Source organism: Streptococcus mitis, from assembly GCF_000722705.1.
GTDB classification, from domain to species: domain Bacteria; phylum Bacillota; class Bacilli; order Lactobacillales; family Streptococcaceae; genus Streptococcus; species Streptococcus mitis_P.
Genome location: NZ_JPFW01000005.1, coordinates 1 through 44,698, shown reverse-complemented (window position 1 = coordinate 44,698; position 44,698 = coordinate 1). Strand labels below are relative to the sequence as shown.

Here is a 44,698-nt window from a genome sequence, read left to right as displayed (position 1 = left end):
AAGTCATATTTCTTCATTTGACTTCTACAATCAGGGCAAGATGGGGCCTTCATAATCCAGTTTAGCGATGATTTCTTTGTGTGTATCCCTATTGATGATATCCATAAATTGGATATTTGGGTCTTTGATATCGAGTAGTTTTGTGATAAAATGTAATTGTTCCATATGAATCTTTCTAATGAGTTGTTTGGTCGCTTTTCATTATAGGTCATATGGGACTTTTTTTCTACACAAAAATAGGCTCCATAATATCTATAGGGGATTTACCCACTACAAATATTATAGAGCCTGGTTTCAAGGCTTTTTTTCGTATCTGTTCTACTTTTGTTCTACCAACGGATACTCACTTAAAATGTTTCGAATAATCGGATGTTCTTTTTCTTTCTTCTCTTTCAAAAGATGACTATATGTTTCTGTTACCTGTTTTATATTTTTGTGACCCATTACATGAGCAAGCAACCTACAGAGCAAGTTGGTCATCTAGGATTTATTTTCTCAAAAAACTTTGAAATTAAGCTTGACATGGAACGCGTTCCATGGTTTATACTGTTTTCAAAAGAAAGAGAGGTAAATATTATGAACATCAAACGTATTTTTTGTGACATGGATGGTACATTATTAAATAGTAAAGGACAGGTCAGTGATAGTAACGCAGCCTTGATCCGTGAAGCAGGAATTCCTATAACTTTGGTATCTGCTAGAGCACCAATGGAAATGAAGGATGCCATCGATGCTCTTCAACTGAAAGGAGTTCAAGTAGCTTTTAACGGAGGATTAATTTATACAATAGGAAATCATCATCAAGTTCAACCTATTCATGTACAAACTATTAAAAATAAAACAGTAAAACAGTTGTTAAGAGGAATACGCCAGCATTTTCCAAAAGTTAGTTTATCTTATTACGATATGAATAACTGGTATTGTGATAAAATAGATGTAGGAATCCTATACGAACAGAGTTTAACTCATCAAAATCCAACACTTATTGAGACTGAAGAACAGTTTTTAGAAGGCCGGGCAAATACTTTTAAAATTATGATGATTTCTTTTGATGAGGAAATGATTCGAGAATTAGAGAAGTATCTTCAAAGTTTATACTTACCCCAAATTACGATTCAACGTTCAGGTAAAGCATATCTTGAAATTACACATCTCTCAGCTAAAAAATCTAAGGGAATTGCTCATGTCCTTCGAAAAGAGCAGTTAGCTAAAGAAGAAACGGCTGCATTTGGTGATGGACATAATGATTTGCCTATGCTTGAAATGGTTGGTTACCCTATTGTGATGGATAATGCCTTTGATGACATCAAAGAGATAGCTTATAAAATAACGAAATCTAATGATGAAGATGGGGTAGGATATGGGATTCATGAATTTTTAAAGTAGGAGCCCAATAATGACAAGTATTAGTGATATAGCTAAAAAAGCAGGTGTGGCTAAATCAACAGTTTCTCGTGTTATCAATCACCATCCTTATGTTTCTGATGAAACACGACAAAAAGTTATGGATCTTATCGCTGAATTGGATTATATGCCTAATCAGCTGGCTCGGGATTTAAGTCGAGGAAAAACACAAAAAATAGGTGTCGTCATCCCACATACACGCCACCCTTATTTTACACAATTAATAAATGGCCTCCTAGATGCTGCTAAAGCTAGCGACTATCAACTTGTCATGATGCCTTCAGATTACAATCAAGAATTAGAAATTTCCTATCTGAAGCAACTCAAAATGGAAGCTATTGATGCTCTAATCTTCACTTCAAGAGCAATTAGCCTTGAGATTATTGAAACTTATGCAAAATATGGACGAATAGTCGTTTGTGAAAAATTGCAGGAATCTAATCTCTTGTCCTATGCTTACCTTGACCGCTACTCTTCATTTGTGGATGCTTTTTCTGCCATGAAAGCACGAGGGCTGAAACAGTTAGTATTGTTATTTTCCAGAAACAATGAATCATCTGCCACATATCAATCAGCACTATTAGCTTATCACCATGTTTATGGGCAACAATCGACTCCACATGCAGTATTTGGAAATATTCATGATTTTAATGATGGCCTGAACCTATCGTATCAATTGATAAACGATGCTCGTATTGACGGTATTTTAGCTACAAGCGATGAAGTTGCTGCGGGGCTTATAAAAGGATATGAAGAAAGTGGGAAAATATATCCCTATATGATTGGGCAGGAACATTTATTAGTTGGACAACTGTTGAAACTCCCAACCATAGACCACAAATCCTATTCTTTAGGAAAATTAGCTTTTAAACAAGCTTTAGCTGAAACAATTAGTCAAGAAGTTTTGATTTCAGAGTTTTTAGCGCAAGATAATTAGTTGCTAAAAGTAGTAAAAGTTTCCAATTCATATAGTTGGAAACTTTTTATCTACTCTTTTTCATGATGTATTTCCGTTCGGGTGACTCAATGATTTCTACGATTTCAAATCCTTCTTTTTGATAGAGGTGCTTGGCTGCTTGATTTGCCTCGAAGACATTTAGAGAAATAGTATCTATGTCTTCATTTTCAAAGGCCAAACTAACAAATTTCCTTAAAGCCTGGCTACCTAAGCCCTGACCCTGTTTCTGGGGATTGATAAAAAATCTCCCTATATGAAGATTCCTGTCTTCTAGCCTGATTTTCTGGACAAGCCCCACAAACTCTTGTCCTTCAAAGATTGAAAAAACTCCTTCTAAATCTTGCAAGGCTTGAAGGGTCAGTGGAAAAGGAATCTTTGGTCCCATCCATTGTTCTTGAAAAGCTTTGCCAAGGGAGTTGGACCATTGGCATACGAGCTGAGCGTTTTCTCTGCTCACCTTTTCTTCAAAACGAATTGTCATCTTGACCTCACCACCTTATCTATATTTCTCCATTATACTACTTCTCCTATTTTTTACGAATAGATAAGTATGATTGATATTTATTTTTTTCTTGTCGGGAGCATTATCGCTTCCTTTCTTGGTCTGGTCATTGACCGTTTTCCTGAGCAATCCATTATCCATCCGGCTAGTCACTGCGATGCCTGTCAGACTCGCTTGCGTCCGTTAGATTTGATTCCTATTCTCTCTCAAGTAATTGGTCGCTTTCGCTGTCACTACTGCAAGGCTCGCTATCCTGTCTGGTATGCCCTCTTTGAACTAGGCTTGGGACTTCTCTTTCTGACTTGGTCATGGGGCTGGATTTCCATAGGACAAGTCATCCTCATCACTGCTGGCTTGACCTTGGGCATCTACGACTTTCGCCATCAGGAATATCCCTTACTAGTCTGGATGACTTTCCACCTAATCCTAATGGTCTGCTCTGGCTGGAATCTGGTCATGGTCTTCTTCCTTATCCTTGGAATTTTGGCTCATTTTATCGATATCCGCATGGGCGCAGGGGATTTTCTCTTTCTAGCTTCTTGCGCTCTCGTATTTAGTGCGACTGAACTACTGATCTTGATTCAGTTCGCTTCTGCAACAGGCATCCTAGCCTTTCTCCTGCAAAAGAAAAAGGAAAGACTTCCTTTCGTGCCTTTCCTCTTACTCGCTGCTTGTTTGATTATTTTTGGTAAGCTACTGCTTGTTTGATAAAGTCCTCAATCGGCTCTCCTTGGTGGAGAGCTTTTACGATTTTCGAACCGACGATCACGCCATCTGACACCGCATTGAAACGTTCCACATCAGCTTGACTTGATACACCAAAACCTGTCAAGACTGGAATGTCAGCTACTTGATGCAATTGCGCCAAGTGCTTGTCCAAGTCTGCACGGTAATTTCCTGACTTCCCTGTCACCCCATTGATGGCAACGGCATAGACAAAGCCTTCTGCCCCTTCAATCAACTCTTTCTGTCGCTCAAGTCCTGTTGTCAAGCTAACTAGGGGAATCAAGGCAATATCTGTATCTGCCAAAAAGGGCTCCACAAAGTTGGCATGTTCATGAGGCAGGTCTGGGATAATCAAGCCCTTAACCGCTGTATCTGCCAAATCTTTGACAAATTTCTCAACACCGTACTGAAAAAGGGGGTTAAAGTAGGTCATAATGACCAGTGGAACTTCTGTTTGAATGGTTTTCAAGGTTTCAACCAAAGCCTGGGTAGAAGTCCCATGAGCTAGACTGCGCAAGCCTGCTTCTTCGATAACAGGTCCATCTGCAACAGGGTCTGAAAAGGGAATGCCCACTTCAATGGCAGAGACATTCAAATCTTCTAAAAAGTGGATTGTTTCAGCGAGTCCATCCAAACCTTTCTCGTGGTCTCCAGCCATGATATAGGGAACAAAAATTCCCTTTCCAGCTGCTTTGATAGCATTTAATTTTTCTGTTAATGTCTTAGGCATGAGCTTCTCCCTTCTTTGCTGCATCTGCTTCCAAGCGGTCTTTGACTTGGACCACATCCTTGTCCCCACGACCTGATAGGCAGACAATCATGGACTTATCTGGGCCGAGTTCTTTGGCCAATTTCACCGCAAAGGCAATGGCATGGCTAGATTCCAAGGCTGGGATAATCCCTTCCACACGAGACAAGAGTTGGAATCCTTCCAAAGCTTCCTCGTCTGTCACAGGAACATAGCTGGCACGTTTGATATCATGATAGTGAGAGTGTTCTGGACCGATACCAGGATAGTCCAAACCTGCTGAGATAGAGAAGGCTTCAAGAATTTGACCATGAGCATCTTGGAGCACATCCATGAGAGAACCGTGGAGGACACCTGGACGTCCCTTGGTCAAGGTCGCTGCGTGGTGCTCTGTATCCACACCAAGTCCTGCTGCCTCAGCCCCATACATGGCTACTGACTCATCTTCTACAAATGGATGGAAGAGACCAATGGCATTAGAACCACCACCGACACAGGCTACTAGGGCATCTGGTAAATCTTGGCCTGTCAAGTCACGGTACTGTTGTTTGGCTTCTCGACCGATGACACTTTGGAAGTCACGAACGATTTCTGGGAATGGATGAGGTCCTAAGGCAGAACCAAGGATATAGTGGGTATCATCGATATTTGCCACCCATGAACGAAGGGCTGCATTGACCGCGTCCTTGAGCACGCGCGAACCATCTGTCACGGCCTCGACCTTGGCACCCAAAAGCTCCATACGGAAGACATTGAGGGCTTGGCGTTTAACATCTTCCTCACCCATGTAGATGGTACATTCCATGTTAAAGAGGGCCGCAGCTGTTGCAGTTGCTACACCGTGCTGACCAGCACCAGTTTCAGCGATGATTTTCTTTTTGCCCATGCGTTTAGCCAGAAGAACTTGTCCCAAGGCATTGTTAATCTTGTGAGCCCCTGTATGGTTAAGGTCTTCCCGTTTGAGATAAATCTTGGCTCCGCCGATATGCTGGGTCAAGTTTTTTGCGTAGTAAAGAGGAGTTTCACGTCCCACATACTGGCGCAAAAGTTGGTTCAATTCCTCTTGGAAACTTGGGTCTGCCTGACTTTCACGATAAGCCTTCTCCAACTCCAAAACTGCCGTCATCAATGTTTCTGGGACAAAACGTCCGCCGAATTTTCCGTAAAATCCATCTTTATTTGGTTCTTGATATGCCATTCTTTGCCCTCTCTATAAATCTTCTAATCTTTTCCTGATCTTTTTGTCCATCTGTCTCCACTCCGCTCGATACATCGACTGCATAGGGAGTAAAGTGTTGAATTGCTTTTGCTACATTGTCTTCCTTAAGCCCACCTGCGATAAAAAATGGCTGAGCTAGTCCTGTCGTATCCAGTTGGCCCCAGTCAAAGGTCTGACCACTCCCTGCCACAGGGGCATCAAAGAGTAGATAATCTGCCTGAGAATTGGGGACATGACCCTCTCCATCCACCTGCACAGCCTGAATACTGGCACAAGGCAAATTCTCAAACAAATCATCTGCCACCTGACTGTGAACTTGAACCAAGTCCAATCCAACTTTTTCAATCGCTTCTAGCAATTCTGCCCGACTTGGTGAAACAAATACACCAACCTTTTTTACATCTGAAGGAATGAGCTTTGCCAGCTCGGCAGCCTCTTCCAAGGTCACCTGTCTCTTACTAGGTGCGAAGACAAAACCGATGTAGTCTGCTCCTGCTGAAACGGCTGTTTCCACCGCTTCTTTGGTAGATAGTCCACAAATCTTAACCTTTGTCAATCTGCAACTCCTTGATTCTCTGGGCTACATCCTCTGCCTGCATGAGAGCTGTTCCCACCAAAATTCCGTTAAAGTATGGTGCTACTCGTTCCGCATCCTGCCCTGTGAAAATAGCAGATTCAGAAATGTAATAGCGACCTTCTTCAAAGTGCTGGGCCAAATCTACACTGGTCTGCAAGTCGACTTCAAAGGTGGTCAAATTGCGATTATTAACCCCAATAATCTCAGCACCAAGTCTGTGGGCCACTTCTAGTTCAGCTAGATTGTGAGTCTCCACCAAGACTTCTAGACCAAGCTCTGTCGCGTAGTCGTAGAGTTCCTTGAGACGTTCTTCTGACAAGGCAGCCACAATGAGCAAGATAACTGTCGCACCGGCATTGCGAGCACGGATGATTTGCTTTTCATCGATAATAAAGTCCTTGTTGAGCGTCGGAATGTTTACCTGACTGGAAATCTCTCGTAGATAATCCAAATGTCCTTTAAAGAAAACCTCATCTGTTAAAACCGAAATCATCACTGCGCCATTTGCTTCATAAGTCTGGGCCTGTTGCACAATATCCACATCGAGATTGATATCTCCCAGACTAGGGCTAGCCTTCTTGACTTCAGCGATTACCTGTAAACGGTCTTTGTGTTGTTTTAGATAGTCAGCCAAGCGATAGGTCTGACGCAGGGGCTGGATTTCCTCCAGCTCCATCTGCTCAACCTCACGCGCCTTCTGCTCCAAAATTCGTGCTAAAAATTCCTGACTCATTTTTGGTACTCCTGTAACAGTCTGAGTTTTTCAAGGGCCTTGCCACTAGCAATCACTTGACGGGCCAAGGCAACTCCTTCCTTGATACTAGCTACCTTACTATTAGCATAGAAACCAAGACCAGCATTTAAGACTGTAGTTTCCAAGAATGGACTTGGTTCATTTTTAAGAACGCTAAGCAAAATTTCTGCATTTTCCTGAGCATTGCCACCACGGATATCTTCGATAGCGTAGCGTTCCATCCCCAGATCTTCTGGAGTAAAGCTTGACAAGGTGATTTCGCCATTTTCAAGAAGAGCAATCTTGGTTGTTCCGTTCAAGCCAGCTTCATCAAGACCTTCTGGTCCAGCAACCACGATGGCACGTTTGCGACCCATGTTTTTCAAAACCTGAGCTGTACTTTCTAGCAGTTCTGGACGACTAATCCCAAGAAGCTGAGTTTCCAAAGCCATTGGGTGAATAAGTGGACCAGTCAAGTTCATGATCGTTGGAATTCCTAGTTCCAAACGAGCTGGCATGATGTATTTCATGGCTGGGTGCATATTTTTAGCAAAGAGAAAGACGATGCCAGTTTTATCAAATACCTTACCTAGTTCAGCTGGTTTGAGGTCTAGATTGATACCCAAGGCTTCGAGGACATCCGCAGAACCAGATTTAGAAGAAATCGAACGGTTACCGTGCTTGGCCATGTGAACACCACCACCAGCCAAGACAAAGGCTGCAGTTGTCGAAATGTTAAAGCTGAAGGACTTGTCCCCACCTGTACCACAGTTGTCCATGGCATCATGAATCTCAGTTGGAATATGTTGAGCATGCCCTCTCATGACTTGGGCAATGGCAGTGCGTTCTTCAGGTGTTTCCCCCTTCATCTTAAGAGCCAAAAGGAGAGAAGCAATCTGTGCCTCTGTTACACGTCCAGTTACGATACGCTCAATGACGTCCGTCATTTCCACACCTGATAAATTTTCAAATTTTGCTAATTTTTCAATAATCTCTTTCATCCTAGTTTCCTCACTTTACAACCTTTTCGATAAAATTCCGAATAGAAGACAAGCCATCTGGCGTTCCGATACTTTCTGGATGGTACTGGAAGCCATAAATTGGAAGTGTTTTGTGTTGAATTCCCATAATGGCCTGGTCATCAGTCGAACGAGCTGTCACTTCAAAGTCTTCTGGCATTTCTTCAATCAAAATACTATGGTAACGCATGACCGCACGGTCATCCTCAATGCCTTGATACAAAACAGATGGCGCTTCAAAGCTGATATTGCTCTGTTTCCCATGCATGACTTTTGGTGCCAAGCCTAACTTCCCACCAAAGACTTCTGCGATGGCTTGGTGACCCAAACAAATCCCTAGAATCGGTTTCTTGCCTGCAAAGTCACGAATCATATCTTCCATCTTTCCAGCATCAACTGGCCAACCAGGACCAGGAGAAAAGACCAGACCATCTGCTTTTTCAGCTTCTTCATACAGCTTAGGATCATCATTTCTCAAGACCTGCACTTCTGCAAAATTCCCAATGTACTGCGCCAAGTTATAGGTAAAAGAATCATAGTTGTCAATCAATAAAATCATAGTCTTAGTTCTCCAATTCTAGTCATAGATTTAGCCTTGTTAATGGTTTCCTGGTATTCGTTTTTTGCGATAGAGTCATAGACAATCCCTGCCCCAGCCTGCACATAGGCTGTTTGATTTTTGAGAATCATAGTTCGGATGGCAATGGCGAAGTCCATATCACCCGTCGCAGACAAGTAGCCAATTGCTCCTGCGTATACACCCCGTTTTTCCGTTTCCAGTTCATAGATGCGTCTCATAGCTCGAATCTTTGGTGCTCCTGAAACTGTTCCAGCTGGAAGTGTTGATTTCAAGGCATCCATAGCAGTGAGTTCTGGAAGCAAACGCCCTTTCACCACACTGGTCAAATGCATAACATAGCGGAAGAGCTCCACTTCCATATACTTGGTGACTTGGACACTGGCCGTTTCAGAGATGCGGCCGATATCATTGCGTCCCAAGTCTACCAACATCCGATGTTCTGCTGTTTCCTTCTCATCAGAGAGGAGGTCTGTTGCCAAGGTCTTATCCTCTTCATCCGTAGCTCCTCTTGGTCGTGTACCTGCAATCGGATTGGTTGTCACGATGCCATTTTTAACTGAAACCAAACTTTCAGGACTAGCTCCGATGATTTGATAACCCCCAAAGTCATAGAAATAGAGGTAATTAGATGGATTGGTCACGCGAAGATTTCTGTAGAAGTCAAATGGATTGCCAGTAACTTCTGCTGAGAAGCGTTGACTGAGTACACATTGGAACATATCCCCGTTACGAATCAAGTCACGAGCGGTTTCCACCATTTCTTCAAACTTCTGAGGGGCAATATGCGGTTTGAAGTCCAGCGGAGATAAATCCAAGTCTTCAAATTCATTTGGAGCAGGGATGCGTAATTCCTCAAGCACTTGGTTCAAGGCTTTTTCCAAGTCTTCTTGACTGCGATTGCTATAAAGAGCATCCTCGATAACATGGATTTTTTCCTTCTTGTGGTCAAAAACCATGTAGCTCTCATAAACAAAGAAATGTATGTCTGGCGTTCCAATTGTATCCTCAGGGATTTGACCGATTTCTTCATAAAGAGAAATCATATCGTAACCGACAAAGCCAATAGCTCCCCCACCAAAAGGTAGATCTGAATGGTGCTGGCTCTTATGAGTCACTTCATAAAGGAAATCCAAAGGATCCCGATCAATCACTTGACCATTTTGATAAAGTACCCCATTTTCAAACTTAATCTCAAAAACAGGATTATAGGCTAAGATAGAAAAACGAGCGGTTTCCTTGTCTCTCGGAATACTCTCTAAGATAACCTTGTGTTGCCCCTTTAGGCGCATATAAGCCAAGATTGGTGATAAGACATCTCCATGAATGATTCGTTCCATTGTAATTTCCCTTTCAGTTCTACTTCTAGTCCGTGGCGACTGTATGAAAAATCCCCACGCAAAATAACTTGCGTGAGGACGAAATTCGCGGTGCCACCTCAATTATAGGATTTCTCCTATCTCTCATTCCTGTCTCAGATACCTCCTGTAACAGGCTGTGCGATAAAGGGCACTCCCTTGAGAATTATGTTTTCTTCTCTCGTTTCAGATGGACCCAACCTTACAACTTTCTCTGCTTGTTTCCAGCAACCACAAGCTCTCTGTGAGAGAAAGGACTGTAATTTTTCCATCTATTATTTTTTAGCTTCTAGGTAGTCTGCAATTGCAGCTACGTCCTTGTCTCCACGACCAGAGACATTGATGATGATAATGTCGTCTTTACTTAGTTTTGGTGCACGTTTAACCGCTTCTGCGATAGCGTGCGAACTTTCAATCGCTGGGATAATTCCTTCTGTCTTGCTTAGAAGGAGCAGGGCTTGAACAGCTTCTTCATCTGTCGCTGCCACATATTCCACGCGACCAGAATCTTTAAAGTAGGCGTGTTCTGGGCCAACCCCTGGATAGTCCAAACCAGCTGAGATAGAGTAAACTGGAGCCAGCTCTCCATCTTCCTTAAAGACTGCATAGGTCTTCATACCGTCGACAATTCCGATACTACCTTTTGTCATAGTAGCTGCGTGCTTGTCTGTATCAAGTCCATGACCAGCAGCTTCGACCCCAACCAATTTGACTTCTTCATCAGCCACATATTGTGAAAAAGCACCGATAGCATTGGAACCACCACCTACACAGGCAATAACGTAGTCTGGTAAACGACCTTCTTTTTCTAAGATTTGACGACGAGATTCTTCACTGATGACCTTTTGGAACTCATGAACAATTGTAGGATAAGGATGAGGGCCTACGGCAGATCCCAAAACGTAGAAGGCTTCAAGGTCATTCATCCATGCTCCAAAGGCTGCATCAACCGCATCCTTAAGGGTACGAGTCCCTGTTTCAACTGCGTGAACAGTTGCTCCCATCATCTCCATTCGGAAGACATTGAGACGTTGACGTTCCACATCCTCTGCCCCCATGTAGACATCACAGGCCATACCAAACTTGGCTGCAGCCGCTGCTGTCGCAACACCATGTTGACCAGCTCCTGTTTCTGCGATCACTCGTTTTTTGCCCATACGTTTAGCAAGAAGAATTTGTCCTAAAACGTTATTAAGCTTGTGAGAACCCAGATGGTTAAGATCTTCGCGCTTGAGATAAATCTTAGCGCCACCTAGGTGGTCTGTCAAACTTTCCGCAAAATAGAGCGGTGTTTCGCGACCTGAATAGTCTTTTAAGTAATGGCGAAACTCTGCCAAAAACTCTGGATCATCCTTGTACTTGTCAAATGTCACTTCCAACTCATCCAACAAAGCCTGAATCGGCTCCGGTACAAAACTACCACCAAATTGTCCAAAATAACCTTTAGTTGTCATAAAAATTTTCCTCTTTCCGTATGAATCCGGCCTTTTTGTTTGCTTTTAGTAGTAGGCAAGGAGCTGCAGATAGAACTCAAGTTCATCAAAGCGACTTAACGCCCTAATAAAAGATAAACAAAATGACGGATAGAAAAACGCCCACACACAGAATTAAATCCGTGTGAGGGCGTTAGTAACGCGGTGCCACCTCAATTATAAAGGGACTATCCCCTTTACATCTCTACCTTGTCTAACAACAAGTTGCACTGTAAGGTGTGCGCACCGAATTTTCATTGTTTCAAATTCATTTTTAAAATCAGCCCACTTTCACTACTTCCAACCACCTGTTCACAATCACCACAGGCTCCCTGAAGATCAAAAATAGTTACTTTTCTGATTTATTGAACTTATTTTAATACTTTGTTTTTTCTTTGTCAAGACTTTTTTACGATTTTTTTGATAAAGTTAGCACTTTTTCAGAAACTGTTTTGAAAGTCTCAATGATATAGTCCACTTCTTCATCGCTTAATTTAGTGTGAAGAGGAAGGGTAATTTCATTTTCAAAGAAGGCATAGGCTCTTGGATAATCTGCCATATCAAAACCAAGATTCTTATAGGCTGTCAAGAGCGGAAGCGGTTTGTAGTGGACGTTACTTGCAATTCCTGCTTTGGCCAATTCTTGGATGATGAGGTTGCGTTCTTCTAAACTTGCTCCTTCTACATGGGTGATGTAGAGGTGGCGTGAAGATTCGACACTATCAGTCTTGTGTGCCAATGGACGAATGCAAGAACCTGCAAAACCACGATCATAACGGTCCACGATGTCTTTACGACGCTCTAGCAAACCAGGGTAACGGTCCAATTGTACCAAACCAAGCGAAGCCATGATATCAGTCATATTGCACTTGTAGGCTGGTGTGACGATATCGTACTCCCATGAGCCCAGTTGCATCTTGGCAAGAGCATCCTTAGTTTGACCATGAAGGGAAAGGATTTGGAATTCCTTGTACATCTCTTCGTCATCAATCGCTGGATTGGCTTTCCAAGTCGCACTTCCTCCCTCCGCAGTTGTAAAGTTCTTAACTGCGTGGAATGAGAAGGAAGTAAAGTCGGCGATTGATCCAGCTGGTTGTCCTTTATAAGTAGACCCCAAAGCGTGGGCACTATCAGAAACAATCACGATACGGTTAAAGGCTTTTTGCCACTTGCTTGCAGCAGTAAAGAGGTCACGTTTTTTCTCCACGACTTGGAGCAAACGATCATAGTCGCAAACAATCCCCGCAAGCTCTACTGGGATGATCACCTTGGTTTTTTCAGTGATAGCTTGCTCAAGCAAGTCATAGTCCATCTCAAAAGTATCTGCTTGAATATCCACCATGACAGGGGTTGCTCCTACGTGTGTGATGACACTACATGAAGCTGTATAGGTCATGGCTGGAACGATAACCTCATCACCAGGTCCAACTTCCAAGACGCGCAAAATCAACTCAAGCGCGGCTGTCGCAGAATTGAGGCAGACAGTCTTAGGTGTCTGTGTATATTGAGACAAGCGACGCTCTAGTTCTTTTGTCTTTGGACCAGTTGTAATCCAACCAGAACGCAGGGTATCCGCTACTTCAGCAATTTCTGCTTCTGTGATATCGGGTGGTGAAAATGGAATATTGTAATTTGGCATCGATTTGCTCCTTTTATCTGTACTCATTTTCTCATGACTACTTTATTTTAGCACTTCAAACACGGTTTGAAACATGATTTTGATGTCTCCAAGGAAACTAAACTCTCGGATATAGGCGAGATTATAGCGCATCTTTTCAGGAAGAACATGTTCTACATAGGCTTGATCAACTGACAGACCTTTTTCAGTCATTTGACTGATGATGCTGTCCTCATCCTTGTAGTTGATGCTGGCTGGAGAGGTAATCCCTGCTGGCAAAAGCAAGGTCGCCATCATTTCAGGGCTATACTGTTCTGTATAACGTGGCACTTCAGGACGTGTACCGACAAAGGACATTTCGCCTTTAAGGACATTGACCAACTGAGGCAGTTCGTCCAAACGCACACGGCGGATGAAATTTCCAACCTTGGTAATACGGCTGTCGTTAGCAGAAGTTACCAGACTCCCTTTTTTATCCGCATCCGTCACCATGGTACGGAACTTCCAAATCTTGAACCGACGGTTGTACTGGGTCACGCGCTCTTGTTTGTAAATCACTGGCCCCTTGCTATCCAACTTGATCCAAATGCTCAAGATGAGAAAGATGGGAGAGGTCAGAACCAGTACAACCAAGGCCAAAACCCAGTCCAAGCAACGCTTGAAAATCAGCGAACCCTTCCTTTTAGAGACAAGCTGGTAGTAAGACTCAACCTCGCTTGATTTCATTTCCACGGGCAAGTCTTCCCATTTCAGCATGCTGTTTCTCCTTTGTTTTTATTATACTATTTGTCAACATTTTTCATTATACCACAAAATGGAAAAGGCGGTGAAAGAAATCTGTAATTTGAAGGATTTCATTCTCATACTCAATGAAAATCAAAGAATATTAGGCCATGGCCCCTGCCTGCAAGCTATACATCTTGTGATAGGTTCCTCCCAAGGCCAAGAGTTCCTCATGGGTTCCACTCTCGATAATGCGTCCTTTATCCAAAACATAGATACAGTTGGCATCTTGGATGGTAGAAAGACGGTGGGCAATGGCAATGGTTGTCCGCCCCTGTCTCATCTTCGCCAGAGAAGCTTGAACCATACTTTCTGTTTCAGAGTCAATATTGGCAGTCGCTTCATCCAAAATCAGGATTTTAGGCTGACTAGCGACTGTTCTGGCAAAAGCAAGAAGCTGGCGTTGACCAGTTGAAAAGCTCGAACCACGCTCAGACACAGGTGCATCATATCCCTGTGGAAGTTCTTGGATAAAGGAATCTGCATCGACAAAGGTAGCCGCAGCCTGAACCTCTTCGTCACTGAGATCTTGGTACATGGCGATATTGGACTTGATGGTTCCATGATAGAGGAAGGGGTCTTGCAAGACCAGCCCGATGTTTTTTCTCAGCTCTTCCTGACTGAAATCCCTGATATCCACACCATCCAAGAGGACCCACCCTGACTGAAATTCATAAAAGCGCATGAGGACATTGATAATGGAAGATTTCCCCGAGCCTGTATGCCCCACAAAAGCAATGGTCTCACCCTTGTTAACGGAAAAGGAAATATCATCCAGAATCTGGTGCTTGCCATCATAAGAGAAACACACATGTTCAAAACGGATATTGCCTTCTTGGACTTTGGCTTGCCCATCTTTTTGAAAAGGTTCATAGATCTTCTCGTCAATCAAGGCAAATACACGCCCTGCAGATACCATGGACGTTTGAAGGGTTGAAAAGTTTTGCGTCACCTCGATCAAGGGATCAAAGAGGCGATTGATGTACTGGATAAAGGCATACATAGTTCCGGCCGTTATCCCGATAGAAAGACCACGGTAGCCAAAATAGGCCATCAAGACAGCATAACCCATAAGTTTCAGTAAACTCATGGCAGGTCTCAAAAAGAGGGCATCCAAGGCTACAGAACGATTGGCATAGACCAAGTGTTCTTGGTTGATTTCATCAAATTCTGCCTGCAGGCGCCTCTCTTGATTAAAGGCCTGGATTATCCTGATTCCCTCAATATTCTCTGCCAGCTTACTATTGATATCCGACAAGAGACTTCTAGTTTTTTCGATAATCTTGACTGACTTTTTCCGATAGAGATTGACCAAAAGGAAAATCAAGGGGAGAAAGAACAAGACTAAGGTTGTCAAACGAAAATCCAACACCAACATGGTATAAAGGGTTGTCAGAAAGATGAAAACTGCTGAGATAAAGCTGGATAAAATCCCCGAAAACATATCGCTGATGGTTTCGGTATCATTGGTCAAACGAGAGACGATGGAGCCTGCTGGCGTCTTGTCAAAATAAGACATGCCTAGTTTCTCCATATTGGCAAAGGCATCGCGACGAATATCCCTAACAATACTGTAAGACACGCGCGCAAAGAGAAGATTGCCGACATACTGAACTAGAGTTTGTAGGATATAAAGGCCATAGTAGGCCAGTAAAACGGTAACGGCCAGTTGGTTAAGATTGCTGAGGTACTGGTCGATAAAGTGGGAGGCCACAAGAGGAATAACACTTTTAATGACTGTCGTTGCTAGGAGAAAACTGAGTGCCAAAAAAGTCAGGAGTCCATAAGGTTTGAGATAGGACATCAAGCGCTTCAATACAGCCCATTGTTCTCGTTTATTCTGCATCTTCTTCTCCTTTCATTTCCAACTGCTGAGACTGGTAGGTTTGGGCATACCAGCCATCCAGAGCTAGCAAGTCATCGTGTGTGCCCCGTTCGATGATTTGGCCATTTTGCAGAACCAAAATCAAATCTGCATGGACAACTGCACTGAGGCGATGAGCTGTGATAATGGTTGTCTTGTCCTTGCGCGTTTCCTTGAGGTTGTCGATAATCGCATACTCTGTCTTAGCATCCACGGCGGACAAGGAATCATCTAAAATCAAGATATCGGGGTCTAAAATCATAGCCCGACTCATGGCCAAACGTTGTTTTTGTCCACCCGATAAGCTGACCCCTTTTTCACCGATAATGGTATTAAATCCCTGAGGCATCTCTGTAATATCTTGATAGACTTGAGCAAGCTTCGTCGCTTCTACCACTTGTGGAACTGTTAAACTTGGATTTCCAAAACGAACATTCTCGAGGATAGAAGTCGCAAAGAGAAACTGGTCCTGAGGAACATATCCCATGAGACTGCGAAGGTCTGTCAGACGATAGTCCCGAATATCATGACCGTTTAGGTAAATAGCACCCTTATCCACATCGTATTCACGCAAGAGGAGTTTAATCAAGGATGTTTTCCCAGAGCCTGTCTGTCCGACCAAGCCCAGAGTTTGCCCTTTTTCCAAACTAAAGTGAATATCCGTCAGTGTCTCCTCATTTTCAAAGGCAAAACGATCAATGGCGTACTCCAAGCATCCATTTTCAATACCATCTAAAGGAAACTCTGGATCTTGTACAGGTGATTGCTGAGACAAAAGTTCCTCAATCCGCTGGTAAGAAACCTTCCCTCGCTGGGTGATATTAAAGAGGAATCCGATGGCCATAAGAGGCCAGACCAACATATCCAAGTAACTGATAAAGGTGACCAGATTTCCGACTGTAATCTGCCCTTTCTGAACCATCAAGGAGCCAAACAAGAGGGTTAAAACATAGGAGGAACCAACAAACAAGAGAACCATGGGGTCAAAGAGACTATCGTATTTCATGGTTTGGAGGTTCTTTTGGAAGGTCAATTCATTGACCGCCTGGAAAGACTTCAACTCGTCCGCCTGGTATCCGAAAGACTTGGTCACTTTGATACCTGATACGGACTCCTGCACCTTGTTATTGAGTTCAGAAAAGGCAGTCTGTGATTCGCCAAAGGCCTTATGTGTCTTTCTACCTAAACGACTGGTCGCATAAGCCATGAAAGGTAAGGGAAGAATGGCAACCAAGGTCATCTGCCAGGAAATGCTAAAGAGCATGGTCATCAAGGTCACCAGCGCCGTGATAGAGGCATCCACGGCAGACATAACACCGCCACCTGCTAAACGCGTTAGGGCATTGATATCATTGGTTGCGTGCGCCATCAGGTCCCCCGTCCGATAGGTCTGATAAAAAGCTGGAGACATTTTTGTAAAATGCTCAAATAAGCGAGAGCGCATAATCTGTCCCAAACGGTAGGAAGTCCCGAGGATATACATACGCCAAACATAGCGCAGATAGTACATACCAAAGGCTGCAAGAAGCAAGTAAAATAGGTCAAGAAGGAGATCATGTTGGGTTAATTGTCCCGATGTGATAGCATCAATAACCCGCCCCATAACCATAGGTGGAATAAGATTTAGAGCGGAAACCAAGACCAGGGCCACAATTCCGACTAGATAACGGCGTTTTTCTAACTTGAAAAACCACCAAAGTTTTTGAATAATGGACATAAAATCCCTTTCTGATTGCAAATGGAAACCTGAGGCCAAGACCCCAGGTTTTTCTTATTCATAGGTTACGACTGTGACCGCACCCTTGTCATACTCAGCGATAAAGATGTTAGCTACATTGTCATGCCCTTGCTTGCTGAGATTATCAAGCAGCCAGTCTTCGCTACGGCCAATCGATTCCAAGACATCGACTTGGATCACACCGTCAGTCACAACTGGATACTTAGGATTTTCATCTCCCATTTGGACCACGATGAGTTGGCCATTTTGCTCCTGCACAGCTCGTTTAACTTGCTTCATCTGGAAAATTCCTTGGCTACGAAGTTTGAGAGCAACATCTGCCGCAGACAAACCAACTGAACGACAGGCTTCTGGGTCAATCTGCCCATTTTTGATGAGCAGAGTCGGTTTACCATCAATCAAGCGTTTGACAAAACGAACATTGTTATTGAGCCACTTGAGGGTCAAGACCAAAATCGTCCACATCATCAAAATCACTGCATACTGGAGAATACTGATAGAACTATTGTAAATCACCCCACCGATGATACCACCGAGAACATAGTTCTGAATTTGGTCTGTCGCAGAGTTAGGTGCTAGGTTCCCCTTTCCTGTCACATTGATAACAAAAACCAGCGAGAAGAGCCCCAAGGCCAGTTTGATTAAAATTTCCATATAATTGAGTGTCATTTGTTTACCTCCACCAATTCAATAGCGTCTGTTTGATGCAATTCTAATTTCTCTAAAAGATACTTGTCTGGTTGGCTCCCGTTCATGGCACGATAGACATTTGAACCTACCTTGACAAGCGCTCCATCAGTGGCTGCAGAAGTATTGACATAAACTTCTGATTTATCCACTCCCAAGTCTTTGGAAACAACCTCTATGAAATGAAGTGAAGTTTGAAATTGGTTGTTAGAGGCTTGATTGGTCTGGTATTTTGAAATTGTCACCAAAAGCATGGCCACTAAGGTCAAGGCCAAAATCATGACCAATTCCCGAAACTTAGTCCCCTTTTTATCTCGATAGGCCTTAAAAGCAAAAAATCCTGTGATAGCTAGGAGAACAATTCCAAAGCCAATCATGATGCCATTTTGTTGACTGATTTGGCTAAGCACATAGTCATATGAGTAAAATTTCATTTATTTTCACTCCCTTTCATAAAATCATTCTTCATTATAAACGAAAGAGAGTGATTTTTCAAGCCATACGTTGGGGAAATAGACTTATCAGACCAATTTCTCTAACTAATGACTCAAATACCTGTTTCAAGATTCTAATTTTGATAATTGATAAGAATAGACACTAGGAATTATCACTACAAAGAAAAGTGTCAAGAAGAATACCCAGTAAACATATAGTTGTACAAAGGAATTTAGAAACAATAACAATCCTCCTAACACCCAAATTTTTCCAGCTAATCGATGTGTTTTTCTCCAGTTTTTATCACTCTCCAAGGTCCACGGAAGTCGAATACCGATTATATAATTTCGGTGTGTTTTTGGTAGATAATTTCCAATTACGATCATAACGACTCCCATAAAAATCTGAGCTAGTAGCCCACTCATCATGGAATAACCCAAAGATTCTCCAAAGATAGAAATCATTAATAGACAAGATACAAAAGGAATAATCCAGTAAATCAAAACTTGTATTTTTGAACTGATATTGCTAGATTTAGGATCCTTAATCATTAAAAATAGAAGCAACCAATGCATCAAAAGCATGAGAGTAGGTAATCCAAAGATAGCAGACATTTTATGATTGTAGCCATCTGCTTGACCCAGTAGATTAAAATGAGTGGGTATCTCCTCTGGTAATTGATTCCAGAAAACACAACCTACAAGGGAAGGTAGTAGGATGAGAATGCTCGTAAATAATACCAATTTCTTATTGACTTTTATCTTCATCAAAATGATCTCCTTTCAGATCTGCTAACCAAACCATTATATCCTCTAAAACCGATGTATTTAACTCATAATAAATAAAGTTTTTTTCTTTCATTTCATGAATCAAATCCGCTGCTTTCAAAATCGTGAGATGATGTGAAATAGTTGCACTAGTCAACTCGAATTGACTGGCAATTTCTCCTGCAGGTAATCTACCTGTTTTGAGTAAATTCAAAATCTCTCTCCTAACTGGATGAGATAAGGCTTTAAAGCTATTTGCAAAACTCATAATGACTCCTTTCCCTTTGTAATATTAGTAGGGCTAGGACTAAGCAAGGTAGAACTGATAGCATTCCTGTCGGTGGTGGGCCTAAAATCAAGAGGCTTGAAACTTTTTCTCCTGGTAATTGAAAGAGTGAACCAATACCTGCAGTTGCATTGATTGCCCCATGAAATAGGGCAGAAGCCCAGATAGAACCTGTCTTTTCCAACAACCAGCTCAACAATATTCCTACGCTAAAACAAAATAGAAACATGGCGACAACTCCCAAAACAGGATAAGCAAAATAAGATAGTCCATAATTATAGCCTTGCAAATTGATTGGTAGATGCCAAAGACTCCAAATGAGACCAAGCAAGACATGAGTATGGACTATTGAAAAGCGTCCTCTTAGAGCTGGGTAAAGATAGCAACGCCAACCAATTTCCTCTCCCAATGCAAAGAAACTATTAAGAAAAGGAGCGTAGGTCAAACTAGCTAGGATTTGAATCAAGACCAAGGAAGATAAGGGAATGGCTGATTGAGAGACACCTTTTTCTTGTAAGATGGCTTGAATAGATTCAAAATCAAGGCTGAAATTGCTAGGGAATACAAGAAAATAAAGTCCTGCTCCTAAAAAACTGATGACTGCTGGTAACCAGATAGCTAGTAAGTAAAAGCGCCAGTTACTCTTGAGATTCACGACTAATTTAGATTTGATTCCACTAGGTTGATTCGTGATTTTCCCTAAGAGAAAGACTGCAAGCGCAGGCATCCACATGGCTACAATACTAGCAAGCTGACTCCATGGAGAATTTAGACCAACACCACTTAGCCATAGTGCCAGCCATATTATCCAAGCAAGGGAATAAGCCAAGACCACAAAAAGAAGGATTGTTCTCTTATTTGACATATATGTACACTTCGCTTTCTATTTAGATGTTTTTCTAAATAACATTATACACCTTTCCATTCTAAATACAAGAACTATTTAGATTTTTTTCAAAATAGTTTCAAGAGTTTTTGTTTTCTAAGGATAGAATATAAAGAATAAGTTTCCAAACTAGAAACTCGCTGGCTTTACTTTTTTTTGATAAAATATAAGAAATACATCTAGAAAAGGTACATACTATGAAACTCATCTCATGGAATATTGATTCCCTCAACGCAGCCCTAACTAGTGACTCAGCTCGCGCGAAATTGTCCCAAGAAGTCCTACAAACCTTGGTCGCTGAAAATGCTGATATCATCGCTATCCAAGAAACCAAGCTTTCTGCCAAGGGTCCTACAAAGAAACACTTGGAAATTTTAGAGGAACTCTTCCCAGGCTACGAAAATACGTGGCGCTCTTCCCAAGAACCTGCCCGCAAAGGCTATGCTGGTACTATGTTCCTCTATAAGAAAGAACTCACACCCACTATCAGATTCCCAGAAATCGGTGCTCCTTCTACCATGGACTTGGAAGGTCGTATCATCACTCTAGAATTTGATGAATTTTTCGTTACCCAAGTTTACACACCAAATGCTGGCGATGGTCTCAAACGCTTGGAAGAACGTCAAGTCTGGGATGTCAAATATGCAGAGTACTTGGCTGAACTAGACAAAGAAAAACCAGTCCTTGCGACTGGTGACTACAACGTAGCCCACAATGAAATCGACCTTGCAAACCCTGCCAGCAACCGCCGTTCACCAGGATTTACCGACGAGGAGCGTGCTGGATTTACCAACCTTTTGGCAACTGGATTTACCGACACCTTCCGTCATGTTCATGGCAATGTTCCAGAACGCTACACTTGGTGGGCACAACGTAGCAAGACTTCTAAAATCAACAATACAGGCTGGAGAATCGACTACTGGCTGACAAGCAACCGCGTGGCTGACAAGGTGACCAAGTCTGATATGATTGACTCCGGTGCGCGCCAAGACCACACACCCATTGTCTTGGAGATTGAACTCTAAGGAGAAAACGAATGGACTATCAAGCTGTCATTCCTGAATTTGTAGTATCTGACATCGAAAAATCACGCCACTTCTACTGCGACCTGCTAGGATTCTCTGTCGAATACGAGCGTCCAGAGGAGAAATTTCTCTTCTTCTCGCTTGAAGACTGCCAACTTATGCTAGAAGAAGGCAGCGTAGAAGAATTAGCTCAGCTGACCTATCCTTTCGGACGCGGTGTCAATCTCTCCTTTGGCATAAAGGATGTTCCAAAACTCTATCAAAAAGTGATGGAGGCAAACTATCCTATTTATCGTCCCTTAACCAAAAGAAAATTTCGTGTTGGGGATCACTATATCTATCCTCATGAATTTGCAGTTTTGGATCCAGATGGCTATTTTTTAAGATTTAGCGAGTAGAATAATAGAGACTGGGTAAAGTCTTTAAAGTTAGAAAAAGGCATATTGTCAGGTCTTGAAAAATCTTGATAATATGCCTTTCATGATGGAAAAATCTTCTAAACGTTAGCCAATAACTGATTTTTTACCCATTTTTATTATATATGTTCGTTTTTTAAGTAAAATACTAACAAAACATTTGATTTCTAAAGCTATTTAGTGTAAAATAAAAACATTAGCTCAAGCCTATTTAAAATTGAATATCGTTTTACTTGTTTATGTCGTGAATTGGCACGACGTTTCTACAAGGTGCCGGAACACCTAACAATAAGTAAGTCAGAAGTGAGGTATGGTCTTTTTTGCCATGCCTATTTTGGGGACTTACTTAGAGATTAAGTAGGTCCTTTTTCTATCAGTTTTACTAGATAGAAATCTGAAACAAGCAAATGGATTGGCTTTTAGACTTTAGGAGGTCTTATGAAATTATTAGAAGAGCGCATCCTCAAGGATGGGCATATCTTGGGTGACAACATCCTCAAGGTGGATTCCTTTTTAACCCACCAAGTTGACTTTAGCTTGATGAGAGAGATTGGTAAGGTTTTTGCGGAAAAATTCGCTACTGCTGGCATTACCAAGGTTGTGACCATTGAAGCGTCAGGCATTGCCCCAGCCGTTTTTACAGCGGAAGCCTTAAACGTTCCCATGATTTTCGCCAAAAAAGCTAAGAACATCACTATGAACGAAGGAATCTTAACTGCCGAAGTTTACTCCTTTACCAAGCAAGTGACCAGCACCGTTTCTATCGCTGGAAAATTCCTCTCACCAGAGGACAAGGTCTTGATTATCGACGATTTCCTTGCTAATGGTCAAGCGGCTAAAGGCTTGATTCAAATCATCGAACAGGCTGGAGCAACAGTCGAAGCTATCGGTATTGTGATTGAAAAATCCTTCCAAGATGGCCGTGATTTGCTTGAAAAAGCAGGCTATCCTGTCCTATCACTCGCTCGTTTGGATCGTTTTGAAAATGGTCAAGTTATTTTTAAGGAGGCAGATCTCTAATGCAAACTCAAGAAAAACACTCGCAAGCAGCCGTTCTTGGCTTGCAGCACTTACTAGCCATGTACTCAGGATCCATCCTGGTCCCTATCATGATTGCGACAGCCCTTGGCTATTCAGCTGAGCAGTTGACCTACCTGATTTCCACAGATATCTTCATGTGTGGAGTGGCGACCTTCCTCCAACTCCAACTCAACAAATACTTTGGGATTGGACTCCCAGTCGTTCTTGGAGTTGCTTTCCAATCAGTCGCTCCTTTGATTATGATTGGTCAAAGCCATGGTAGTGGCGCTATGTTTGGTGCCCTTATCGCATCAGGGATTTACGTGGTTCTTGTTTCAGGCATCTTCTCAAAAGTAGCCAACCTCTTCCCATCTATCGTAACAGGTTCTGTTATTACCACGATTGGTTTAACCTTGATTCCTGTCGCTATTGGAAATATGGGAAATAACGTTCCAGAGCCAACTGGTCAAAGTCTCTTGCTTGCAGCTATCACTGTTCTGATTATCCTCTTGATTAACATCTTTACCAAAGGATTTATCAAATCTATCTCCATTTTGATTGGTCTAGTTGTTGGAACTGCCATTGCTGCTACCATGGGCTTGGTTGACTTCTCTCCTGTTGCAGCAGCACCACTTGTCCATGTCCCAACTCCTCTCTACTTTGGGATGCCAACCTTTGAAATCTCATCTATTGTCATGATGTGTATCATTGCAACGGTGTCTATGGTTGAGTCGACTGGTGTTTACCTAGCCTTGTCTGATATCACGAAAGACCCAATCGACAGCACACGCCTTCGCAACGGATACCGCGCAGAAGGTTTGGCAGTACTTCTCGGAGGAATCTTTAACACCTTCCCTTACACAGGATTTTCACAAAACGTTGGTTTGGTTAAATTGTCAGGCATCAAGAAACGCCTGCCAATCTACTACGCAGCTGGGTTCCTGGTTCTCCTTGGACTCCTTCCTAAGTTTGGCGCCCTTGCCCAAATCATTCCGAGCCCTGTCCTCGGTGGTGCCATGCTAGTGATGTTTGGTTTTGTATCGATTCAAGGGATGCAAATCCTCGCCCGTGTTGACTTTGCTAACAATGAACATAACTTCCTCATCGCAGCGGTTTCAATCTCTGCAGGTGTCGGACTCAACAACAGCAATCTCTTTGTCAGCATGCCGACAGCCTTCCAAATGTTCTTCTCAAACGGAATCGTCGTAGCCAGCCTACTTGCCATTGTCCTCAACGCCGTATTAAATCATAAAAAGAAATCATGAAAGTCGCATAATTAAAAAGCGGTTGTCAACTTTTCGTTGAAGACCGCTTTTTTGTAGCCTACTTGTTTTAGTAAGTATACTTTTGATTCTAACTTATATAATTTCTTTAGACAGATCGCTATAATATTCACGCTTTAATAATGGGCTTTCTATGTTAACCTGATTAACTTTCGAATCAACATATTTCAAATTATCTCTAATAATCGAAAAGAACGTTTGACTTTTTAAACTTAGAAATTTTGAATTTATTGCGTCGAACATTTTTTTCAAAACCTTTTCATCAGTTTCATTTTTTACGAATGAATCAATAGCAAATGGCAGACTTGTGATAGATTTACTATCAATCAAGTTCATATAAACGAGAAAAATTACCAATAAATCTTTATTTAAATTTGTTCCACTGCCCTTTAACTTATCAAAATTACGGAATTTTTTATCTGTGATACCTGTTGAACCAATTAGAATTGAAAGTTCATTTTTAAGTGCTTCATAATCTCCTTCAATTGTTTTCGCTCTCTGATTAAGCTCTTTTTTGAGCATCCTTATTTCTTTTGTAATGTCACCAATCAATTTGTCAAGATTTGATTTTTCCGAAGTTTCTTGAATCTCTAACTTTTTTAGTTCAGATAAAACATTTTGATTCACATACTCATCAATATCAGATAATTGTTTCAGTTCAGTTAAACGTTCATGATATTTATTAAACTGTTCTTGTAGCTGTTTTATAGCTTCTTCTTTTTCTTGAACTATTCTTTTAGATTTCATAATTTGCTGAGAAATACTATCTATTCGACTCTTGATTGCAAGTTCATTGTCTTCCAGTTCTAAGCGTGTTAGGGATGATTGTTGTCTAGTTAAGATAGAATGGCAATAAACACATTCATGTCTAATTTCAGAAAATCTCTCCTTAATCTTACTTGATAACTTTTTAAGCTCTTCTAAATCTTGATTTAATATATCAAGATTTACCTTTTCTTTAGATAATTCCCCAGTCTTATCGGTAATTTTTATAGAAAACTTATCTGTTTCGGTAATATAAAAATCTAATTCTTTTTGTAGGTCTTTGAAATCTTTAGGAACTGTCTCAGTAATTTTATTTTTAGTACGATATGTTTTATATACTGATTGAACCTGATTGATTCTTCCAGTTACTAATTCTAATTGCCTTAAATACTCATTTTTTTTACTTTCTTTATCAACGATTTGACTATCAGATATGCCTAGATAATAATCAAAAACATTTTTGGGAAAATCATTTGATTTATACCGTCCTAAACTTTCAAATGAATCTTTAAATAATTTACCATCCCATGCTTTATCCTGATCAATATACATTGGACTAAAAAGGGCTTCAACAGAAGCTAAACTTGCTTTATCACTGCTTTTGTTGACTAATTCCAGCCTCATTTTAAGTTTCTCTTGAAACCACAAATAGTATTCTGCAAAGTTTTCAAACAGTTTGACTTCATTATTATCTAAAACAGAAATAACTTTATTATGTCTCTTGATCAAAAATTCATTACCATCAATAAAAACTTCTAATTGAAAAATAAAATTGTCCGCATTCCAACCCTTGGGAAATGATTTGAGGTTTGCTCCTAAGGAATAGTAAATTGATTTAACTAGACTAGATTTCCCTTCACCATTCGTACTACTAACTATTAGGTTTGCTGAATCAGAAAATACAAATTTATTCGCTTTTTCGTTCTCGTAATCTGCTATTAAAAGACTTTTTATGGTCATCCTACTCATTAGCAATTCCCTCCAAAATATCGCAATACGCCGATATTCCTACAGCATATCTACTGTTTTCTGATAATGTTCCCATTTCAGATAACATAAATGTTTTAGGTATTAACGTTGTTACCGATTCATTTTCTAAACTATTTTTATCACTGTTCAAAAAATTAACGACAGATTTTTTAGCAGTTATATATTCTAATATAATCTTTTTTTCTTCTTTCTTTATTTTCTCATTCTTAATTTCAGTAAAACCAAATTTATCAAGTTCTTTATCAAATCGTGCCTTTGCAGTTACTTTTTGTAAGATTAAATTTAGCTCTTCTGATGTAATCTTTTTGAGTTCTTTATCTGCAATCGTATGCACTTCTTTTTCAGATTTTTGGACAATTTGCTGCAATAATTCGTTAATAATTACATCATCTCTATTATCAATAGAAACCCTTTGATTTGCCATCTCTCCCTTTAAAAATGTTTTAGCATTGATAATGTTATTATCAAAAGCAGTTTTTACCAAAGCAAAATTATCTACCTTCGGATTATTAACTTCCTTCTTTTGATTATCAGATAACAGCCATGAACTAGAAAAAAGTTCTTCTGTATCTATCTGTTCTTGCATTTCTTTTAAATCGCTTTCTTTAAAATTATATACTACAATTTTATAAATAGAATCGCTTGTCCCTGAAGAAAGATTCTTTTCAAAGATAGAAGGTCGTTCCTTTGTTTCTTGTAATAACTTTTTGAGACTCATGTTTTTCTGACCTTTGACCTGTATATAAGCATGATAGCTATCATCATAAGTAACTTCAAAATCCTCATCCGTCTCAACATATATTGAAAAATTGGACTTATTATAGTTTCTAATCGCAACTAAAGATATAACACAATTTTGATAATTGAATCCCTTTTGCGCAATTGCTCCACCATTGTCTTTTGCCATAAAACGTCTCCATCTTGCTAAATGTTTAAATCAATTACTTCTGTACTACCAAACAACAAATTTCTTTGTTTGTTTTTTATCCGCCAAGCATTACCGTGATTTTTTCCTGCATACTTTCCTGATAGCGTTGTATATCCTCGCCAGTCATAGGTAATTGCTCCTGATTTTATCAGGGAAAGAAAAGTCATAAATTGTGGTGAACGGGTTAACTCAGCTTCAATATATTTGAATTGTGCTACTTCATCGTCCATCTTGGATTCAACTTTCACCCATAAGGTAGCTGGGTGTTTTTTATGTAATTCTTCCTCTAGTGCTTTAAATGTCCAAAAGGCAGCTAGAATACTTTTCTTGTTTTCCTGTTTCCGTAGCTCAACAATATTATCTCTATCATTAACTTCCAGATAAAACCCTTGATTATTTTGAGGATTTTCCTCTGAACCTATTGTAATGTATAGACTTTTATATCCCAAATGCTTATCTGAATCATAGCCATACAGGCGAGCAAATGCTGATACCCTACTTCTATCATTCGGTTCAAACTCTGCAACAGGTGTTCCTTCAAAATTGGGACGTAGAGTAAATAGAGTATCTAGTGTTTTAGCAGATTTTGATTTCAGCTCGATGATTCCTTCAAAATCAGCTTCTTGGCTATTATTGGTTTGAATTCCCAAAAGTGATTCTAAGGTATCTCCGGCGTCTTTCGGTGCAATCTTACCTATCCCCTTAGAATTATTATGAAAGCCTTGTCTTGCTATGGCTTTAATCTGTGGAATTAACCTATTTAGTGAATCTTCAACTTTATCTTGTCCAAATAGTTCTATAATAGTGCTATTTTGAGGAATGCTATGTGTAACATTAAATAATGTAAGTTCTTTTTGATTATTTACGGTTATATAAATCAAGTCGTTTACATGGATTTGAGATGACTTAATGAACTCTCCCAATCCAGATATCCAAAATCGCTCATCGCCTCTTTTATTGGCTTTATAGAAGCTTATTTTCACTTCATGTTGCTGGTCTTCCAATACAAGATTAGCCATTAAATAAACTTTGTCAGTCAATTTTTCGAAATCCAATAAATCATTATCTAACAACAACTTCCTTAAAAAACCATTTGCATCGATAATACTTTTACTTAACATAGTTTGCGTCAGTCTGATAACAGTATAATCATTAGAATTATACTTATGTATAGCGTTGATAACTTCTAATTCGTCGTCATATGGAATAAATTGCATTAGTTTTCTCCTCTCTTAAATAAATCAGCCAGTGAAACTCCCATTTCATCTGCAAGACTTTCTATTGTTGAAAAATAAATATCTGAATATTTACCATTTACAAGATTGCTTATAGTAGACTCTCTAACTCCATCTGAAGTACTCAATGAAAATTGATTCCATCTTCTCAAATATAGCTTGATATTTTGTATAAGAATATTTTGATATTCCTCCACAGAATTAGAAAAAAATTCTTTGGAAGCACTTATCTTGTCGGTTCTAATCAAAAGTTCTGGAAAATTGATTGATAAAGCATTAGCAATCACTACCAAGGTCGAAAGTTTAGGACTATAATTAGTATTTGGAGATAATAATTTGTTAATCGTCTGCCTGCTAAGTCCTGTCTTTTTCGATAACTCACTTTGCGATAGTTTACTCGAATAAAGTAATCGCTCAATATTTTCTTTGATATGACGCTCCATAACAATTCTCCAATTATCATTTTCTTTATTTTATAACTTTCAACATAAATAAAATTCACTTTAGTTTACATTTTTACTGGTTTTCTCAAATATTTAACGAATATCTATTATAGGGGAGTAACTCCTGGACTTTTCAATAATTTTCTGATATACTACTAAGGTAGAAAATACAAAATTCGAGGTAAATTATGCCGTATGCAATAGACTTATTCTGTGGCGCTGGAGGATTTAGCGAAGGAATCCTACAAGCTGGATTCAATATTATCTTCTCCAGCGATAAAAGCCCTATGGTAGAAGAAACATATACAAACCGACATCAACAATTAGGCTTAGTTGACGGGGTTGACACTCACTTTGAACTTTCTGATATAAAAGAACTTACTTCTGACAAAATATTTCAATCAATAAACTCATTGAAATATGGAAATATCTTTGAAAGAGGTTCTGTAGATGTTATTTTTGGTGGTCCTCCTTGTCAAGGCTTTAGCCGTCTAGGGAAAAGAGATTCTAAAGACCCTAGAAACATGCTCTTCCACGAATATTTGCGTATCATTAAAGACGTTATGCCGCGTTATGTCGTTATGGAAAACGTAACAGGTATTTTAGATATGCAGATGCTTGACTTTCCAAGCGTACTTGATGATAGAATTTACAAAGGACAGAATTTAGTTCAATCCATTCTTAGAAATGAGTTAGACGAGTTAGGATATACTCTACTTGATGTTCAGGTTCTAAACGCTGCAAACTTTGGTGTTCCACAACAAAGAAATCGAGTTGTATTTTTAGCATACCGTAACGATGTAACTCCTATCGAATATCCAGAAAGTGACAACGATATTCCAAGCGTTACTGTTTATGATGCTTTAGGTGATCTTTATGACGGGGAATTTGATTACGAAACAGATTACTCCGTACAAAGCCGATTAGGAAGAACTCCTAACACTGATGGACAGCCTATTATAAATGCTAATCTGTTAAATATGGAATTCTCAAGACATGATGATATTGTCACACAACGATTTTCACTATATCAGCAAGGTGAGAACAGAGCCAAAGCTGCTAATAGAATCCAATTGGAAGGATTGGAATTACAAAGAGATTGCCCACATTTATTCACAGAAAGTTTATTTCAACTCAATGGTAAAACAAACCAACCTATCATTCTAAAGCAACTAAAAAAACAAGGTTTGCTTCAAGAAAATTTTCAATCTGAAAAATGGCTACAATTTACAAATCGCCAACTAGGTTTATTGTCTATGAATGATAATGACAACTTAAGAAAACACCATATTTTAAAATCACTTGCTCTTAGATTAAAAACATCATTTGAAGATGCAGAACTCTTTTGGAATGAAATCAAAAATCGGCTGAATACAGAAATCACTGAAAATCAATTTTCAAACATGTTGAGAAATGGAGAATTAACTCCTGCAGCAATTGAAGCAATCTTTACTAAAAAGAGTATTCGAGTTCGTCTTAACCAAGATACCGTTTCTCCAACCATGGTAACATTACCAGATGACTATATCCACCCATTTTTTAACCGTGTGTTGACTGTAAGAGAAATGGCGCGTCTACAATCATTTGACGATAGTTTTGTATTTCTAGGAAAGCGTACTACTGGGGGCGATAAGCGAGCAAAAGAAACACCTCAATTTACTCAGGTAGGTAACGCTGTCCCACCGTTGCTAGCTAAAGCAATTGCTGAACAAGTCATGATAGCAATAAAGCAATAACAATATAGATAGAGGCTTGGGGATTCTCCCCAAAATAAAATAGAACCATCAGTCCAAAAGTATCATTCTGACCTTTACTGATAGTTCTATTTTTACGATAGTGTGTATACACTATCTGAGATCGCAAAGACCTGAAATCATATTTTTAGGTCAATTCTAAATTTCCCGTGCCTGACACGGTGGCTGACATTGTCAGACGACCATTTCATCGGAAGAACACAATCATGACCACCCGTCTAGCGGGTGGTTTTTTTGTCTCGCACCTAACGGAGCGAGACGAACTGAAAGTCACATAATAAGAAAAAGAGGTGTGAGCCTCTTTTTTGTGTTATATCCTCACCTGTCTGTCTTCTGACCGCTGGCCTGTGACAAACATGGTAAAGGTTGCTTTGCAGACATTTCTGCCTTCTTGATTAGTGATATCGACATCTACTACGCAGGTTGTGCGACCTTGATGGACACATTCTCCTTTAATGGTTAGCACATCATCGAGTTTTCCTGCCTTGAGGTAGTTGATAGAGGATTGGAGAGTCACTCCATCAAGCCCCAGCGAGATAATCACCAAACCGCTGATCTGGTCGCAAAGGGTAAAGAGATAACCACCATGGGCATTGCCATAGTAGTTGAGCGACGAGTCCACTACTTTGGTCGTCACCACAACGTGACCATCTCTCATTTGTTCAATTTCGTAATTTTCAAAGGCAGATATAGCGTCAAAATGAAAATCTTTCATCGTTTCCTCCTGATAGTTCAAACGACACTATGATACTACTTTTTATAGGAGTGTGCAAGGAGAAAGCTCCTAGCCTGGTAAAATTCCGACCTGCTCCACAAAGCGCATAAAGGCTGCCTGTCCTTGCTCTGTCTGCTTGTAGACTCCTGCGTCCTCAAGTACACGCGCAAAGATAGCACCCACAGAGTCCTTAACGATTTCAAGGGCTCTTTCTTTATCCGCTAGATCTGGATGTTGGGCTTTGAGTTGGTCTGCCCATTCCTTATGATAATCGGCAACCGTAACAGCTTCTCCTACAAGATAGCTGGCGACTTGCTCCACTTCTGCTTTCAAACGAGGTGGTAAGATAGCCAAGCCCATGACCTCAATCAAGCCGATATTTTCCTTCTTGATATGTTGGACATCCTTGTGAGGATGATAGATGCCATCAGGATGTTCTGCAGAAGTCTGATTGTCCCGCAAGACCAAGTCCAACTCAAACTGTCCATCGCGTTTACGGGCAATCGGTGTGATGGTATGATGCGGTATTCCGTCTGTTTCTGCCAAAATCTGCACTGCAGGATCTGAATACTGGCGCCATTCCTGCAAAATCTTATCAGCCAAGTTGATCAAATCCTCTTTGGAAGCCGAAGTCAAACGTAGAACAGACATGGGCCACTTGACAATCCCAGCCTTGACCTGCTCAAAACCAGTAAAAGAGAAAGTCTTTTGCAAGGGAGCCAATTCCATAGGAAATACGTGACGGCCTCCCTGATAATGATCATGGGTTAGAATAGAACCTCCCACAATCGGCAAGTCGGCATTAGAGCCAGCAAAATAGCCTGGAAACTGCTCTACGATAGCCAACAGACGTTCAAAACTTTTTCGACTAATAGCCATAGGGCGATGTTGCCCGTCTAAGAAAATACAGTGCTCATTAAAATAAGCATAGGGCGAGTACTGGAAACCCCACTCCTGACCAGCCATTTCAAAACGGATAATACGGTGGTTGCTGCGAGCTGGGTGGTTGATTCGACCATGGTAGCCCTCGTTCTCTAGACAAAGCTGACACTGAGGATAATTGCTAGCTTGCACCAACTTGGCTGCCGCAATCTCTTTGGGATCCTTTTCAGGCTTAGAGAGATTGATGGTAATTTCAAGTTCACCGTAATCAGACGGAACACGATAAGCGATATTTTTAGCAATAGCCTTGAGTTTGATGTAGTCATTCTTCTGACTGAGTTGGTAAAAATCCTCTATCGCTTGCTCAGGAGAGTGGGCATAGGTTTCCCAAAAGTCACGATTAATCTGACTGGGACAAGGGATCACCAAGTCCATCAGTTCAGCACCAAGGATTTCACGCGCAGTCTGACTATCCTCAATCGTCTCTAATCGAACCGCTTCCTCAACCAACTGGTCCTTGAGGTCAATCAATTTATCCAAATTGGTCTCAATTTCCAAAACACCGTCGCCCACTCGTGCCAAGACACGATTGGTCAGGTAGATTCGATCCATTTCCTCAAATGAACTTTCAGAAATGATATGTGTTACAAATTTATCTACTAAGGTCACTATAGAGCCTCCTTTGGACTAGTCAAGGACGCGAGTGCCACCTGCAACTTCAGCGATATAGAAGCTTGGAGCGTAGCCAACTACTTCCTCGTAATGTTTGCCAACAGCTTCCTTAAAATCCTCAACAGTGTCTTTTTGCACCAAGGCAATGGCACATCCGCCAAAACCTGCCCCTGTCATGCGAGCACCAAGAACTCCTTCTTGTGCCCAAGCTGTGTGAACAAGGGTATCCAATTCCAAACCAGTTACTTCATAATCATGTTCTAGAGAGACGTGTGACGCATTCATCAAACGACCAAATGTTTCCAAATCTCCTGCTTGAAGGGCTGCTTGAGCTTTGAGGGTACGTTGGTTTTCAAGCACAGCATGACGAGCACGTTTCAAACGATTTTCATCTTTAATCAGATAGCTATATTGGTCAAAGGTCCACTCGTCCAATTCACCCAAGGTCTGAATATCTAAGGCTGCTTGCAATTCTTCCACTGCTTTTTCACACTCAGCACGGCGTTCATTATATTTAGAATCCGCCAATTCACGGCGTTTGTTAGTGTTCATGATAACAACGACATTGTCTTTCAAATCAAGTGGTACCAAATCATACTCTAAGGTGTTAGTATCAAGGTAAATAGCACGTTGGTCAGCTCCCATACCAATAGCAAATTGGTCCATGATACCAGAGTTGACTCCGATAAAGTTGTTTTCTGTTTGTTTTCCGATTTTAACCAAGTCCAAACGGTCTAGTTTTAAATCAAAGAGATGTTCAGCAACGACCCCTGTCAAGAGTTCCAAAGATGCAGAAGAAGACAAACCAGCACCATTTGGGATATTCCCATAAACATAAAAATCAAAACCTTTGTCAATCACGTGCCCAGCTTCTTGCAAGAAATGAAGAACTCCTTTTGGATAGTTGGTCCAGTTGTGCTCTTTTTCAAACTTGAGGTCAGCAAGAGGCACTTCGATAATGCCCTTGTCCTCAAAGTTGGCTGAGTAGAATCGCAAGACTTGGTCGTCACGCTTACGAGCCGCCCCATAAGTTCCCAAGGAAATAGCAGCAGGAAAAACGTGCCCACCGTTGTAGTCCGTGTGTTCACCAATCAAGTTGATACGACCTGGTGAAAAGAAGGTTTGATCTGCTTCTTGACCAAAAACAGCAAGAAAGTCTTTACGAAGAGCTTCAGCAGTAAGATGTTGTGTCATATGATTTCTCCTTTTACTGTCCGTTAAGTCACCTTAACGTGTAATCGTTTTCTTCTATTGTATCCAAGGGATTTCCCAAGGTCAATCCTTTTTACTAAAATTTTACTAAACTATCAGTAAAAAGTAGAAAAATATGATATACTAACCTTAAAGAAGGAGGATTTATGGCTACTTTAAAAGACATTGCACAACTAGCTTCTGTCTCTATCGCGACCGTATCCCGTGTCCTCAATCGCGACCAGAGCCTATCTGTTACCGAAGAAACCAGACACCGTATTTTAACTGTCGCTGAAGAGCTGGGTTACACCAAGCACCTCAAGACAGGCGAGTCCCATAAGCCCAAGCAAAAGATTGCCATTATCCAATGGGTCAGCGAACAAGGGGAGCTGGACGACCTCTACTACTACCAGATTCGCCTAGGAATAGAAAAAAGAGCCCATGAATTGGACTATGATATCTTACGCTATTTCAATGACCATCCTTTTACTCTCAGCGAGGAAGTGATTGGGATTCTCTGCATCGGAAAGTTTAGCCGTGCACAGATTTCTGCCTTTGAAGAATACCAAAAGCCTCTTGTATTTTTAGACAGCGATACCCTCTCATTGGGGCATACCTGTATTATCACGGACTTTTACACTGCCATAAAACAGGTTGTCGATTATTTCCTTAGCCAAGGGATGGACCGTATCGGGATTCTAACAGGCCTTGAAGAAACAACCGACCAAGAAGAAATCATTGAGGATAAGCGACTTGAAAATTTCAGAAACTACAGTCAAGCAAAGGGAGTCTATCATGATGAACTGGTCTTTCAAGGAAGTTTTACTGCCCAGTCTGGCTATGACTTGATGAAGGAGGCTATTCAGAGTTTAGGAGATCAACTCCCACCAGCATTTTTTGCAGCTAGCGATAGTTTAGCTATCGGTGCCCTCCGTGCCCTCCAAGAAACTGGAATTAGCCTACCAGACCGTGTCAGCCTCATTTCCTTTAACGACACCAGCCTGACCAAGCAAGTTTATCCTCCCCTTTCTAGCATCACGGTTTATACTGAAGAAATGGGCCGAGCAGGTATGGATATTCTTAACAAGGAAGTACTCCACGGTCGCAAAATCCCTAGCCTGACCATGCTGGGAACCAGACTGACATTGAGAGAAAGCACAAGGAATGATTAGAATTACAAAACGACCTCTAGCAAGGCTGTTTCTCTTATAATCTCTATGATTCCGCTCCAACTCACACCTTTCGCTTATGTGCTTGGTGACTTTCTAGGTCAACATCAACTTCAATGGTAATATTTTGAAAGCCACAATCTTTGAGGAAAATTCGAATAGATTCTTTACAAGTTTCCATATGCTCCATCTCTTTTAAACAAACATGGACAATGGCATTTTTTTCCAAACCATCCATAGTCCAGAGATTAAGCTGATTGATACTAGCGACATGATCCAATTCTGCTAAATCCGTCTTGATCTTCTGGATATCTACTCCTTCTGGCACTGCATCGAGGAATATCTTGAGCGTGCTCCAAAAACGTGGAAGGGCTTTTGACAGAATAAAGAAGGAAATAGCAAGAGACAAGAGCGGATCCAAGATATACCAATCGGTAAATCGAAGAACAATGGCCATCAGGATGACAGCCACCCAACCCAAGGTATCTTCCAGAAAGTGCAGGCTGAGAATGGATTCGTTCTTGGTTTGTCCTTTGCGAATGACGAGACTCGCTAGCACATTGATAGTAATCGCAATAATTCCTAACCAGAAAATCCCCTCATCATTGACCGATTGTGGATGAAAGATTTTCGCTATATTTTCCAAAATCACTAGGATGGATCCTGTGATAAGAATCACAGCAGTCACCAGGGCCCCTAAAAGACTAAATCGCTTGTAACCCAAGGTGTAATGCCTATCTTCTTCACGATTGGAGATTGTTTCTAGAAGGGCTGATATGCCAATGGCTATAGCATCTCCCAAGTCATGAACAGAATCAGCGAGAACGGCACTCGAACCAAATATTCCTCCTGCGATAAACTCAACAATAGCATAGCTTAAATTTAAGAAAAAAGCTATCCAAACAGTATATTTTGCCTTCATCTTTCTCATTCCTTTGTTATAATAGATTTATGAACATTTTGTTCATTATCATTATCCACTAAAACTCAATGAAAGGATAGAAGCAAAGCGTCAACTTTATTCAGTTCTGAACATTTTGCCTCAAGTGTCCATATGACTAAAATCGACCGTCGTATCAGTAAAACAAAAAAAGCCATCTATCAAGCTTTTCTACAACTTTTGAACGATAAGGGCTACGAATCCACTACGGTTCAGGATATCATTGATCTCGCAGACGTAGGACGTTCCACTTTTTACTGTCACTATGAGAGTAAGGAACTACTTCTGGACGAGCTTTGCCGCTACCTCTTCCATCATCTCTTTGAAAGAGAGCAACCCATTTCAACTGAGGACTACCTCGCCCACCTCTTTCTCCATTTTCAGAAAAACCAAGACCATATCACCAGTCTGCTATTTTCCAAAAATGACTACTTCCTCCGTCAACTCCATAAAGAGCTAGAACACCATGTCTATTCCGTAATGGCTGATGATTTAAAAGAAGCCCACACTAATCTGCCTACTTCTTACCTCCAACACTTGGTCGTGTCCAACTTTATCGAGACATTGACTTGGTGGCTCAAAAAAGGACAAGACTTTACATACCAGGAAGTTGTCCAGTTTTATCTAGACCTTCTCATTCCTAAAAATTGAATACAGAGTAGAGCTCAGTTGCCTTATTTCTAGGCTACTGAGTTTTTATCTTTTCAACAATCAAAAAAGCCCAGACGACATTGTCTGAGCATTCTTTTCTATAGTCGTTTAAGCAAGTTGAGTTTGACATTTTCAAACTATTTCTTCAACAAACCTTCTTCTTGTAGAAACTCCTTGGCTACTTGTCCTGCTGACTTGCCTTCAACACCGACTTGGTAGTTGAGCTGGCTCATCTGGCCTTCAGTAATTTTACCAGCCAATTTATTGAGAACTTTCTCCAACTCAGGATGCTTCTTGAGAAGAGCTTCTTTCATGAGTGGTGCCCCTTGATAAGGTGGGAAAAGTTGCTTGTCATCTTCCAAGACCTGTAAATCATAACGCGCCAACTCTGCATCTGTCGAATAGGCATCCGTAATTTGGATATCGCCTGACTGAATTGCCTGATAGCGAAGAGCTGGCTCCATGGTCGCCACATTGAGATTGAGACCGTACATTGATTGCAAGCCCTTATTGCCATCTTCACGGTCATTAAATTCAAGTGTAAAGCCTGCCTTCAACTGCCCTTCCACTTTTTTCAAGTCCGAAATGGTCTTCAAGCCATATTCTTGAGCAATTTTTTTCGGAACAGCTACAGCGTAGGTATTTTGATAAGACATGGGTTTGAGATAGGCTAGATGATCCTGTTTGGCAATGCCATCACGCGCTACATCATAAACCTGCTCTGGCTCATGACTCACTTTCGGTGATGGTTGAAGCAGACTTTCAGTCACCGTACCAGTAAATTCAGGATAGATGTCAATATCGCCTTTTTTCAGAGCTTCATAAAGAAAGCTTGTTTTCCCAAAATTTGGTTTAACAGTCGCAGTCATACTAGTATTTTCTTCAATCAGCAACTTATACATATTGGCCAAAATTTCTGGTTCTGGACCCAATTTCCCAGCAATAACCAAGTTTTCTTTCTCTTTTTGAGCCAAAAGGGCTGGACTATAAGATAGACCAAGTAATATTGTCACCAAGGCAAAACCAGAGAAAATCGTTCGCAATTTTGCTTTTTCCATCACTTTTAGTAGGAAGTTAAAGGCAATAGCAAGCACTGCAGAAGAAAGTGCCCCAATCAAAATCAGACTGGCATTATTACGGTCAATTCCCAAAAGGATAAAGGAACCCAGCCCCCCTGCACCAATCAAGGCAGCCAAGGTTGCCGTACCGATAATCAAGACCGCTGCCGTCCGAATCCCAGACATCATAACAGGCATAGCAAGTGGAATTTCGAATTTCTTGAGACGTTCCCATCTGGTCATCCCAAAGGCAATCCCAGCCTCTTGCAGACTCGGATCAATTCCCTTTAGCCCAGTGATGGTATTTTGCAAAATCGGAAAAATCGCATAAATCACTAGAGCTGTCAAAGCAGGCAAGGTTCCAATTCCCATCAAGGGAATAAAGAGCCCTAACAAGGCCAAAGACGGGATAGTCTGGAAAATCCCTGCAATCTGCAAAACCCAATCCGCCAACTTCTCATGATAGCGAAGATAAACAGCCAAAGGAATCGCGATAAAAATAGCTAGTAACAGGGTCAAAAGTGACAACTGCAAATGTTGAGATAGAGCCGTCAACCAATCACTAAAACGATCCTGAAAAGTTGCAATTAAATTAGTCATGAACACTACCTCCAAACAAGTCTGCTACAAATTCTGTGGCAGGAGCTTTTAAAATAGTCTCAGGATTCGCCACCTGGCGAATTTCTCCATCCTGCAAAACAGCAATACGGTCCGCCAATTTCAAGGCTTCATCCGTATCATGGGTCACAAAAATAGTTGTCATTCCAAACTCTTTATGTAATTCTTTCGTCAAAACCTGCAACTGCTTTCTCGAAATCGCATCCAATGCTGAAAAAGGTTCATCCATGAGGAGAATTTTAGGCTGACCAATCATGGCACGAACAATACCGACCCTTTGCTGTTCTCCACCAGATAATTCACTAGGAAGTCTATGCCCATACTCAGCTACTGGCAAGCCAACCTTAGCCAAAAGCTCTTCTGTTTTCTTCGCAATTTCTTCCTTAGTCCAGCCCTTCATCTCAGGAATCAGAGCAATATTTTCCGCAACCGTTAGATTAGGAAACAGAGCAATAGCCTGTAAAACATAACCCGTAGAAAGACGAAGTTCACGCTCGTCATAGTCTTTGATGCGCTTGCCATCCATATAAATATTTCCATCAGTCGGTTCCAAGAGACGGTTAATTATCTTAATCATGGTCGTCTTACCTGAGCCAGATGGCCCAACTAAAACCATAAATTCCCCATTCTCAATCCGTAAATTAACATCTCTCAAGACATATTTTTCTGTGTAACGTAAAGCTACATTTTTGTATTCAATCATTCTGTATCCTCAATTTAAAACTTCCCTCGATTGGTCAAGTCTTCTACCTTAGGTATGACTTCCTTATTATCCCAATGCTCCACAATTTTCCCGTTTTCTAGTCGAAAGATATCGTACCGGGCATAGGCAAGGCCATCAATCTGAGTCTGACCATAGCTAACTACATAGTTTCCTTGTCCTAAGAGTTGGAAAACAAAGTCGAAAGTGACCTTTACTTATAAACAGCTAATTTGCTCCATTTTAAATCTCATTTTCCTCCTCTTTCAGATTAGCCAAAATTCTTTCTTGAAAGGCTTCAAACTGACGAATTTCTTCTTCTGAAAATCCTTTGTAAAAGATCGTATCCAATTTCTGACTGACACGATGCCCCACTTCTTTCTGAAACTGCCCCAACTCTGTTAAAACCAAATACTTCTTACGCTTATCTTCTTCACATGGATTAACGGTTACAAGATTTTGTTCCTCAAGCTTTTTTATCATAGTCGTCAGAGTATTATTAGCAAGTCCAGTCGCCAAAGCAATATCTGTCGCAGTTGCGCAGCCAGTTTCACTATTCCATAAAACCGCTAAAATCTTCCCCTGTTCACTCCGATAAAGAGCTTCAGGATCCCGACTAAGTAACTTTTGAAAAATCCGCCCGTTTAACAAACGAATATGATGGGCTAGCAAATGACAATATTTCATGACACCTCCAATTTATTTCGATATCGAAATGAATAACACAATTCTAACACTTATCATTTCAACTGTCAACTATTTCGATTTAGAAATAATTTTTCCAAGTAAAAAATCTCCTACCCAAGGTAGAAGAATTTTAATCTTATAAAACTTAATCCGTCATGTCCGATACCAACGTTCGATGCTCCAATGGAATACTGCACATAACTAATAAGAAAATGAAACCTGACTGGATCCAGAAGAGGGCTAAGTCAAAGATTCCGTGCACAGCAACCACTGTAAGGAAAGATAGATAAAGACCGATAATCGGACGTTTCCCCGACTCCTGACTCATATCCATCATCAAGCGAACAGGAGCAACAGAAGACAAAACTAATAAAATAGTTCCCACAATTCCGTAACTCAGAATCGTATCAATATAAAGACTGTGAGCATGTTCATGATAAGGAGCATGTATTCTAGGATAAGAGTGCATATAGGTCAATGGCCCTTCACCCCAGAAAGGATTTTGCTTAAACAAGGCCATCCCGGCATCCCAGATAGAAATTCGTTCTTCCATAGAAGAGTCTAAAGTCCCCATCCGAACTCCCAAATCACTGGAAAATAGGAAGCTCAGGCCAATCGCAAAGACCCCAATACTAAGCCAAAAGGCCTTCCAGTTTTTAATGGTCGTAAAGAGATAAATAATGGCTCCAGCGATAATAGCAGGAAAGGCAGTTCGATTTTGAGTAAAGTTCAAACCAAAGAGATTCACAAAGCCTGCAATCACACAGAATACTTTCAACCAATTTAACTTGGTCGTTGTAAACAGATAGAAGGCAATCATGATACAGAAACAACAAATAATTCCATAATAATTAGGATTAAAGAAGGTCACTTCTGCCCGATTCTGATGCCACACCTGCATATTGGGGGAAAGAAAAGCATAGTTAAATTTCTTCACAATTTGGAAATGTTCTAAACTCGCAAAAGCAGCTGACAAGACGCTACCAAACAAGACGAGCTGCAAAATCAATCGAAAGAATTTATGTGATAAAATCGACTGATAGTGCAAAAAGAAAACAGTAAATAGAAACATTCCTACTGAAGCAACAACTCCCATCCAATTTTGTGCAAAAACGGATATAACAGTACTATAGCCAAGAAAAAGAAGCAGCATCGGATGCTCCTCCATTTTCTGAAGAATACTTCTCATGTCTCCTGTAAAAATCAAACTGATAATATATAAACAGAATACAACTACAAAAAGATAAAAGGGTAAAAAGATACTCAGGATAACTCCCAATAAAATCAGCTCTTTACTAGACAACCCTTTCAGCTTTTCAATAAAGCCTATTGATTTCAAAATGAATCCTTTCTCTCCAAATCAGCTGATTCAGATAATAGTAAGCTACCCTTTATTGTACCACTTTTTTAGCAATTTGAAAACAAAGGAAACGTTTCCTAGATAAAAAAGGGAGCAAAAATACTGAGATTTCAAAACTCAATCTTATTGATTGCATTTTCTCTAAGAAAATCATGCCGTAAATAGTAGGCATATGTTAAAATAGTAGTAATAAAATATAGATTAGGCGCAACTATCCAAACTAGATTCAAATCATATACTATTCTTAAAGAAAGGCAACACTATGAAATCCTACCAAGCTGTCTACCAAATCCTATCTAAAGAAACCGACTATATCAGTGGAGAAAAAATTGCAGAAGAACTATCCCTAAGCCGAACATCAATTTGGAAAGCCATCAAGCGACTAGAACAAGAAGGCATTGAAATTGATAGCATCAAAAACAAAGGATATAAACTGATGAATGGTGACCTTATTCTCCCAGAGATTCTAGAAGAAAATCTTCCAATTAAAGTCAGTTTTAAACCCGAAACAAAATCAACACAACTAGATGCAAAAGAAGCAATTGATTTAGGGAATGAAGCAAACACTCTCTATCTAGCTTCCTATCAAACAGCAGGACGAGGCCGTTTTCAACGTTCCTTCTACTCACCACAAGGTGGTATTTATATGACACTCCATCTTAAACCAAATCTCGCCTATGACAAATTACCATCCTACACACTACTTGTAGCTGGAGCTGTCTACAAAGCCATTAAGAACCTAACTTTAATAGATGTCGATATAAAATGGGTCAATGATATCTACCTAAACAATCATAAAATTGGAGGAATCCTTACTGAGGCAATGACGTCTGTAGAAACAGGCCTAGTCACAGATATCATTATTGGAGTAGGAATCAACTTTACTATTAAAGACTTCCCCCAGGAATTAAAAGAAAAAGCTGCTAGTCTATTTAAAGCACCAGCACCTATAACCAGAAATGAATTAATTATAGAGATATGGCGTGCTTTCTTCGAAACACCAGCAGAAGAGCTATTATACCTATACAAAAAACAGTCATTCGTCCTAGGAAAAGAAGTTACTTTTACACTAGATCAAAAAGACTACAAGGGACTTGCTAAAGACATCTCTGAAAGTGGTAAACTTTTAGTTCAATGTGATAACGGAAAAGAAATCTGGCTAAATAGCGGAGAAATTTCTCTCAATAGTTGGAAGTGAAATAGCACAATTATAATATAAACGATATAAAAATAACTTCAGATTAGTAATTCAATTAAGTTTTACAGATCTGAAGTTTTATTGTCTCTAAAAATAAAAAAGGCTCTATAATATTTGTAGTGGGTCCCCCCCTATAGATATTATGGAGCCTATTTTGTTGTAGAAAAAAAGTCCCATATGACCTATAATGAAAAGCGACTAAACAACTCATTAGAAAGAATCATATGGAACAATTACATTTTATCACAAAACTACTCGATATTAAAGACCCAAATATCCAATTTATGGATATCATCAATAGGGATACACACAAGGAAATCATCGCTAAATTGGATTATGAAGCCCCATCTTGCCCTGATTGCGGAAGCCAAATGAAGAAATATGATTTTCAAAAACCGTCGAAAATTCCTTACCTTGAAACTACTGGTATGCCTACTAGAATCCTCCTTAGAAAGCGTCGTTTCAAGTGCTATCACTGCTCTAAAATGATGGTGGCTGAGACTTCTCTCGTCAAGAAAAATCACCAAATTCCTCGTATCATCAACCAAAAAATTGCTCAAAAGTTGATTGAAAAGACTTCTATGACAGACATTGCTAGCCAGCTTGCCATTTCAACTTCAACTGTCATTCGCAAGCTCAATGACTTTCACTTTAAACACGATTTTTCTCATCTTCCAGAGATTATGTCCTGGGACGAGTATGCCTTCACAGTTTCATTGCTCAGGACTTTGATAAGATCAATATCATCACTGTTCTTGAGGGGAGAACACAAGCTGTCATCCGAAATCACTTTCTTAAATATGATAGAGCCGTCCGATGTCGAGTGAAAATCATTACGATGGATATGTTTAGTCCCTACTATGCCTTAGCTAAACAGCTTTTTCCATGTGCTAAAATCGTTCTAGATCGTTTTCACATTGTACAACATCTTAGCCGTGCTATGAGTCGTGTTCGTGTCCAAATCATGAATCAATTTGAACGAAAATCTCATGAATATAAGGTCATCAAACGTTACTGGAAGCTCATTCAACAGGATAGTCGTAAACTCAGCCATAAGCGATTTTATCGCCCTACTTTTCGCATGCACTTAACAAATAAAGAGATTCTAGACAAGCTTTTGAGCTATTCAGAAGACTTGAAACACCACTACAATCTCTATCAGCTCTTACTTTTTCACTTCCAGAATAAAGAGTCTGACAAATTCTTCGGACTCATTGAGGACAATCTAAAGAAGATTCATCCTCTTTTTCAGACTGTCTTTAAAACTTTTCTCAAGGATAAAGAGAAAATCGTCAACGCTCTTCAATTACCTTATTCTAACGCCAAATTGGAGGCGACTAATAATCTCATTAAACTTATCAAGCGAAATGCCTTTGGTTTTCGGAACTTTGAAAACTTCAAAAAACGGATTTTTATCTCCCTAAATATCAAAAAAGAAAGGACGAAATGTGTCCTTTCTCGATCTTAGCTTTTCTTCAACCCACTACAGTTGACAAAGAGCCATAAAAAAGAGAGTTACAAACTCTCATTAAAACGGAGAATAAGGGATTCGAACCCTTGCGCCAGTTACCCGACCTAACGATTTAGCAAACCGTCCTCTTCAGCCTCTTGAGTAATTCTCCAATTAATGGGCACGAGTGGACTCGAACCACCGACCTCACGCTTATCAGGCGTGCGCTCTAACCACCTGAGCTACGCGCCCAAGTTAAAAACTTGGTAATTTGAACAAAGTTCAAAGCGGGTGACGAGAATCGAACTCGCGACAACAGCTTGGAAGGCTGTAGTTTTACCACTAAACTACACCCGCATACATACTATAAGTAAAAATGGCGCGAGACGGAATCGAACCGCCGACACATGGAGCTTCAATCCATTGCTCTACCAACTGAGCTACCGAGCCTTATTGCGGGAGCAGGATTTGAACCTACGACCTTCGGGTTATGAGCCCGACGAGCTACCGAGCTGCTCCATCCCGCGTTAATACAAAAGGAGGATGTGGGATTCGAACCCACGCACGCTTTTACACGCCTGACGGTTTTCAAGACCGTTCCCTTCAGCCGGACTTGGGTAATCCTCCATACTATTCAAATGGACCTTGTAGGACTTGAACCTACGACCACTCGGTTATGAGCCGAGAGCTCTAACCAGCTGAGCTAAAGGTCCAACAAGATCGTTATAGCGGCGAAGGGGATCGAACCCCCGACCTCCCGGGTATGAACCGGACGCTCTAGCCAGCTGAGCTACACCGCCATGAATCGGGAAGACAGGATTCGAACCTGCGACACCTTGGTCCCAAACCAAGTACTCTACCAAGCTGAGCTACTTCCCGAGTTAAATAGAAAAATGCACCCTAGAGGAGTCGAACCTCTAACCGCCTGATTCGTAGTCAGGTACTCTATCCAGTTGAGCTAAGGGTGCTCTATATTATGCCGAGGACCGGAATCGAACCGGTACGATCGTTACCAATCGCAGGATTTTAAGTCCTGTGCGTCTGCCAGTTCCGCCACCCCGGCCTCTCTAAGCGAACGACGGGATTCGAACCCGCGACCCCCACCTTGGCAAGGTGGTGTTCTACCACTGAACTACGTTCGCACTGTTTTCTTCTATCTAAAAATGCCGGCTACATGACTTGAACACGCGA

Annotated in this window: 41 protein-coding genes, 12 tRNA genes, 3 pseudogenes, 1 riboswitch and 2 other annotated features; of the genes and pseudogenes, 12 read left to right on the top strand and 44 right to left on the bottom strand. The window is 40.7% G+C overall.

From position 1 onward, the window contains the following. A pseudogene (locus SK642_RS10465) lies at positions 1-165 on the bottom strand (ISL3 family transposase); the annotation flags it as partial. Positions 166-576: 411 nt separating this feature from the next. On the opposite strand from SK642_RS10465, the gene SK642_RS02230 reads away from it, so the two are divergent. Further along, positions 577-1,386: a Cof-type HAD-IIB family hydrolase gene (locus SK642_RS02230; RefSeq protein ID WP_033683185.1), complete on the top strand. Its 810-nt coding sequence runs from the start codon at positions 577-579 to the stop codon at positions 1,384-1,386. Between the two features lie 10 nt (positions 1,387-1,396). Next, positions 1,397-2,341 (top strand): LacI family DNA-binding transcriptional regulator, encoded by a 945-nt coding sequence (locus tag SK642_RS02225; protein ID WP_033683181.1) that lies wholly within the window; start codon positions 1,397-1,399, stop codon positions 2,339-2,341. 46 nt (positions 2,342-2,387) lie between these two features. Here SK642_RS02225 and SK642_RS02220 read toward each other — a convergent pair whose 3' ends face one another. Then, positions 2,388-2,843, bottom strand: coding sequence for a GNAT family N-acetyltransferase (locus SK642_RS02220; RefSeq protein ID WP_033683180.1), 456 nt, complete (start codon positions 2,841-2,843; stop codon positions 2,388-2,390). Positions 2,844-2,912: 69 nt separating this feature from the next. Here SK642_RS02220 and SK642_RS02215 point away from each other — a divergent pair, with 69 nt between their 5' ends. After that, positions 2,913-3,572 (top strand): prepilin peptidase, encoded by a 660-nt coding sequence (locus SK642_RS02215; protein WP_033683179.1) that lies wholly within the window; start codon positions 2,913-2,915, stop codon positions 3,570-3,572. Here the strand turns inward: SK642_RS02215 and trpA are convergent. From trpA to SK642_RS02125, 17 genes are all read right to left on the bottom strand, one after another. Next, a complete protein-coding gene (trpA, locus tag SK642_RS02210; RefSeq protein WP_033683178.1) occupies positions 3,544-4,320 on the bottom strand; it encodes a tryptophan synthase subunit alpha in 777 nt (258 codons plus the stop codon). The genes SK642_RS02215 and trpA overlap by 29 nt on opposite strands. Next, the gene (trpB, locus tag SK642_RS02205; RefSeq protein ID WP_000331265.1) at positions 4,313-5,536 is read right to left on the bottom strand and encodes a tryptophan synthase subunit beta; all 1,224 of its coding nucleotides are present in this window, start codon (positions 5,534-5,536) and stop codon (positions 4,313-4,315) included. The genes trpA and trpB (SK642_RS02205) overlap by 8 nt, the downstream gene beginning before the upstream one ends. After that, a complete protein-coding gene (locus tag SK642_RS02200) occupies positions 5,514-6,113 on the bottom strand; it encodes a phosphoribosylanthranilate isomerase (protein ID WP_033683177.1) in 600 nt (199 codons plus the stop codon). The genes trpB (SK642_RS02205) and SK642_RS02200 overlap by 23 nt, the downstream gene beginning before the upstream one ends. Beyond that, positions 6,100-6,867 (bottom strand): indole-3-glycerol phosphate synthase TrpC, encoded by a 768-nt coding sequence (gene trpC, locus SK642_RS02195; RefSeq protein WP_033683176.1) that lies wholly within the window; start codon positions 6,865-6,867, stop codon positions 6,100-6,102. The genes SK642_RS02200 and trpC overlap by 14 nt, the downstream gene beginning before the upstream one ends. Beyond that, the gene (gene trpD / locus SK642_RS02190) at positions 6,864-7,868 is read right to left on the bottom strand and encodes an anthranilate phosphoribosyltransferase (protein ID WP_033683175.1); all 1,005 of its coding nucleotides are present in this window, start codon (positions 7,866-7,868) and stop codon (positions 6,864-6,866) included. The genes trpC and trpD overlap by 4 nt, the downstream gene beginning before the upstream one ends. A gap of 10 nt (positions 7,869-7,878) precedes the next feature. Then, positions 7,879-8,445 carry an aminodeoxychorismate/anthranilate synthase component II gene (locus SK642_RS02185; RefSeq protein ID WP_033683174.1) on the bottom strand — a complete coding sequence of 189 codons (567 nt, stop codon included), beginning with the start codon at positions 8,443-8,445 and terminating at the stop codon, positions 7,879-7,881. Then, complete coding sequence (gene trpE / locus SK642_RS02180) at positions 8,442-9,803, bottom strand: anthranilate synthase component I (RefSeq protein WP_033683173.1); 1,362 nt, start codon at positions 9,801-9,803, stop codon at positions 8,442-8,444. The genes SK642_RS02185 and trpE overlap by 4 nt, the downstream gene beginning before the upstream one ends. A 71-nt stretch (positions 9,804-9,874) precedes the next feature. Continuing rightward, positions 9,875-10,106, bottom strand: a binding site (T-box leader). Next, positions 10,097-11,275, bottom strand: a complete 1,179-nt coding sequence (trpB, locus tag SK642_RS02170) for a tryptophan synthase subunit beta (RefSeq protein WP_000208439.1) — start codon at positions 11,273-11,275, stop codon at positions 10,097-10,099. It overlaps the preceding feature by 10 nt. Before the next feature lie 162 nt (positions 11,276-11,437). Next, positions 11,438-11,668, bottom strand: a binding site (T-box leader). 34 nt (positions 11,669-11,702) lie between these two features. Beyond that, positions 11,703-12,932, bottom strand: coding sequence for a DegT/DnrJ/EryC1/StrS family aminotransferase (locus tag SK642_RS02165; protein WP_033683171.1), 1,230 nt, complete (start codon positions 12,930-12,932; stop codon positions 11,703-11,705). Positions 12,933-12,974: 42 nt separating this feature from the next. Beyond that, entirely contained in the window at positions 12,975-13,667 is a 693-nt protein-coding gene (locus SK642_RS02160; RefSeq protein ID WP_033683170.1) for a sugar transferase, read from the bottom strand. Between the two features lie 130 nt (positions 13,668-13,797). Further along, the gene (locus SK642_RS02155; protein ID WP_033683169.1) at positions 13,798-15,540 is read right to left on the bottom strand and encodes an ABC transporter ATP-binding protein; all 1,743 of its coding nucleotides are present in this window, start codon (positions 15,538-15,540) and stop codon (positions 13,798-13,800) included. Beyond that, positions 15,530-17,275, bottom strand: a complete 1,746-nt coding sequence (locus tag SK642_RS02150) for an ABC transporter ATP-binding protein (protein WP_033683168.1) — start codon at positions 17,273-17,275, stop codon at positions 15,530-15,532. The genes SK642_RS02155 and SK642_RS02150 overlap by 11 nt, the downstream gene beginning before the upstream one ends. Before the next feature lie 54 nt (positions 17,276-17,329). After that, the gene (locus SK642_RS02145; RefSeq protein WP_033683167.1) at positions 17,330-17,965 is read right to left on the bottom strand and encodes a DUF421 domain-containing protein; all 636 of its coding nucleotides are present in this window, start codon (positions 17,963-17,965) and stop codon (positions 17,330-17,332) included. Next, positions 17,962-18,417 (bottom strand): DUF3290 family protein, encoded by a 456-nt coding sequence (locus SK642_RS02140; protein ID WP_020900359.1) that lies wholly within the window; start codon positions 18,415-18,417, stop codon positions 17,962-17,964. The genes SK642_RS02145 and SK642_RS02140 overlap by 4 nt, the downstream gene beginning before the upstream one ends. Positions 18,418-18,543: 126 nt before the next feature. After that, entirely contained in the window at positions 18,544-19,185 is a 642-nt protein-coding gene (locus tag SK642_RS02135; RefSeq protein ID WP_080708902.1) for an SdpI family protein, read from the bottom strand. Next, positions 19,166-19,453, bottom strand: coding sequence for an autorepressor SdpR family transcription factor (locus SK642_RS02130; protein WP_033683166.1), 288 nt, complete (start codon positions 19,451-19,453; stop codon positions 19,166-19,168). Before SK642_RS02130 ends, SK642_RS02135 begins: the two co-directional genes overlap by 20 nt. Beyond that, positions 19,437-20,336, bottom strand: a complete 900-nt coding sequence (locus SK642_RS02125; RefSeq protein WP_033683165.1) for a CPBP family intramembrane glutamic endopeptidase — start codon at positions 20,334-20,336, stop codon at positions 19,437-19,439. The genes SK642_RS02130 and SK642_RS02125 overlap by 17 nt, the downstream gene beginning before the upstream one ends. Before the next feature lie 218 nt (positions 20,337-20,554). Between SK642_RS02125 and SK642_RS02120 the strand changes: the two genes are divergently transcribed. From SK642_RS02120 to SK642_RS02105, 4 genes are all read left to right on the top strand, one after another. Further along, positions 20,555-21,382 (top strand): exodeoxyribonuclease III, encoded by an 828-nt coding sequence (locus SK642_RS02120; RefSeq protein ID WP_033683164.1) that lies wholly within the window; start codon positions 20,555-20,557, stop codon positions 21,380-21,382. Positions 21,383-21,393: 11 nt separating this feature from the next. Beyond that, positions 21,394-21,780: a bleomycin resistance protein gene (locus SK642_RS02115; RefSeq protein WP_033683162.1), complete on the top strand. Its 387-nt coding sequence runs from the start codon at positions 21,394-21,396 to the stop codon at positions 21,778-21,780. 231 nt (positions 21,781-22,011) lie between these two features. Continuing rightward, positions 22,012-22,107, top strand: a riboswitch (purine riboswitch). A gap of 129 nt (positions 22,108-22,236) precedes the next feature. Then, the gene (locus SK642_RS02110; RefSeq protein WP_033683161.1) at positions 22,237-22,818 is read left to right on the top strand and encodes a xanthine phosphoribosyltransferase; all 582 of its coding nucleotides are present in this window, start codon (positions 22,237-22,239) and stop codon (positions 22,816-22,818) included. Then, complete coding sequence (locus tag SK642_RS02105) at positions 22,818-24,083, top strand: nucleobase:cation symporter-2 family protein (RefSeq protein WP_033683159.1); 1,266 nt, start codon at positions 22,818-22,820, stop codon at positions 24,081-24,083. The genes SK642_RS02110 and SK642_RS02105 overlap by 1 nt, the downstream gene beginning before the upstream one ends. A gap of 93 nt (positions 24,084-24,176) precedes the next feature. Here the strand turns inward: SK642_RS02105 and SK642_RS02100 are convergent, their stop codons facing one another. From SK642_RS02100 to SK642_RS02085, 4 genes are read right to left on the bottom strand one after another with little or no spacing between them, the layout of a single operon-like run. Then, positions 24,177-25,835, bottom strand: coding sequence for an endonuclease subunit (locus SK642_RS02100; RefSeq protein WP_033683158.1), 1,659 nt, complete (start codon positions 25,833-25,835; stop codon positions 24,177-24,179). Then, the gene (locus SK642_RS02095; RefSeq protein WP_033683157.1) at positions 25,828-26,763 is read right to left on the bottom strand and encodes a dsDNA nuclease domain-containing protein; all 936 of its coding nucleotides are present in this window, start codon (positions 26,761-26,763) and stop codon (positions 25,828-25,830) included. Before SK642_RS02095 ends, SK642_RS02100 begins: the two co-directional genes overlap by 8 nt. Positions 26,764-26,780: 17 nt before the next feature. Continuing rightward, positions 26,781-28,001, bottom strand: coding sequence for an MvaI/BcnI family restriction endonuclease (locus SK642_RS02090; protein ID WP_033683156.1), 1,221 nt, complete (start codon positions 27,999-28,001; stop codon positions 26,781-26,783). Then, complete coding sequence (locus SK642_RS02085) at positions 28,001-28,462, bottom strand: helix-turn-helix domain-containing protein (RefSeq protein ID WP_033683155.1); 462 nt, start codon at positions 28,460-28,462, stop codon at positions 28,001-28,003. Before SK642_RS02085 ends, SK642_RS02090 begins: the two co-directional genes overlap by 1 nt. 188 nt (positions 28,463-28,650) lie before the next feature. Here SK642_RS02085 and SK642_RS02080 point away from each other — a divergent pair, with 188 nt between their 5' ends. Further along, on the top strand, positions 28,651-30,198 hold the full coding sequence (locus SK642_RS02080; RefSeq protein ID WP_033683154.1) for a DNA cytosine methyltransferase: 1,548 nt from the start codon (positions 28,651-28,653) through the stop codon (positions 30,196-30,198). A gap of 328 nt (positions 30,199-30,526) precedes the next feature. Here SK642_RS02080 and SK642_RS02075 read toward each other — a convergent pair whose 3' ends face one another. The 3 genes from SK642_RS02075 to SK642_RS02065 all read right to left on the bottom strand — a co-directional run bounded on the left by SK642_RS02075 (position 30,527) and on the right by SK642_RS02065 (position 33,679). Then, a complete protein-coding gene (locus SK642_RS02075; protein WP_033683153.1) occupies positions 30,527-30,931 on the bottom strand; it encodes a PaaI family thioesterase in 405 nt (134 codons plus the stop codon). A gap of 69 nt (positions 30,932-31,000) precedes the next feature. Beyond that, on the bottom strand, positions 31,001-32,482 hold the full coding sequence (locus tag SK642_RS02070) for a UDP-glucose--hexose-1-phosphate uridylyltransferase (RefSeq protein ID WP_033683152.1): 1,482 nt from the start codon (positions 32,480-32,482) through the stop codon (positions 31,001-31,003). Positions 32,483-32,500: 18 nt separating this feature from the next. Next, positions 32,501-33,679, bottom strand: a complete 1,179-nt coding sequence (locus SK642_RS02065; protein WP_033683150.1) for a galactokinase — start codon at positions 33,677-33,679, stop codon at positions 32,501-32,503. A 164-nt stretch (positions 33,680-33,843) separates the two neighbouring features. Between SK642_RS02065 and galR the strand changes: the two genes are divergently transcribed. Further along, complete coding sequence (galR, locus tag SK642_RS02060; protein WP_033683149.1) at positions 33,844-34,848, top strand: DNA-binding transcriptional regulator GalR; 1,005 nt, start codon at positions 33,844-33,846, stop codon at positions 34,846-34,848. Between the two features lie 61 nt (positions 34,849-34,909). Here galR and SK642_RS02055 read toward each other — a convergent pair whose 3' ends face one another. Then, positions 34,910-35,767 carry a cation diffusion facilitator family transporter gene (locus SK642_RS02055; RefSeq protein WP_004242406.1) on the bottom strand — a complete coding sequence of 286 codons (858 nt, stop codon included), beginning with the start codon at positions 35,765-35,767 and terminating at the stop codon, positions 34,910-34,912. 132 nt (positions 35,768-35,899) lie between these two features. Here SK642_RS02055 and SK642_RS02050 point away from each other — a divergent pair, with 132 nt between their 5' ends. Continuing rightward, positions 35,900-36,436 (top strand): TetR/AcrR family transcriptional regulator, encoded by a 537-nt coding sequence (locus SK642_RS02050; RefSeq protein WP_033683148.1) that lies wholly within the window; start codon positions 35,900-35,902, stop codon positions 36,434-36,436. A 137-nt stretch (positions 36,437-36,573) separates the two neighbouring features. Here SK642_RS02050 and SK642_RS02045 read toward each other — a convergent pair whose 3' ends face one another. From SK642_RS02045 to SK642_RS02030, 5 genes and pseudogenes are all read right to left on the bottom strand, one after another. Continuing rightward, positions 36,574-38,094 (bottom strand): ABC transporter permease/substrate-binding protein, encoded by a 1,521-nt coding sequence (locus SK642_RS02045; protein WP_033683147.1) that lies wholly within the window; start codon positions 38,092-38,094, stop codon positions 36,574-36,576. Next, positions 38,087-38,815: an ABC transporter ATP-binding protein gene (locus SK642_RS02040; protein WP_033683146.1), complete on the bottom strand. Its 729-nt coding sequence runs from the start codon at positions 38,813-38,815 to the stop codon at positions 38,087-38,089. The genes SK642_RS02045 and SK642_RS02040 overlap by 8 nt, the downstream gene beginning before the upstream one ends. A gap of 14 nt (positions 38,816-38,829) precedes the next feature. Next, positions 38,830-39,024: pseudogene (locus tag SK642_RS10850) on the bottom strand (polyketide cyclase); the annotation flags it as partial. 31 nt (positions 39,025-39,055) lie between these two features. Then, positions 39,056-39,499, bottom strand: coding sequence for a MarR family winged helix-turn-helix transcriptional regulator (locus SK642_RS02035; RefSeq protein ID WP_033683145.1), 444 nt, complete (start codon positions 39,497-39,499; stop codon positions 39,056-39,058). Between the two features lie 145 nt (positions 39,500-39,644). Continuing rightward, positions 39,645-40,838 carry an O-antigen ligase family protein gene (locus tag SK642_RS02030; RefSeq protein ID WP_033683144.1) on the bottom strand — a complete coding sequence of 398 codons (1,194 nt, stop codon included), beginning with the start codon at positions 40,836-40,838 and terminating at the stop codon, positions 39,645-39,647. A gap of 283 nt (positions 40,839-41,121) precedes the next feature. Between SK642_RS02030 and birA the strand changes: the two genes are divergently transcribed. Together birA and SK642_RS09860 are read left to right on the top strand one after the other, a co-directional pair. Beyond that, on the top strand, positions 41,122-42,057 hold the full coding sequence (gene birA / locus SK642_RS02025; RefSeq protein ID WP_033683143.1) for a bifunctional biotin--[acetyl-CoA-carboxylase] ligase/biotin operon repressor BirA: 936 nt from the start codon (positions 41,122-41,124) through the stop codon (positions 42,055-42,057). A 224-nt stretch (positions 42,058-42,281) separates the two neighbouring features. Next, positions 42,282-43,525, top strand: a pseudogene (locus SK642_RS09860) (ISL3 family transposase). A 66-nt stretch (positions 43,526-43,591) separates the two neighbouring features. On the opposite strand, the gene SK642_RS02010 reads toward SK642_RS09860, so the two are convergent. The 12 genes from SK642_RS02010 to SK642_RS01955 form a co-directional block, all read right to left on the bottom strand. Next, positions 43,592-43,679, bottom strand: a tRNA-Ser gene (locus SK642_RS02010). Between the two features lie 6 nt (positions 43,680-43,685). Further along, positions 43,686-43,759, bottom strand: a tRNA-Ile gene (locus SK642_RS02005). 34 nt (positions 43,760-43,793) lie between these two features. Then, a tRNA-Gly gene (locus SK642_RS02000) sits at positions 43,794-43,864 on the bottom strand. 20 nt (positions 43,865-43,884) lie between these two features. Continuing rightward, positions 43,885-43,957: transfer RNA gene (locus SK642_RS01995), tRNA-Phe, on the bottom strand. Positions 43,958-43,960: 3 nt separating this feature from the next. Continuing rightward, positions 43,961-44,034, bottom strand: a tRNA-Met gene (locus SK642_RS01990). Positions 44,035-44,044: 10 nt separating this feature from the next. Beyond that, positions 44,045-44,134 (bottom strand) — tRNA-Ser (locus tag SK642_RS01985). Positions 44,135-44,146: 12 nt separating this feature from the next. After that, a tRNA-Ile gene (locus SK642_RS01980) sits at positions 44,147-44,220 on the bottom strand. Between the two features lie 13 nt (positions 44,221-44,233). Next, positions 44,234-44,307: transfer RNA gene (locus tag SK642_RS01975), tRNA-Met, on the bottom strand. A 5-nt stretch (positions 44,308-44,312) separates the two neighbouring features. After that, positions 44,313-44,386: transfer RNA gene (locus tag SK642_RS01970), tRNA-Pro, on the bottom strand. A 15-nt stretch (positions 44,387-44,401) separates the two neighbouring features. Further along, positions 44,402-44,475, bottom strand: a tRNA-Arg gene (locus SK642_RS01965). 9 nt (positions 44,476-44,484) lie between these two features. After that, positions 44,485-44,570: transfer RNA gene (locus SK642_RS01960), tRNA-Leu, on the bottom strand. Between the two features lie 7 nt (positions 44,571-44,577). After that, a tRNA-Gly gene (locus SK642_RS01955) sits at positions 44,578-44,649 on the bottom strand. Between the last annotated feature and the right edge of the window lie 49 nt (positions 44,650-44,698).

What these genes read in the sequence shown, in the direction of transcription:
- SK642_RS02075 (WP_033683153.1), bottom strand. Translation starts at nt 30,931, where the DNA reads ATGAAAGATTTTCATTTTGACGCTATATCTGCCTTTGAAAATTACGAA.
- SK642_RS02160 (WP_033683170.1), bottom strand. Translation starts at nt 13,667, where the DNA reads ATGCTGAAATGGGAAGACTTGCCCGTGGAAATGAAATCAAGCGAGGTT.
- SK642_RS02085 (WP_033683155.1), bottom strand. Translation starts at nt 28,462, where the DNA reads ATGGAGCGTCATATCAAAGAAAATATTGAGCGATTACTTTATTCGAGT.
- trpD (WP_033683175.1), bottom strand. Translation starts at nt 7,868, where the DNA reads ATGAAAGAGATTATTGAAAAATTAGCAAAATTTGAAAATTTATCAGGT.
- SK642_RS02185 (WP_033683174.1), bottom strand. Translation starts at nt 8,445, where the DNA reads ATGATTTTATTGATTGACAACTATGATTCTTTTACCTATAACTTGGCG.
- SK642_RS02110 (WP_033683161.1), top strand. Translation starts at nt 22,237, where the DNA reads ATGAAATTATTAGAAGAGCGCATCCTCAAGGATGGGCATATCTTGGGT.
- SK642_RS02215 (WP_033683179.1), top strand. Translation starts at nt 2,913, where the DNA reads ATGATTGATATTTATTTTTTTCTTGTCGGGAGCATTATCGCTTCCTTT.
- SK642_RS02050 (WP_033683148.1), top strand. Translation starts at nt 35,900, where the DNA reads ATGACTAAAATCGACCGTCGTATCAGTAAAACAAAAAAAGCCATCTAT.
- SK642_RS02115 (WP_033683162.1), top strand. Translation starts at nt 21,394, where the DNA reads ATGGACTATCAAGCTGTCATTCCTGAATTTGTAGTATCTGACATCGAA.
- SK642_RS02035 (WP_033683145.1), bottom strand. Translation starts at nt 39,499, where the DNA reads ATGAAATATTGTCATTTGCTAGCCCATCATATTCGTTTGTTAAACGGG.
- SK642_RS02125 (WP_033683165.1), bottom strand. Translation starts at nt 20,336, where the DNA reads ATGTCAAATAAGAGAACAATCCTTCTTTTTGTGGTCTTGGCTTATTCC.
- SK642_RS02225 (WP_033683181.1), top strand. Translation starts at nt 1,397, where the DNA reads ATGACAAGTATTAGTGATATAGCTAAAAAAGCAGGTGTGGCTAAATCA.
- SK642_RS02105 (WP_033683159.1), top strand. Translation starts at nt 22,818, where the DNA reads ATGCAAACTCAAGAAAAACACTCGCAAGCAGCCGTTCTTGGCTTGCAG.
- SK642_RS02140 (WP_020900359.1), bottom strand. Translation starts at nt 18,417, where the DNA reads ATGAAATTTTACTCATATGACTATGTGCTTAGCCAAATCAGTCAACAA.
- SK642_RS02055 (WP_004242406.1), bottom strand. Translation starts at nt 35,767, where the DNA reads ATGAAGGCAAAATATACTGTTTGGATAGCTTTTTTCTTAAATTTAAGC.
- SK642_RS02120 (WP_033683164.1), top strand. Translation starts at nt 20,555, where the DNA reads ATGAAACTCATCTCATGGAATATTGATTCCCTCAACGCAGCCCTAACT.
- SK642_RS02230 (WP_033683185.1), top strand. Translation starts at nt 577, where the DNA reads ATGAACATCAAACGTATTTTTTGTGACATGGATGGTACATTATTAAAT.
- SK642_RS02155 (WP_033683169.1), bottom strand. Translation starts at nt 15,540, where the DNA reads ATGCAGAATAAACGAGAACAATGGGCTGTATTGAAGCGCTTGATGTCC.
- SK642_RS02130 (WP_033683166.1), bottom strand. Translation starts at nt 19,453, where the DNA reads ATGAGTTTTGCAAATAGCTTTAAAGCCTTATCTCATCCAGTTAGGAGA.
- SK642_RS02100 (WP_033683158.1), bottom strand. Translation starts at nt 25,835, where the DNA reads ATGAGTAGGATGACCATAAAAAGTCTTTTAATAGCAGATTACGAGAAC.
- trpE (WP_033683173.1), bottom strand. Translation starts at nt 9,803, where the DNA reads ATGGAACGAATCATTCATGGAGATGTCTTATCACCAATCTTGGCTTAT.
- SK642_RS02090 (WP_033683156.1), bottom strand. Translation starts at nt 28,001, where the DNA reads ATGCAATTTATTCCATATGACGACGAATTAGAAGTTATCAACGCTATA.
- trpC (WP_033683176.1), bottom strand. Translation starts at nt 6,867, where the DNA reads ATGAGTCAGGAATTTTTAGCACGAATTTTGGAGCAGAAGGCGCGTGAG.
- galR (WP_033683149.1), top strand. Translation starts at nt 33,844, where the DNA reads ATGGCTACTTTAAAAGACATTGCACAACTAGCTTCTGTCTCTATCGCG.
- trpA (WP_033683178.1), bottom strand. Translation starts at nt 4,320, where the DNA reads ATGCCTAAGACATTAACAGAAAAATTAAATGCTATCAAAGCAGCTGGA.
- SK642_RS02095 (WP_033683157.1), bottom strand. Translation starts at nt 26,763, where the DNA reads ATGGCAAAAGACAATGGTGGAGCAATTGCGCAAAAGGGATTCAATTAT.
- SK642_RS02065 (WP_033683150.1), bottom strand. Translation starts at nt 33,679, where the DNA reads ATGACACAACATCTTACTGCTGAAGCTCTTCGTAAAGACTTTCTTGCT.
- SK642_RS02045 (WP_033683147.1), bottom strand. Translation starts at nt 38,094, where the DNA reads ATGACTAATTTAATTGCAACTTTTCAGGATCGTTTTAGTGATTGGTTG.
- SK642_RS02150 (WP_033683168.1), bottom strand. Translation starts at nt 17,275, where the DNA reads ATGTCCATTATTCAAAAACTTTGGTGGTTTTTCAAGTTAGAAAAACGC.
- SK642_RS02040 (WP_033683146.1), bottom strand. Translation starts at nt 38,815, where the DNA reads ATGATTGAATACAAAAATGTAGCTTTACGTTACACAGAAAAATATGTC.
- trpB (WP_000331265.1), bottom strand. Translation starts at nt 5,536, where the DNA reads ATGGCATATCAAGAACCAAATAAAGATGGATTTTACGGAAAATTCGGC.
- SK642_RS02165 (WP_033683171.1), bottom strand. Translation starts at nt 12,932, where the DNA reads ATGCCAAATTACAATATTCCATTTTCACCACCCGATATCACAGAAGCA.
- SK642_RS02080 (WP_033683154.1), top strand. Translation starts at nt 28,651, where the DNA reads ATGCCGTATGCAATAGACTTATTCTGTGGCGCTGGAGGATTTAGCGAA.
- birA (WP_033683143.1), top strand. Translation starts at nt 41,122, where the DNA reads ATGAAATCCTACCAAGCTGTCTACCAAATCCTATCTAAAGAAACCGAC.
- trpB (WP_000208439.1), bottom strand. Translation starts at nt 11,275, where the DNA reads ATGACAACTAAAGGTTATTTTGGACAATTTGGTGGTAGTTTTGTACCG.
- SK642_RS02145 (WP_033683167.1), bottom strand. Translation starts at nt 17,965, where the DNA reads ATGACACTCAATTATATGGAAATTTTAATCAAACTGGCCTTGGGGCTC.
- SK642_RS02135 (WP_080708902.1), bottom strand. Translation starts at nt 19,185, where the DNA reads ATGAAGATAAAAGTCAATAAGAAATTGGTATTATTTACGAGCATTCTC.
- SK642_RS02220 (WP_033683180.1), bottom strand. Translation starts at nt 2,843, where the DNA reads ATGACAATTCGTTTTGAAGAAAAGGTGAGCAGAGAAAACGCTCAGCTC.